This is a genomic window from Psychrobacillus sp. FSL H8-0483, from assembly GCF_038637725.1.
GTDB lineage: Bacteria > Bacillota > Bacilli > Bacillales_A > Planococcaceae > Psychrobacillus.
The window spans coordinates 1282573-1340243 of the sequence record NZ_CP152052.1 but is presented as its reverse complement, the minus strand read 5'-3'; the positions used below and the strand labels follow the sequence as shown (position 1 = coordinate 1340243).

The window sequence follows — 57671 nt, the reverse complement described above, 5'->3', positions numbered from 1 at the left end:
AAGCATTATCTAGTTTCATTAAATGCGTGTACTACTCAGATTTATCGCTCTGGCATTCGCTTTCCGCGGGGCGAGCGCCGAGCCTCCTGGGCCAACACGATGTTGGTCATGAAGGCGTTGCCTCAGGAGGAGGCGCCATTAGCCTTCCTTCCTATTTTTACGCTACGTGCGGGGTCTCGTCTTTCTCGCTGATGAGGGCACTGAAAAAATGGTATTCTAATAAAATTCCTAATAAACATCCGCTAATTGGATTTAGCACGGCTCTGTTCGCTTTCCGTGGGCGAGCGCCAAGCCTCCTCCTACGCTACGCTTCGTGCGGGGTCTCGGCTGTCTCGCTTTCCCACAGGAGTCTCACGCCGCCGTGCTAAATCCTATAGTACAGAGTATCGTCACATCGAATATTTATCATAAAAAATTCTGTAATAGAGTTTTTCAGTGCCCTATCGCTGATCCCGCAGGAGTCTCATGCCGCCGCGCTAAATCCTTTCATATGAAGATAAGATTAGGCGAATAGTTTCTAAAAAACCAATTTAGAGTTATTCAATGTACTGGCAAGGAGATGAGACTGGATAACTGATTAAAAAGTGTTTTAAAAAAGAGTACCTGGCATCTAGAACCAGATTAAAATAACGTTTTGAAAGAGGATAATATTATGGCTTTTGATGGTTTATTTACAATATCAATGAAAACTGAATTGCAACAATTAATAACAGGGCGTATTTCTAAAATACACCAACCAAATGCTCAAGAAATCTTAATGCAAATCCGGTCGCAAGGGAAGAACTATAAATTATTGTTTTCTGTACACCCTTCTTATTCGCGTGTACAAATTACGAACGAAACAATTGACAATCCTGCAACACCTCCATTATTTTGCATGGTTTTGCGTAAACATTTAGAAGGTGGAATCATTTCTTCCATTCGTCAACACGAAACAGATCGTATTATCATCTTCCAAATTCAAAGTAAAAACGAAATTGGAGATGACATTACTCGAGAAGTCCATATGGAAATTATGGGGCGTCATAGTAACTTGTTATTAGTGGACCCTAGTCGAAATCTTATTTTGGAATGTATCAAGCATTTATCCCCTTCCATGAATAGCTATCGAACGATTTTGCCGGGTCAACCTTATATTGCCCCACCGACTCAAAATAAACTCCATCCATTAGAGTATTCAGAGGAACTGTTGAATGTGATTCAATCAGCCCATGAATCCAAAGAAATTGTGGAGCAAATTTCGGGATTCTCTCCTTTACATGCAAAAGAACTACTTTATCGATTTAATGAAGCAACTGATAGAGTGGAAGTTTATAAAGCATATATGAAAGAATTTGAACAAGGCGGATCAACAAGACAAATAGTCGAATTAAATGGGAAGACTTTTTATTCGCCAAATGCTTTAAGCCATTTAGATGGAGACAAATATAAGGAAAAAAATCTAGGACATTTACTAGATCGAGTGTATTTTGCCAAAGCAGAACGCGACCGTGTAAAACAGCAAGCGGGAGATTTAGAAAGATGGCTTCAAAACGAATTAAATAAATTGAAGCTAAAAATGAAAAAACTCCAAAAAGACTTCGAACAAGCTGAAAAACTAGATACTTTCCAACTATACGGCGAGCTATTAATGGCAAATGCCTACGCAATGGAAAAAGGGGCAAAAGAAGTTGAGCTAGTGAACTACTACGACGAAAATGAAAAAACAGTCGTTATTCCATTAGACAACCGAAAAACACCAACTCAAAATGCACAAAGCTACTACAACCGATACACAAAAGCAAAAACAGCATTACTCAAAATTGAGCAGCAATTCGAAATCACAAAAGAAGATATTGCTTATTTCGAATTACTACTACAACAAGTGATGCAAGCATCGCCAACCGACATCGAAGAAATTCGAGAAGAACTAACCGAGCAAGGCTTATTGAAAGCAAGAGCGTCGAAAAAGAAGAAAAAACCAACAAAACCAACGCCTGAAAAATTCATTGCCTCAGACGGCACAGAAATTTCCGTCGGCAAAAACAACAAACAAAATGATTTCGTTACATTCAAACTAGCAAGAAAAACAGACACATGGCTCCATACCAAGGATATCCCAGGATCCCATGTTGTTATACATTCCGACAATCCATCTGATACAGCACTATTAGAGGCAGCCAATCTTGCAGCCTATTTTAGTAAAGCTCGCGAATCTGCTTCCGTGCCGGTTGACTATACAGTGATTAAGCAAGTGAAGAAACCGAGCGGGGCTAAACCAGGGTTTGTGATTTATTTTGAACAGACGACATTGTTTGTCACGCCGGATGAAGAGAAGATTAGACATATGAAGAAATAGAAATATCATGGTGCCAAGATGGGTTCCGGTTTGCTTTGGATTGCACATCTACTACACCTTCAACGAGAGAATGATAAAAAAGGCTGGAAGTTGACTTCTTCACTTCCAGCCGTTTTTTTCTTTTCGGTAATCCTGTGGCAAATGTGTATCCGTCGCACTCTAGCAACCACTGCGCACTTAGTTTTTTAGTTTTTTTGAAGTGTGTTACAGATGAAGAGGTGAATAAGGTATCCAGAGTCGTTTGAAGGAATGCTTTGTAACCTTTCTTATAAGAACTAATTTAGAAAACTAATTAATTATCTTGTAAGAACTTATTTCATTGTGAGTCAGTAAATCATTGTAACAGCAAAAAATTGTTATCTTGAAATATCAAAGTCAACAATGTTGCCAGGATTAAAAAGCATCCTATTCTTGGTATAAAAAAAATATTTTTCTAAATATTTGTCAGTCGCAAAATCCCATTCTATAAAATGTGCATTTTTGTCAAGTATAAATTTTATTATAAATTTATTTGCTAACAAAATAGCAGAATCATTGTCTTCGTATGAAATATCTTCATCACCTTCAATTCCTATAATGGATTTCAATTTAATATTAAGAATGTCTTTAGTGTCCTTCTTTAAATGAGGGAAAGAATAGAATATTAAAACCCACCAACTATTTGGGTCTTCAAAAAAGCATTGCCAGTTTATTAAACTTATCTTTTCTTTTATTATCTTATCTATTTTTTCCACTTCGTTTTTTGGAAGTTTACCTTTAGAACTAAGATTTATTAGCTTTACTGCTAAATTCACCGGGTTATCTCTAAAGTCTAAATTATTGAAAATATATTCATGCGTACTTGTATTCAACTGTATATTGTAAGTAGAAATAAATAACAAGATATCTATCCAATCATTCGTGAAATTGCCAAATATAGCCTCTCTATATCTTTCTATATTCCAACTAATATTCTCTTTCATATATTCAGGCTGTATATTTATAATTAAAGTGTACAATCTTATAATTTTTTGGGTAGAATCGTAACTTACGTTTTGTACATAAAGAAAGGTAGCTAAATTCAATATTGGTTCCAAGTACTTAGAATCAATTTTTATATTTTTGTTCATCTCAATAAATTTTAATAGCGTGGAGAAAATATATGAACTAACCAACACTTTTTCGTTTGTTTCTTGTATTATTAGTAGTATTTCTTGTTGAAGTTTATTTAGGTTTATTTGTTTTACTTTTAATTTATCATCTTCATCATTGTTTTCATCTTTACTTTTCTCTTGATAGAATTCAAACTGTTGCATTAATTTCTTAATTATTCCTTCTACCTTGAAAACCCATGAATTTATAGGTGTTTCACTATTTAATCTTTGAATCTTACCTTGATTTAAAAAAAGTTGAAACTTGTTTAAACGAGATGAAATTACTTCCAATATTATTTCTTCATCATCTTTTTTTTGAGTATATATGTAGAAATCGTCAACTAATCGATGTATTTTATAATCCTTATTTAACATTAGGCCTCTTAATTCTAATTCTTCATAAATTAACTGATCTAGGTGGATTATAGATAGTCAACTAATAATCTACTGATTTCAGGTCCTACAATCACACCATTAGTCTTTGAACCATTAATATTTTGTAAATATGTATCAATGTTTTTATGAATAGTATTGGTGACTTTTAAATTTTTTGAATCATATGTTTTATTTGTAATCATCCATTTATAAGAATGAGTGTATATGCTAGGAAAACAATTTTGTATATCCAGTTTCATTAAAAATCTATATCGTTCTTTTGTTTTAAAAAAGTGATTACTATTTAGATAGCTAGTTATTGTTTTGTAAGGTTTATGTTTAAAATAGCTACCACTGGATTCTAAAGAAATAAGTAATTGATTCTTCCCACTTCCTTGTGAGTTGTACGTTACTATTTGTTTGTTATTTTTTTTATAATATAATTCATTTGTATAAGTTGCTTTTCTAATAGAAAAACTTTTTTTATTACTTATTGCAGTTAAAATTTCGTCTTGAAATAATTCAATAAAAAAGAGAGATTGAATTAATCCAAGAGGGTTAACAAAAGAGATTTCTCTAAAACCCCCAACCCTTTTACTTACTTTAAAACTTAAAGGAGATGAGTGCCACTTTGGATCAAAATATGGAACTTGATATTTTAAGTTTTTTAGTATTTTATTAAAAGTCTTTTTATTTGAAATAATATATTCATAAAAATAACGGTGTGTATAATGATTTCCTTTTTCATAAGGTAGTAGATCTGTTAATAAATAATCTAAAGACTGCCTTTTTAGACGCAAGAATTTTTTATTCATACTTGACACCTCTTCCTATTTTTTGTTAATGTATTTATACACAATATCAAAAGATAATATTGATTGGGATGAACCTGTTTAGCTTTACAAGTTACATAAGTTCATCTTAAAATTTAGCTATCTTTTAAAGAAACCGTTGAATTTCTTCATATTCATCGGTTTTCTATTTTTAAGGAATTTTCTTAAGAAAAGATAAGGCCAATTCCTCATAACTAGTACCATTTTTTACTGATACCCCCAAAGTATCGAGCCTTTTGACTAAGTCTTTTTGACTTAATCCGATAGTTTTATTTAGCATTATAGCTCTATTATTAAAGAATGCAGCACTATAAGATTTATTTGCAATCTTACTTTCTATTTCAGGTGGAATATTAAGAGAGTTCTTTTTAAAAATAGTTTCTAAATCTTTAACAAAAAAATTTTCAGTCTCTTTAGTAATTTTAGAGAAATCTTCTAAGTTAGTCATAAACCTCCTTAATTCTTTGTACGAATCACTTAACCCCCTCACTTGCCATCTCTTGTATTTTATTTTTCTAGTATTTCCCCAATAAACTGTTCTTTTATAAAGAATTTCTAACTTTAAACACATTTTTTCAAGATTATTGTCACCTTTATATTCCAACACAATTTTTTCTAATTTTATTTTGTATTTTTTTAACTTTGAACTAGCAATACCTATGCAATATTTACCATTTTGTCGTTTCTCGAATAAATATCCTAAATATTCAAACTTTTCGATTCCATCTGTGGATTTTATTACTTTTGATTTATTTTGATTTATTTTTATATCTTTTCCCAAAACTTTTGAAGTTATTTGTTTTAATTTGTCCATAACATCTTGATCATCTAAATGTTGATCAAATATTAAAATGGAATCATCTACATATCTAGCGAAAAATATTAGCCCATCGTCCTTAAAAGTCTCTCTTACCTTTTTGTTAAACTTATCTCCAAGTATTTCTAATAAAGTATTGTGGATACCTACTCCGGGATAAAGAATTCTATTTTTATTTAAATACTTGACTAAAAAATTCAATTCTTTTTCATACAGTAAACCATCATTTATTAATATTTTTTTTATTTCTCCAACATTAACATTATAAAAAAACTTTTCAAAATCTATTTTAATTATTGTATATTGATGATATTTATTAAGATAAGGAATAATATTCATTAATTCTTTCATAATAAAAGATCTATTTGGAAATCTGATGTTATAAAGACGATTTAATAATTCTTTAAAGTAATCTAACGTAATGTTATTATTATTTGAAATTTCACCCTTCTCCACTACTAATCTGCTTTTAACATTTATTAATTTGTATTTTTCTGGTATTTTATATAATTTAATAACTTCACGTATATTTTTTTCTTCTTCATTATATAATTCCGACAAATTTTCCATTATAATTTTTCTCATAAAAGCACTCCTTCCCCATTAAAAATGAACCAAGTTAGAAATATCAATACAGGTATATAGTAACAAAATATAAAAGTTTTGTAATTAAAAACTTATTATTAACTTTTCTTTAGTACGGTTAGTTTTAATTACTCATAATAGAAAAGTTAATAAAGCATCCGCAATTACATGTTGGTTCACTTCCTCTCTTGTCTAAGCAGCGTCTAATAACCAATTAAAATCTCTACGAGATTTAAAGATATCTATCTTTACCCTACTCTAAACAAGAAGTCTCTTTCCTCAATAGAAAAAACACCTCCACGTTGTATTTACAGGTACAATACCCGGTTTCAACGAAAAGGTGTTTTTATTCGCATCAAATATCTAGTTCAGTTGAAATAATTAAGTTTACAGGCTTATTTCTTATTTGTTCCTCTTCCCATGCATGATGAATAGTAGTAGCACTAACTCAAATCACTACAATTCTTCCGCTATTTCTTTCACAATTTCATCAATCGCTGTGGATGCCCCCGATTTATTTTGAACCAACACACTAAAGATATATGATTGCCCGCTGCTTGCCTCTAAATAACCACTTAGTGTACTAACACCAGTTAATGAGCCTGTTTTTGCATAGACTTTTCCTGCCGTTAGCGGATCTTTTAATCGGTTTCTTAAAGTACCTCCTACCATTCGATCCGTATTTGCAGCTACTGGCAAGCTAGTAAAATAGGTAGTAAACCAATCTTCTCCTTGCACTTTATACAACAATTCACTCACTAATAAACTCGAAACCCTATTTTCATGAGACATTCCAGAGCCATCTTCAAATTGCCAATCTGCCATATTTAAGTTATTTGAGTTTCCATATTCTTTTATAACTTCTAAACCAGCCTTTGTGCTACCGTGATGATTTTTCACTTTACCCATTGTTTTTACTAAAATATCCGCAATACCATTATTACTTAGTTTCATATACGGGATTAACAGTTGCTCCAGTGTCATTGATTGCTTCATTGCAACGAGTTGAGCACTATGTGGTGTTGCAGCTTGAAATACTTTTTCTTTTGAATACTCGATTCCTGCTTCTGCTAAAACTGCTTGGAACATTGTCAATGTATGTGTCGTTGGATGCTGAACAGTCACCCATTCTTTTTTCGTTTTATCGACAGGAAGATTCCCACTAATGACAATCTGGTTTGTTTGATATAATCTTTCAATTGTTACTGTATTGCTTTTTCCAGATTCTACAGTTTGTGCTTCATTTACTATTTGTAAATCACCAATGTTCGGCGTTACTTTAATGGAAGGTAATTCTCCAACTACAGTCCCAATTGCTTCTACGATAATCGTTCCAGAATCGTAGTCTGTGTTTGGAGAAGTGGTTAAAGCTGAAATAGGTGCAGCGTAATAATAAGACTCGTCCTCAACCCAAATCCCAGGTGTTAATAAATCATCATCAAACCATTTGTCATCACCGACAATCCGGCCATCAATTTTATGAATACCCTGTGCTTTTAACTCTGCTGCGAACTGTTGTAGGTCTCCGATGGATAGGGTTGGATCACCTTCTCCTTTTAAATAGACGTCACCTTTTAAAACCCCATTGGACATCTTCCCAGTAGTATAAAGGCTTGTATTAAAACGGTAATCCTTTCCTAGTACATCTAAAGCCGCTGCAGTGGTTAACAGTTTCATATTGGATGCTGGTTTTATAGTTGTTTGAGCATTGTAGTCATATACCATTTCACCAGAGATTCGGTCTCTTACCGTAATACTCACATCTGCTCCGGCTAATTTTTCTTCTACAATTCTAGTAATAGAATCGCTTAACGTTTCCTCTACTGATTCTTCTGCTTGAGCAACATTGTGAAAACTGAACATGCCCATAACCAACATCCAAGCCATCACCATGGTCATCCATTTTTTCTTCATGATTTTCCCCCTTGTTTGAATTTTTTATTATTGCTTAGGGATATATTCATCATAAAGAAATTTTTTCCTTTACATCTATAAAAAACAGGCTTATCGATTGAGATTAAAAGAATTAACCTAAATCGATAAGCCTATATTTTTTTCTCAAATTATGTCAATTGTCCTGAAGGAAGCAACCAACATAATACCAAACTACTTTATCTAATCATTCCTATATAACCCCTAATTTTCTTGACAATACCACCTGGCATTTTAATCTTAAATACTTTCTTTACATCTATTAATTTTATTGCCTTTCGTACAGCCATATTGCTTCTCTTAAATAATTTTCTGTTTTCTACAATATCAATTATGACCGCTTCTAAAAAAGCAATACTACAAACAATAATAAGTATAATAATTGCGATCATATCATAAATGCCATCGAAGGAATTTGGTTTATAAGAAATAAAGTTAAGTTTGATATAAAAGAAGAGCACACCAATAGCAAAAGAAAAAACAGGAATATATTTCATTAGACTATTGGACACTTTTTTTCCTAGATAATAGGTAATACACGCCACTAACCCCATTAAAATTAAACAAACAAATACGGCAATCTTAAAGCTCATTTGTTCACCTCTTTCAGTTTAAATTGATACGTTTTTGTTCATCAGGTCACCTGTATGCATTACACTACTATATTCGTTAATTTATAGAATAAACACTATTTCACTAAGAGTTTACCCAATTTAAGAGAATTTAGTCTCTATTTGTATAGAAATCTTTGAATTCACAATCCCCTTCATTTTTTCATATACTTTTATAATGTACTCAATGAAGTGGAGGAACGACATGGACGTATATGTTAGACGTGGGGATTCCCTTTGGTATTACAGCCAATTATTTAAGATTCCTCAACAGCTTATTATCAATTCCAACCGAAACATTAACCCTCAAACGGTCTCGGTAGGGCAACTCATTAAAATCCCTGGATTTGTTACGGTTAGTTATCAAATACAACCGGGTGACACTTTTTGGTCAATTGCGGAAAGTCGAGACCTTCCTCTAGATGCAATTCTGCTTCTTAACCCTGGTGTGAACCCGAATAGCCTGCAAACAGGGCAGACAATTACTCTTCCTCTTAGAGTTACCTGGAGAATTGTGAATGGGAAACAAAATTATGATTACGATACCATGATGAAAGATATTAGACAGTTACAGACTGTTTATCCATTCTTGCAGGTTTCTTCTATTGGCGATTCCGTTTTAGGTCGTGACATACCTGAAATTTTAATTGGAAATGGTAATAAGAGAGTCCATTATAATGGTTCGTTTCATGCGAATGAATGGATTACTACTCCTATCCTTTTGACCTTCTTAAATGATTATGTACTGTCATTAACGAACCAGAATACGATCCGCGGTCTTGTAACATCCCCTTTATATGAGCACTCGACATTATCCATTGTTCCGATGGTTAATCCGGATGGAGTTGATCTAGTGATAAATGGTCCACCTTCTGAGGAACCTTATAGAAGCAACGTTATCAAATGGAATAATGGCAGCACGGACTTTTCAGGATGGAAAGCGAATATACATGGAGTGGATCTGAATGATCAATTTCCTGCACTCTGGGAATTGGAACGAGCACGCAATCCAAAAACTCCAGGACCAAGAGATTATGGAGGCGAAAGTCCATTGTCCGAGCCAGAAGCCATTGCGATGGCAGACCTAACTAGGAGACGGGATTTTGCTCAAGTACTAGCTTTTCATACGCAAGGAGAAGTTATTTATTGGGGGTTTCAAAACCTCGAACCACCTGAAACGGAAGCGATTGTCACCGTGTTTAGTAGAGTCAGCGGATACGAGCCCATTCAATCGATCGAAAGTTACGCAGGATATAAGGATTGGTTTATTCAAGACTGGCGGAGACCTGGCTTTACTGTTGAGGTTGGGAAAGGAATAAATCCGTTACCACTCACACAATTTGATGAAATCTATGAAAAGACATTGGGGATTTTTCTGTCAGCATTATATTTATAACTATTTAACAATATTTTATATTTCGCTAATGAAATGTTAGTTTTCACCACTCCCCCCTAGGTAAATACACTTTTTATTAATCCTTACATATGATGCATTAATGAAATCGCTTAGGGGGAGTCCTTATTATTATACATGTGGTAAGCTTTGGCGAAACGCTTTGGGATTGCAAGGAAAGAATAGACTCTTTCTATATATAAGTAAGGAGCCGAAGATATATTTTCGGCTCCTCTTTTGATTTTTACTGTCACCATTTCGGACGCTCTTTTGCTTCTTTTACGGATTAATAGAAAGATACTACTGGGGTTGATTCTCTAGTAATTCAGTTTCAAAAGTGCTGAATCGCTCACTAGAGTGGATGTGTTAAATAAAAACAAAACGTCATTAATTTCATTTTTGGTCAAATACTCAGTAATGCTCCCGTTATAATACCGAATGTCTATCACATGGATTTCTGGTACATGTCTTGTGAGAAAAGGGATCATGCTATGCGCATACGAATCTTTAAGGATTAGCAACTTATCTTGTTCAATCTGACGTGAGTCAAGCTCCGTAGTAAGCTTCATTAAAGCGTGTACGCCACCTAAAAAATAGGAATATTGATCTTTTTTAGCAAGAAAGCTCGCATCGTACATACCCGTCATCGTTTCATTTGTATCCGCAATATACATCTCCGTATGAGTAGGTTCACGAGGAATATAAGCTTCAATAGTATCCGGCAATATTCCATTAAACTGACTCCTTGTATGATAGCTCCCTAGAAACGAATTGCTCACTGTTTGTATTTGGAAATCCTTCTTAGAAAGGGGATCCCACCCCTTCTGCTCGGCATACGCAACATAAGCCAAATAAGCCCCGTATGTCGTCCAATGATGGTCAGTCCGATAATATATTGGATCAGTTGCATGTGGTTCCAGGAATTGAAATCCATTCATAAAGGTTATCTCGTTAAGCAGTTGATCTTCGATAAATTGGTTTACTTTCTTTTGAGGATACGATGGCGCTAACCATGGTAAACGTTCAGGATAAAGTCCAATCGATGTGGGAACTAGCATGAAAGTCATGTCCACTTGCGGTTGGTTGCTAGCAAATAGGTTTACCGCCTCTGTATATTGCTGAATCTTCGTATAGTCAGGCTCTAAGAACTTTTCCAATAAATATTCATCTTTTCCTTTATAAATACCGTTATTCTCTTGTTGTAGCCGAAATTGTTCCACAGTTGATTTTATCCACAACCACTCATCCCGAAAAGGAAAGTGGTCCGTGACAAAGCTCTCAGCCTCTTCTGCATATTTCTTGGACATTAAGTTATCCCATGTTAGATGAGGCGAAGCCTGTAAATACCTGTTTTCTAGCTCCGAGAAACGTTCCCGGGGCAATATAAAAAAGAAGAGAGCGAATAGAAATAGCGTTCCGACAAACCCAAAGACCAATAACCGCTCCGCTTTCTGCTTCATCATTTTTTACCTCCCTAGAAACGAAAATATAAGAACGGGTTAAAAGTCGCGTCTACCAAGTAAGCTACGGAAAGCAAGAAAAGAAACCCATACCAAACAAGGTGAATAAGAGACAATTCATTATTCTTTGACGCTTCTTTCTTAGGTAAAGAGGCAATAACCAATACTATTAGCAAAACCGCATTCGTATAAAGAAAGTACACTGTGTCGTTATTCCAAAGTAATTGGCCATTAAATCCTACCATAGCACTCAAATAACGAACAATCACGGAAGGCTGTTCAAAGGCGAATAGCACCCATCCGATGAGGATGAGCATAAGTGTATACATGTGTCTAACCCAACGTGGTAAGCGAAGCAGTAGATTTAATCCCCACCATTTTTCAATAAGTAAAATTACGCCGAAATACAATCCCCACAGTATGAAATTCCAACTAGCTCCATGCCAAAATCCCGTTAGGATCCAAACGATGAGAATATTACGCATTTGAATGATTAAACCGCGGCGATTGCCTCCAAGTGGAATGTAGACGTACTCGCGAAACCAACTGCCCAGAGATATATGCCATCTCCTCCAGAAGTCCGTAATGCTCTGAGCAATATACGGTTTGTTGAAATTCTCATTAAAACGAAAACCGAACATGAGACCAAGTCCAATGGCCATATCGGAATAACCGCTAAAATCAAAATAGATTTGGAAGGCAAATGCGATTATGCCAAGCCAAGCCGTTAATACAGGCATAGAATCTGGATTTGAGTTCGAGATGGTGTCCCAAAGCAAGCCAATATTATTGGCTAGTAGCACCTTCTTTGCCAGTCCGATAGTGAATCGTTGAACACCCTCTGCGAACATCTTGATACTTTCTGACCGCTTGTGGAGCTGTTCTGCAATCGTGTTATATTGCACGATTGGCCCTGCAACCAATTGAGGGAACAAGGCGACGTATGTTCCAAAATCAATCCAATTCCGCTGTGCTTTAGCAGTTCCTCTATATACGTCTATGATGTATGACATCGATTGAAACGTGTAAAAGGATATTCCAATTGGCAGTGCAAGTTCGATTAAAGGGATATTCGTACCTAACATCGCATTTACATTTTGAATAAGAAAATCTGCATATTTAAAATAAGATAATAGTGCAAGGTTAACGATAATGGAAAATACAACAATGCCTTTTCGTTTTACCTTAGTCAAATTGGGTCTATCAAGTAGTAACCCAAAGCTATAATCTGTAAGAGTTGATACTAACATAATTACAATGTAAACTGGCTCCCCCCAGGCATAGAAGATAAGACTCACTATAAATAATAGGAGATTTCTAATCCTCCTTGAGGAACAATAGTAAAGAGCTAGAACAATGGGTAAGAATAAGAATAAGAAAAGCAGGCTGCTAAATACCATGGTTGTTTATTTTTGATCAAAGAAGCCGTCGTAAACTTTTACAAGCTCGTCTGCTTTGTCAGAGATAACCAATAATACATAGTTTCCTTTTGTCACTAGTTTATAGTTTTTGGCGTTCTCATACTGGTCCGGAAGGTAATGTTCGAATTGCTTTTTCACACTTTCTGCTCTTTCTTTTACTCCTAACTCCACATCTGGTACATCTTTAGCGTCTTTCACTTTCAAAATTGCGATTTCATTTGTCTTTACATTCATCATTGGTATTCTAATCGAATAATCCTCAAGCTTCTCAGGATCAATATTGTATAAACCCTTCACTTCTTCTGGTGCCAATTCAATTTGAGAAGGTTGCTCGACTTCCTTTACCATTTGGTCAGTCATCTCTTTCGCAGACAACTTCGCCTCTACTGCAGCTGACTCATCATTAGAACAAGCTGTCACGACCACGCATAATACTAGCATTAACATAAGAACCATTATTTTTTTCATTGTTATGTACTCCTCTTTTTCTATATGTTGGATTTCAAAGTATTTAGACGTAAGTATTCAAATAACGTTACACACGAAATACCTTTCGTTCACAAAAATAAACAACTGTTTGCTTATATTGAGCAAACAGTTGTTTATTTTTCGCTGATGATCATGGCGAGCTTTTCGAGGTTTTCAAGCCCCAATAAATAACTTCTCCTTGCGTATGAAAAGCTAGCACTCGAGTAAAATCCCGTCTAATTGTTAGGTCTGCCATCGCAATTGCTCCTGGCTCGGACAATGGACTTTCGCCTCTAGATGGATACTCCGAATCAACTTGTTAGGAAAAATCAATTTCCCAATAAAGAAAGAATCCCTTCTAATGCAGTTTGATTTGCTGTTGCATTAATAATACTAGTGGCATTCAACGCATGATGTTCATCCAAATTTAGGGTACTTTCATCTGTTTTCAGAATGAAACCTGTCATTTCTTGCATGTCAAATACTTCATTTAATTTAATAACGTGATCCTTGGATAACGCTGCATTTTCCCCTAAAATTACACCATCTAACCCACCGTAATGTAAGATTGCTTTTTGAATTGCTTGTTCCACATGATTACCATCCATTAACTTGATTTGATTTTTATAAGTATCTAACATAACGCTAAGGTTTTCCGTGTAATCGGCTACCGCTACAATATGTGCGCCTTTTTTTAGTAGTTTTTTCAACATTAGTTCTTCATGATGATTATTTATGCCAATGACGATAAAAATGTATCCTGCCAAATTTGGAACTGCTGGTGAAAGCGTTAGCTTATATAATTCAAGCGGCCAATAATCAATGTCGAAAGCTTCTTCTTCTGTCAGGTTTTTTGACGAGTGAAATATGTCGAGAACATTCGCAGTCGCTTCATGCGAATGCCTTGCGATTTCTATATTTCTTTTTGCATTATCTAGAGAGATTCCTGCACCGAAACAGCCTACAGCAGGTATTAGACCTACTTTAGGATCAATATTATCATGCATATCATAACCTTTTGGTAGTCTGCTTTTAAACTTAATGAAAAAATTTGTATACCTTTCTCGGTAGGATTGAATGGCATGTTTACAATCATCATTTTCCGAAATCACCAGTGAGTCTTTTCCTATTCTTAAAATATGCTCAAGTGTGGATCTTCCACCAGTTGCGATTTGTTCCACATCTTTTCGATTTGCGATATTCAGCTGATTCTCATCAATCGTAATAATTTGTTTCTGCTTTTGAGAGAGTTGTCCACGTAAACGCAGAAGGAGTTTCGTGATCTTATCAGTCGTTAATTTCTCTTGACTTTCTGTTTCTTTTTTGGATTTATGGCTGTTAATATATGCTTTTGCTTTCTCTTCTAATTCAATTGTTTTTAAATAGGATTCTTCATGTGTATTTCCCCAAGTAACAAGCCCATGATGCTCCAATACAACCGCATAACTAGTTGAAAATTGTTGTACTACTTTAGAAAGCTTAAATCCAGGTCGATAGTAAGGAACAAAAGCAACGTCTTTACCTAATATTTCATGTATGATTTCTTCCGCATTTTCATGATTGGTTAATGTGCAGATTGCATCAGAGTGTACATGGTCGACATGTAATGCGTCGATAAATGCGTGAAGTAATGTTTCAATGGAAGGTCTTCGTTCTGCAGCACTTACCATACAATTAGCGAGATAATCCACCATATCTTCATCTGACATGTTTTCTAACTCTAATAAAGGAAGTAATTCTTCCAAATAAAGTCCAGAAAAATCTTGTTCTGTAATTGTCTTTAAATCACAACCGCTTCCTTTAATACGAAGAATCGTGCGTCTTCTCCCTAAGTGGTCTATTTCCTCCATCTTACTGGAGGTATTTCCTCCTCCATATAAAACAAGGTTAGGATCTATCCCCAATAGTTTAGATCGATTAACTAACTTACTAATATTACTTTCCCCTGGAATTGTAAAAGGTTGATTGACCATGAAACCCCCTCCTTCTCCTTCTTAATTAACAAAACAGCTTTAACCCAAAGAAAATGAATCATAATCATAGGGTAGAAATGAGTACAGGACTATTTCTACCCTATGATGGAAATTCAATTAGAAATCGTAGTTATCAATATTCTCTTTCGTAAATGTAACTCGTTCTGGTAGTAAAATAATTCCGCTATCATCCGCAGTATATTCATAACCTTGAATGGTGTTTGGTTCAATCGTAACTTCACCAATTCCAGGTACATCAAATGAATCTCCTACTTTTAATTCTTTTCCTTCTACTGTCATCAAGTAAGCTACATAAGTAGCAATAGCCCCTTGTTGTTTGACATCCCATAAGCCAAATTGTTTAACTGTATCCCGTTTTACATAGTCTCTCATAACATTAGGAGTGGAAAATCCTGTAATAATTACTTCTCCCGCTTTATCTAGATTTTCAGCAGCCTGCGCCATCGCCGGTAAAGCAGTTGCGTCTGGAGCTAAGATTGCATCAATATCAGGATATGTTGTTAAAATACTTTCTCCAATTGTTAATGATTTTTGTGCATCATTTTCACCATATTGTGTGGTGACAATTTCCCAGCCCGGATGTTTTTCAGCAATATATTCCTTTGCTTTTTCAACCCACTGGTTTTGGTCTGTAACCGTCGGACTTGAATAGAAAAAGGCTACTTTTGCATTTTCCTTGTCTAATTGATCAGCAGCCATATTGACCAATAGTTCTCCCAATTGAGTAGGAGTTCCTTGGTTGATATAAAAAGATCTATGTTCTGGACTCACGTCGGAATCCCATGTAAGAATTTTGACGCCACGTTCTTTTGCACGATCTAAAGCCTGATTCAACCCATCCACCGATGTAGAAGAAACCATTAATGCATCGTATCCTTGATTAACAAAATTATTAATATACTTTACTTGCTCAGCAACCGACGCTTCACTAGGGCCATCGTATTTGAATTCAACACCCAATGAATCTGCCATTTCTTCTGCTCCTAATCCTCCAGAAGTAAAAAATCCTACACCTGTCAATTTCGGAATGAAGGCTAATTTTACATCTTCTTTATTAACAGCTTCTTTTTCCTTATTACTACAAGCAGACACAATTACAAGAATTAGAGCGAAGATGAATACCAAAAACAGTTTATTGTTCTTCATAACATAAACTCCTCCTCTAGTATAATCTTCAATCAAGTAGCCTTTGTAGTAGAGCTTTGGTTCTTTGGAAACCACTTTTTCACATGATTTATATTAAAACGTCTCATTACAACAGCTACAATTAGCATAACTCCAACAATAATCGTTGTTTGTTCACTGGACATACCAGAAAGTTGGAGGCCGTAGTTCATCATACCAACCACTATGCTCGCAATTACAGTTCCTAAAACTGTACCCCTTCCCCCCAATATACTTGTTCCACCAAGCACGACTGCCGTTATGACTGGCAAAATTGCTTGTGCCCCTAAATCAGATCTTGCAGAACTGAAATAGGAAGTTAATATTATGCCGCTTATACCACCCCCTAAACCGGCTAGCATATAGGTGCTCATGACAATCCATCTCGTCGCTATGCCGCTATATTTAGCAGCTTTACTATTGATGCCGACTAAATATACATTACGGCCATATTTGGTGAAGTGAAGTAAAGCGCCAAAAACGATTAATATAAATAGAATTAGCCATATTGAATTGGGAAGTCCTAATGTAATTCCATTTGCAATTTGAACAAAGGAATTCGGAAATCCACTAATCCCTTCAAATCCAGTAGCACTGGAACCACCCGAAATCACCAAAGCTATTCCTGCGAACAAAAACATAGTACCCAAAGTCACAACGAGCGGTTGCACATCGGTAAATGCTACAATTAAGCCATTGAGTAAGCCAGCTAAAGTACAGACAATTAAAGCTACAAGAAGCGCAAGCCAAATATTGAGGCCACCCATCCATAGAACTCCAACAGTAATGGAAGAAAGCCCCATAGTAGAACCCACAGAAACATCAATCCCGCCAGTAATGATAACAAAGGTCATCGGAATTGCAGCGAGTCCAATATAAGCGAAGTCATTCATACTAAATAGTAGATTTTGTACATTTAAGAAACCAGGCGTCAGCAGACCGAAAAAGATTAATTCCCCTACTAAAAACATAAACAGGAAAAGCTCCCATTTAAGTAATAGCCTTAGTTTGCTTTTCACGTTCAGTTTCCTCCAAACTATTTTTTGGATTTTTACTGGATCGTTCATTTAAATATTTTTGAAACCTTGAATCCCCAACAACGATAACAATAAGTAATAAACCTGAAATGGCACTATTCCAATAAGCTGGAATTTTCATGAATACTAGTGAACTATTAATGACTGTGAAGAAAATAGCTCCTAATCCAGCTCCTGCGACGCTACCCACTCCGCCAGTAAGAGCAACTCCCCCTAACACTGCGGCTGCAATTACTTGAAGTTCAATTCCGCTGCCGGTTTGATTTGAAACGAATCCAATATTCATAACAAAGATAAGAGCGGCGATCGATGCAGATATACCCGACAACATAAACGCAAGAACTTTTACGAAGTTCACTGGCAAACCTACTAATTGTGCACCGTCTGTATTATCACCAACCGCATAAAAGTATCGACCAAATTTTGTTTTTGATAAGAAAAGGTACGAGATGAATACTAAAAAGGCACCTATCCACACAGGATAAGGGACACCTAGCATTTCCATTCTCGCAATTTTTTTGTAGTAATTCGGTATATTTTCAATCCACATTCCTTTTGTATAGAGGAGCATGAGACCTCGAACTACTCCTAACATTCCCAATGTCATGATAATGGCAGGAATTTTTAAATAAGATACACCGATTCCATTTACGAACCCGATGACGGCGCCGATACATATGACTGAAAAAACCACTACGCCTAAATTCGCACCACTTGCGAGTAGTGTTCCACAGACTGCCGCTGACAAACCCAATATAGAACCAACCGAAACATCAATATTGGAAGTAAGAAGAACAAACGACTGACCAATAGCCATTACCAATAATATAACGCTTCCATTTACGATCAATATAATCGAATCTATATCCGTGAACTGACTATTTATAGATCCAACGAAAACGAAGTAAACTATCATTAAAAGGATGATGGATAATTCTCTTACTTTCATTATTTGATACAGGAGTGATTTCACGCAATCACATCCTTTTTTACGCCAAAGGCTGCCGAAGTGATGCTATCGACCGTAAGTTTTTCTTTCTCTATTTCCATCTCGATTTTTCCCTCATGCATGACAAGTACTCGGTCACTTAGTTCTACAATTTCTTCTGTGTTCGATGAAATCAGTAAAACGGCTAATCCTCTTTCTTTCAACTGATTGATAATATGGTAGATATCCGCTCTAGCACTTGCATCTATTCCCCGAGTAGGTTCATCGAGCATAATTACTTTTGGATTAGTAGCTAAATATTTTGCGAGTACAACTTTTTGCTGATTGCCACCTGATAAATCGCTTAATTCTTGATTTGTACCTTCTGTTTTAATTTTTAAGTCTTCCACATATTTACTCGTGATTGCATTTTCTTTCTTAATCGGAATAAATAATCCATGTAACCGATTTAATAAGGTCGAGGTGATATTTTTTCGAACAGATGTAATTTTAAAAATTCCATGCGCGTGACGATCTTCCGGAACATAAGCCAACCCAAGATCCATTACTTTTCGAATGGAAACATTTTTAATTTTTTTACCGTTCAATATAATTGTGCCAGAATCGAATTTTTCCATACCAAAAATCGCTTCAGCTATCTCTGTTCTACCAGCTCCAACAACACCCGCAATCCCCAGTATTTCTCCCTCTCGTACCGAAAATGATATATTCCTAAATTTTTTTCCGTAGAGAGAATCTATTTGTAAAACGGTTTCTCCCATTTTTTCTATAGAAGGCTGGATCGCCTTTATATTGTTAGTGAGGCTGTCTCGTTCACTTTTTTTCAGTAAACTTTTTTTCATATTTGCAGGCACTAGACCATCTAACAAGCGTTCGTAGGAAAATTCAGATATAGGTCCTTGGGCAGAAATCCTTCCATCTCTTAGGACTGCAACTGAGTGGGATAACTCAAAAATTTCAGAGAATCGATGCGTAATATAAATAATTCCAATCCCGTTATCGGAAAGCTGCTTAATCGTATCGAAAAGCGAGTTAATCTCATTGTGCGTCAAGGTTGAAGTCGGTTCATCTAGGATTAATATCTGAGCCTCCCGAACAAGTCCTCGTAAAATTTCAACAAGCTGCTGTTCAGCAATTGATAGTGTTAACCCTAATCGGTTAATATCTAGATTCCATCCCACTCGGTCGATTACTTGTAGGATTTTCTTTCTCAGGTCTTTTTGTTTACCATTTCCTTTGAGCCCCATCGTAATATTTTCTTCAATCGTCATATTCGGGAAAATTAAAGGCTCCTGTGGTACTAAATAGATCCCATGTTTATGGGCATCACTAGGATTTGCAAAACGTACTATTTTTCCATTAATTTTCAGTTCCCCACTATCGGCTTTATAAAGGCCTGTAATGATTTTCATTAATGTCGATTTACCAGCACCATTTCCACCAACAACTGCATATATTTCGCCTTTTTTCAGCGTAAAGTTAATCCCCAATAAGACATGATTCCCATTAAATTGTTTATGCAAATCTTCTATTTCTAATAAATACACTTCCGACAAGGTAGGTCCCCTCCTTCGAATTCAAAAAATCGAACAAAATCAAATACATCATTACAATTTGACCAATTTCTGAATCGCGAAAATGTGAATTATATATTTGGATTATATTTTATATAAAGCGCTTACATTCATTAGAATCCAAACAATTTTTTGGGGGAATTCTTCATTTAGAAAATATTTATAGGAATAGTTGAATATGTTGAATAACGAGAGTGGTCAGGACTTTTGCTGCTCTAATTTATGCGATTTCCTCCCCCTTTATCACTTCTACTGAAAAATTGAAGAGCAATTTCTATCCAAATCTTCCGCTACAAAAACCCGTGGACTTGCATTCCTTTCAAAATAGGTATTTGGGTTTCATCCAAAAATGAACCACTAAATAAACTAACACTTAATAATATGACATACATAACCAATGGTACTGGAGGAAAGAAAAAGTTCGACCAACCTGAAAGGGGGATATAGATCAAATTTAATTACTCATGCAGAAACAGCTTCACATATACTGACTTTTTAGGAGGAATGAACGAAATGAATTTTCTTCTAGCATTTGACGCAGGGACCGGTAGTATTAGAGCTGTTTTATTTAATGAAAATGGCGAGCAAGTTTGTGTCTCGCAACAAGAATGGACACATCTTCCCGACTCGAATTATCCAGGTTCCATGAATTTTGACTACATTAATAACTGGAATTTAATCATTCTGTGTATAAAAGAAGTATTAACAAAAGCAGAGATCAATCCAAAATCGATAAAAGCAGTTAGTGCAACAAGTATGCGAGAAGGATTTGTACTTTATGATGAAAAGGGTTGCGAAATATGGGCGTGTGCGAATGTAGATGCGCGTGCGGGTGGAGAAGTCGAAGCACTTAAACGTCAAAATAGCGATCTGGAGACTATTAATTACAAATTATCCGGCCAGACTTTTGCTTTAGGCGCGGTTCCAAGATTAATGTGGTTGAAAAATCATCAGCCAGAAATATACGAGAAAGTCTCTGCGATTACGATGCTTAATGATTGGATTTTGTATAAATTGTCCGGAGTACTGCAGGCTGATCCTTCCAATGGTTGTACAACTGGATTGTTCGATTTAACACGAAGAAATTGGTCTGAGGAAATAACGGAATTATACGACATAGATAAAGAGATTTTCACTAGTGTGAATGAAGCAGGAACAGTTATCGGTCACATTAATCTGGAGGTAGCAGAGTTAACAGGATTGAGCGAAGAAACGCTCGTTGTAGCTGGGGGCGGAGACGCTCAATTAGCATCAGTTGGCGTAGGAGCAATTGAAAAAGGGCAAGCTATTGTTTCTGGAGGATCCTTTTGGCAACAAGAATTAAATATCGATAAGCCGATTGTGGATCCAAACTGTCGAATCCGAATTAATTGTCATGCGATTCAAGACTTGTGGCAAATAGAAACAATTGCTTTTTTTCCTGGCATTGTTATCAAATGGTTTAGGGATAGTTTCTGTGACAAAGAAGTAGAGGAAGCAACAAAAATAGGGAAAAATTTTTATGAAGTAATGGACGAAAAAACGAAGAATGTACCTGTTGGATCATATGGAGTTATTCCAATTTTTTCGGATATAATGAATTTTATTTCATGGAGACACGCAGCTCCTTCGTTTATCAATTTAAGTTTGGATCCTGAAAAGTCTGGTAAACATGTGCTATTTAGATCACTGCAGGAAAATGCAGCGATGGTGACTTTAGGGAATTTGAAAATTATTGAAGAAGTGACCGGGCATTATCCAAAAGAAATCATTTTTGCAGGTGGAGCATCTAATAGCAAGTTATGGTCTCAAATTCTCGCAGATATGTTAGGCGTGCCCGTGAAAGTTCCAGAAATCAAGGAAGCAGCTGCTCTTGGAACAGCATTATATGCCGGTGTGGGCGCATGTATATTTGATAACATTTCTGATGTAGTTCGAAAGGTTGTCAAATTTGAAAAGAAATATGAACCAAATATGGAACACCACCAAATATATCAGGAACTTTACAAAACTTGGCGTAGCGTGTATATCGAGCAGTTAAAATTGGCAGATAGAAAAATAACCGAGCATATGTGGAAAGCTCCAGGTATAACTATTTGAGAGGAAGTGTTTTCAATGAAAAAAGTGCATGAAAACGATTTTGAATATCGTTTTAAAGACCATGGTCCGAAATATCTAACTAGAGGCCCTAACGTAGATATTGGAATCGTCGTTTTAAAGCCTGGGCAAGACTTCCAAAATCACTACCATACTACCTGTGAAGAAATCTTTTATATTCTGGAAGGCGAAATTGACTTCTATATTAATAATGAAAGAGTAAAAGTAAAACCTGGAGATATGATACAGTGCGCGCCAAAAGATACACACTATTTGATAAACACATCAGATAGTAATTTTAAGGCCCTTTTTGTTAAATCACCCTATATTTCTGAAAGAGATGTTGTAACTGTGGAGAATCCTATTATTTAAAATGTGAGAGATTCATCTCATAAAGTAAGCAGCTGGAGATACAATTTCGGCTGCTATTTTGCATTTATATAAACTGTAAATTTGGGTACAAAGCATTTCAAAACTCAAGGTTTTTAATGAATGAAGCGTTGCTTTTTTGGATAGTGTCTCACCATTAATTACAACTAATACATATAGAATAGGTTGTGAGTAGGAATTACTAAACAAGGAGTGACATTATCCGATACAATTAACTTTTTAATATATGGGTAACTTTATCAATAGCATTTTGTAGTTTTTCACTATTTTTTGCATATAGTTGCTTAGCATCTTTATTTTCAGTTGCAAGAGCAAATAATTCTAAGTCCGCTTGGCATTTTTTCATCGTCGAAAGCATTAATGGCCTTTCCTGCGGAGATGGAACTTGAAGCTTATCATCAAAAACATCAACCGTTAATTCCCCATAAGAGTTTACTTGTCCAATAAATACGTTTTCAATTGTAACCCCTAGTTTTTCTATTTCTGTCTTTAACCATCCTCGACTATACCCTATGGTTGAAAGAGGCTCATCTAAAATCTTGCCATCCATAATGACAGTCTGAGGCTCCTTTATTGAAGCTACTTTCATGTTTAAATCCTTTGGTGTTAAAGGTTGATTTTCTTTTTTCAGCATGACAGATAAATTACCTGTTGCTTCTAAAACCGCATATTCCACATCAGACACCTGAAAGACATCCTTATCTCGAAGTAATGCTAACATTTCGTCCACTGTATATCTTTCCTTCTTCAAATTATCTTCCATAACTTTTCCGTCTTTGATGAATATAGTCCCCTTGCCTTCTGTAAAATCGCGAAAATTTTTACTTTTCAAAGAAATGAGACCACCTAAAAATGGGATAAATGCAACTATTCCAATCCCTAACAACCCTAAATATATGTCTCCATCTAATCCCATAATACTTTCTCCTGCTATGCTTCCAATGGTTATTCCGGTTATATATTCAAAGAGAGAAAGTTGAGCTATTTGTTTTTTACCTAGTGCCTTGGTAACGAAAAAAAGAAAAGTGACAAACAATACTGATCGAACCACGACATCTAGCCATTCAGGCATGATTAAAAGACCTCCTTTTTACTTAATATCCTTTATATTGATATTCTTCATTTTCCAATTCTCCAACCCTTTTTTTCAAATCTGCTACTATTTCGCTCACTACCATCATTGTTTCATGTAGGATTTGTTTAGATTCATTATCTTGTGTCCGTTCTGCTAAATTGGATAGGCTACCTTCTACTCCTTTGAGACTAGCTAGACATTGTTTGACATCCGAAACTACCGTCATCTTCCATCCTCCTCATCCCTTAGGTTTGAATATCAAAGCACCTATCATGCCAAAAACAATGGCAGATGAAATACCCGAACTTGTTACTTCGAACATCCCTGTAAGGATACCAACTAAGCCGTGTTTATCAGCTTCTGCCATCGCCCCATGTACCAGTGAATTACCAAAGCTTGTAATAGGCACTGTAGCTCCTGCACCAGCAAAATCAATCAATGGTTCATATAAACCTACCCCATCTAAAATGGCACCAACTACTACAAGGGTACTTAACGTATGTGCTGGTGTAAGTTTAAACACATCAAACATAATTTGACCAATTACACAAATCAAGCCACCAACAACAAAAGCCCAAAAAAAGATCATATCTATTCTTCACCCCCGTATTCAATCGATACCGCATGTGCAATACAAGGAATTGTTTCTTGTTGCTGGAAAGTTAGGGGTGATAATAAAGCTCCCGTAGCTACTACTAACATTCTCTTAAATTCACCTTTTTTCATACGATTTAATAAATGACCATATACTACCGTTGCTGAGCACCCCGCACCGCTAGCTCCTGCTAATACCGGTTGTCCTTCCCGATAAATCATGAGTCCACAATCTTGGTATTGTTCTTCCGTGATAGGGATTCCATGCTTTTTGAATATATCCAATGAAGCTTCATGTCCTATTTTGCCGAGGTCACCTGTTACAATTAAATCGTAATAAGAGGGATCAACGTTTCGTTCCTTTAAATGCGCCTCGATGGTATCAACCGCAGCTGGTGCCATAGCCCCTCCCATATTAAAAGGATCAGTTAACCCCATATCAATGACGCGACCTATCGTGGCAGAAGTTACACGTGGTCCTTCTCCGGTTTTACTTAACAAAGCCGCACCAGCACCTGTCACTGTCCATTGTGCAGTCGGTGGTTTTTGTCCACCATATTCAGTTGGATAGCGAAACTGTTTTTCAACGGCAGTGTTATGGCTTGAAGCTCCTGTTAATAAATATTTGGCCCCATTTGTGTTAATAATATAGGCCCCTAGAGCCAATCCTTCCATAGATGTTGAACAGGCACCAAACAAACCGAAATAGGGAGCTCCAATGGTTCGACTTGCGAAACTTGTAGGGGTAATCTGGTTAATCAGGTCACCTGCTAGAAGAAATTGAACTTGTTCCTTTTGGATTTCTCCTTTTTCGAGTGCTTTTTGACAAGCTTCCTCAAAAAGAATTTTATGTGCTTTTTCATAGGAATCTTGCGCGAGCCATAAATCGGAATGCAGGAGATCAAAATCATCTGCTATAGCTCCATCTGCTTCAAATGGCCCTCCAACTGTTCCAGTGGATATAATCACAGGTTTTTGATCAAAAATCCAAGTACGATGACCTGCTAACATTACAAACCACCCCACTGTATAAAAATTGTTTTGATCAAAGATATGATAAATGCGGAAAATACGCCAAATAAAATCACGGAACCGGCAAGTTTAAACATGTTACCACCTACCCCTAACACAAATCCTTCTGTTCTGTGTTCAATTGCGGCAGATATAATAGCATTTCCAAATCCAGTAACTGGAACAGCAGTCCCCGCCCCTCCAAATTGGGCGATTCTATCATAAACACCAAATCCCGTAAGAAGCATTGCAATAAAAACTAAAGTTCCCACCGTTGGATTACCTACCGTTTGATCTGTAAAATCAAAATAATAAATATAAAATGTTGAAATTAGCTGACCGATTAGACAGATAAGACCACCGACTAAAAAAGCTTTTATGCAATTTTTAACTACTGGTCTTTTTGTTTCGTGTTTTTTTTGAAGTTCTTGGTATTCCTGTTGCACTGGTGTTAATTGTTTCTTTTTATTATTCGACATTTAGCAAGCCTCTCTTTCTCTATGATTGTTCTTTCATGAGACTTTTGATTTTTTTAATATCTTTTTCTAAATCTTTCATACTCAAGGTATTCTTTTGGAGTTTTCCTTGCAGCTTGACAAGTTCAACATACATTTTTTGATCTGCCGAAACTAAAATTTTATAATTAGGATACAGTTTTTCCAGATTTGATTTTATGTTCTTCTCAACTTTTTTTAATTGAAAACGATCAAATTGTTTTACTTTTATGGCTACTAATAGCTCTTTATCTGTATTCACAGCCATTACATCCGAAATTTCATCTTCCATGCTGACATTTTCAGTTGCTTGATTGGCAACGGATTGACTGATTGGCTTACTTATTTTCACCTGCGAAACATTCAAATCCTCATTGGAATCAGTATTCTGATCCTGATTTCCATTACAACCTGTGCATAATCCGATAACCATTAATATTAAAAGACCAACTTTCAAATTTTTTATTTTGGATATCATGATTTCACCCCTGTGTTTTATCATTATTGTTAGAAATAAAGGTTGGTTAATTCAACCAACCTTTGTCTCCTTTTTAATTATTCCTGTCTGTACTGAGGTTCTTCTTGTTGAATTTCTTGAAGACGTGGTTCAACACTGTCTACAATAGCTTGGGTTTTGATAGCAGCATCTTGATAAAGCGCCTTCGCTTGTTGATTATCTGTACTTAAAGCAAATGTTTCAAAGCTAGCTTGAGCAGTCTTCAATCCTGCTAGAACAGTCTTAATATCGTTAACTACTGTCATGAATAACACCTCCTTATATCTTTTGAGTTCTAAACTCTAAAGAATGTACTCATTTCCAATTTTTATTTATCAATTGGCCCAAATGAATCCTTGGATATTTTGCCCATTTCTTTACCAGTTTATACTGCTGATAATAACTGTTCTAAAACTTACTTATGCAACCATTACAAGTGTTTGGAATATTCTTGGAGGGTATGGCGGTCAGTTATCTTTATCATTTTTATCTTAGTACTACTGATTAAAGCAACGGGTATTTTCACTAGTGGTAAAGGTTCAGAGGAAAGCTTGTCCATCTGTCGGATCAATATTTTTTGCCTACTTAAATAAAACCGCCTGTCTTTAATCATATATTTTGATTAAGTCAGGCGGTTTATATTTTATAATTTAAACTTACTTACAAGTTTTTGTAGATCGATTGTTTGATGCCCTTAATTAAGTCATCCAAGCAAATCTAGTAATAAAAACTAAACAATGAATTTAGAGTACTTAGCTTAATGGAGGATTTCCAGTCCGTTTAGTAGAGATTTTAACTTTGAGGTATATTACAAAGAAAATGAGCTCTCCTTTTTATTCTGGAGAACTCACTGTTTCTTTATAGTTTCTTTATTTATTCGAGATATTCGAAACCTTCATCAGCAGTGTCTTTCCTGTTAGAACCGCTAGCACTTTCCTTACTTTGATGGGGTTCTGCTGGATCAAAATTTTGTCCTTTTAATTTCGCTTCTGTCGCTGTTGGATTTCCGCTTTTTTCAGTAACGTACCCGTATGGATCCATAAATTTCTTTTCTTTGTCTTCAGAATTAGCCAACTGAATCTCCTCCTATTCATCAATAGGATGCCATAAAATTTCTGTGTTATACCAATATTCTTTTACCTTACGACAATATCCACTAACGTTGTATGGAAGTAAAATATCTAGAGAAATACAACTCAGTTCGATCTGAAAAAGGAAACCTCTTCCCTATTTTAACAACTGATCAATCCACTCTTGCACCTTCATGCCTTCTTCAAACGATACAATCAATGACTCCTTACCCGTTACCGCTCCATGACAAGCATCCATAAGACTCATTGGCTTATTGTCCGGAATTACATGAACAGCCACCTGATCCACTTCGCTTATCCAAAGCTCTGACCAATTTCGAATCGTCATCACTTTATCTGTTCCAAACACTTTAAATTCTAGACACTCTTCCTGCCCAATTCCTGACAAACCATTTAGAACAATTGGTATCCCACTTTCTGTTTTAGCCAAAGCTGACACACCTGTTTCGCATAGATTTTCATTTACTGGATAAGTTGTCTCGTGTGAAGAAATCGTAAAATGACCGAATAGATGATAGATAAGTTGCAGATAATGTGGAAATACCTCTCTTATAAATCCACCTTGCTCTCTTGTACCAATCCATGGATTTTGCTGCCATTTTCTTGGCCAATGTGGGAAATAGGTATGTAATTCAATGCGAACAACGTCTCCGAGTGAAGCTGTTTGTATTGCATGTTGAAGTCTATGTACAACTGGACTATACATTAACGGAAAATGCATTGCTGTTTGAACATTTGCTTCAGTTGCTGCTCTTACCATTATCATGCCATCTTGCGTATCATGTGCTAGTGGCTTTTCTGAAAGTATATTTAAGCCATGTGCAGCTATTTGTTCTGCCAGAGGAGCATGACTTACAGGAGGAGTTCCGATATACACCCAATTTGGTTTTGATTCCAAGAGCTCTTCTAACGTCCCAGCAACCGGAAGTTAATATTTTGTCGAAATTTCCATAAGCCTTGTTTTATTTTCATCGAAAACAGACACAATTTCGCAGTTAGGATGAGCCAAAATTTGATTAATGATACGCTCCCCAACAATCCCTGTTCCAATTAATGCAAAAGTAGTTTTTGTCATAATTCGATCTCCTTCATAGGTATTTGAATATATTTTGCTACTCCATAAAGACTATGAACCTTGTACATTTCGCTATTCTTTATGCTTTATCCATTTCTTCATTTCATAAGCTGTTCGACCCGTTTCATCCCACTGTAGCATGTGCGTAACACCTTCCATTGCTATTATAGTAACATCATCTATTCTATTTTTTAGCTCTGAGATACCGATCGTTCTCATCAAATTACCAAAACTTCTTAGCTTCTATTAATTCTATATTACTCCTGTTTATCCCTTCAAAAATAAGATCCATTCAATTACTTTATTTCTAGTGGTAAACCTTTAAAATAATATAAATCTCAACATCTTCCGCTCTTCGTATGGTAATCTTGAAATATCAGAATTTACTATTAAATACAAAAAAGTAAATTGGGAGGTTTAAAATGCAGAACGTAATTGAAAAATTAAAGGAAATAGAGTCTGGAACCATTGGGATCATAATTTATTCCAGTGAAAAGCAAAAAATAGTTTCTGAGTATAATTGTGAAATGTCATTCCCACTTGCTTCAGCAGCAAAAGTAGCGGTTGGGTTTAGCATTGCTAAATGTGTAGAAGATAAATTATATACATGGAATGACATTGTAGAAGATGTTAACTTTAATCCAAATGAAGATAGCAAAGAATTATATCCTCACTTTCAACAAAGGAGTACGCTATCACTACGAGAGGCTGTAGAAGTTATGATTGCCTGTCATGATAGTTTAGTGGCAAATAGTATAGTGCAAAAGTGTGGAGGATGGGAAAAAGTAAATAATAAAATTAAGGCTTACTTTCAAAATATAAATATTACTCAAAATCCACGTAATTTAGAAAACAGTGGTAACTTAAGTCAAGTGTTCGAATTACTGCTATTGATCTTTGAAGGATATCGATTAAGTCCTGATTTATGGGCTCCAATAATAAATGGATTGGTTAGACAAAGAGGCGATATAGATGGAATACCTACTCATTTTTTAAATCATATGTCTGGTGGCTTAGATAATGTTGTAATTGATATTGGTATATTAGGAGATTTAAATCATAACCCATTATTATACGTTTTGGGTGCGAAAAATTTACCTAATCGATCTAATTATCAATCCTCCGATGAGAAGATTATAGATGCTATGAAATTACTCTACGAAGAATACTTGAACCAATCAGCACCTAATTTAGAATGCAATAACTGAAATCTCCCTTCCTTCTTTTCTAGTTCTCGCCTAATTAGACACGAACGAAAATAAATTCCGTTACATTTTCTCATTAAGAGGAGTGAAGTTTCATTTTTGGGAAACACTAATGGATGAAGGAGTGAAGAAAAATGGCTAATAGAAATAAAATATTAGTACCCTCTGCTCGGGATGAATTAGACAAACTCAAGGCTCGAGTTATGAAAGAACAAGGTTATAACGTAGATATCAACAATCCAAATGATGTAAAATACGAAATTGCCGATGAACTAAATATTCCATTGAATAAAGGTTATAATGGTAAGCTTACATCTGAACAGGCCGGGAAAATAGGCGGACCTATTGGCGGTAATATGGTTAAAGAAATGATAAAAATGGCTCAAGAGCAAATGATGAGGAAATGAAATAGCCGCTGATCCCAATATTCGGATGGATCAGTGGCTACTATTGTACATTCAAAAAGAAATAATCTCTCCGCCTTTTCCAGCAAACGTTACCATTTTGGAATCTGATAGGATAGTAGTCGTCTCAATTTAGTTCGCATAATTAACGAATATTTGGGGATTATAAAGTTGAAATGGATGACCATGTGGTTAGAAAATAATAGCCTGGAGTAATTACCTGTAAGCTTTCATTTACTGTTTCTGCGCCTTCCATTCTTTAGGAATTTCCATTCTTGCCTAAACTATACGATCACCAGAAATCCAAATGTTACCTTGCAACTTCCGTGCTTATTCGTGGTGTTTGTAAAAATAGTCCGATGCGATGCCCCCTTTCCATCCTTGACTTTTTTCGAGCCTCGATTCCCCCTATTTTCCAAACCAGCAATTCCACGTCATCCATTTTCCTTTCGTTGTATTTGTAACTCCTAGTAGCAAAGCCCCGGTAAGATAGAAATAATAGAGGATTTCGGCTCTTTTTCCAAATTCAGATAGGAGGTTCCACACAGATGACAAATAATCAACAAAATATCAGTACGAGTGATGCATACTCTCGTTTCGTGTTGGGCTCAGTGATGACTGCATATGGTACGACACGACTTATGCGTGATCCTAAAAGCAGAAGCGGTCGAATGCTTGTCTTGTTTGGTTCAATGAAAGCAGCGGAAGGCGCAACAAGGTTTTGTCCAAGAAAAGCGATGAATTCACTGTTGGAGCAAAAATTGATGAGTGCAAACGCTTCACAAGGTTCATTAGCTAGTGCTGGAGCAGCGATGAATAGCGCAACTCAGTCCGGTCAAAGTGCTTCTAGTAGCAACGCTGGTCAAATGGGTGGAAGTATTATGCAGATGGTAGGGAATATTGCACAAAAATTAGCTGGAGGAAATCCATCTCAAAGTACGGCTAGTTCTCAAAGTGCGAGTGGTACACAAAACAAGAGTGGCGGAGCTGGACAAAATGCTGCAGGTAGCAACCTTGCTCAGACGATTGGGAATGTAGCCCAACAATTGACGAGTGGTACTGCTGCTCAATCAATTGGTAACATTGCTCAAACAGTAGCCCCACAAGTTGGGCAAATGATGAATGACGTGGCGAGCATGACCGGATCACAAAATGCTGCTGGAACGAATAATGGTGGGAAGCAAGCGTCTGCAACGAGTGGAGCAACAAACACGAATGCAACGGCGAACGGAAACGCTAACACGAAGAATGCCGCAAACGGAACCTCAAATGGTAAGCAAGCTGCTTCCACAAATGGTAACAACATGCCAAAAGCAGGTGCAACAAAAACAAAAATGGACGGTGCCGCTAATAATGCTAATTTATCAAATGTAGCTGCAATAAATGCATCAACCTCAAACAAAAATGCATCAACACCAAATATTCTGCAATAATCATCTAACATGTCACTGCAAATTGCGGTGACATGTTTTTAATTCTTGGCTCTGTTTGTTTAGGGGATAGTAGAAAATTTGACAGGAAAACAGTATGAAATGTTAATGGCGCAGCATTCTTAACTTGCTCATTTGTAATGCAGGTTAAGTGCACAATGTCTTCTGCTAAGGGTATTCCTATACTAAAAAAAACAGTCTGATATTTGTACATCAAACGATCAATGTTAATATCGTTGACTGATATTTTATTTTATTTATATACAATATTGTTATAATAATGTACATACTCCTCGACACTTTTTACTACGATAGCCGTCGTTGTATTTTTTAAATCGTCGAAATAGATCACTTCAAACTATATGGAAGAATAAAAGATTAAATAAGTATAACCATTTCCCCTTGTCACAAACAATTCTGATACAATTCCGAATTGCTTCGAACAAAGCATCACAACACTAAGGAGGCTTCATAATGGAAAAATTACAGTTTTTATATCAACTCCAACTCATTCCATCTCTATTAGATGAAGATAACTGGACTAGTAAAGAAAATGCAATCGTCCAACATCATTTCGAGGTGTTACAAAAACTGCAGGAAGAAGGAAAGCTCATCTTAGCGGGTAGAACTTTGAATACAGACCCAATGGGAATTGTCATTTTAGAAGTTAATACCGAGGAAGAAGCAATGGAACTGATGAACAATGATCCTGCTGTAAAAGAAGGAATTATGGAAGCTCAACTCTTTCCATATCGTGTTGCTTTATATAAAAAATAAAATAATACCGAAAAAAATCAAAAGGATGGGGCTGTCTCTAAAGCATATAGTGACTGGGAGCTTCGCTTTCGGTGCAGAAAACATCTGCTATTCCCGCTGGAGTCGCCGTCTTCCACTACAATCAATTGCCTACAAAAAATAGTAGATTAATAAAAATATAAAAAAAACAGGTGTAGAAAAAGTGAACTGCCCCGTAAAAGTTAGACACCAATCTAACTTTTACGGGGGTTTTTTATGGCAAAAGTAAGGGCTGAACAACGTATTCAAGCAGTTCAACGATACTTATATGGAAATGAATCTATGATTGAAATCGCAAAAGATATCGGAGTGACAGATCGGGTTGTAAATGAATGGGTTCGCCGTTATCAAAAAAATGGTGTAGAGACTTTCTTAAAGTCCTATACAAAATATTCAGCTGACTATAAAATGAATGTACTTAATTATATGAACGAGACAGGTACATCTTCGATTAATACAGCTGCATTATTTAATATTTCATCTCCTGGCATGATTCGGAATTGGAAAATGAAGTTTGAGGTTGGTGGTTATGATGCCCTTGTTTCTAAGAAAAAGGGGCGTCCATCCATGAAAAAAGAAACAAAAAGAACAACGAAACCAACACCAATTGAAGGATCTGTTGAGGCATTAGAGGTACGTATTAAACAATTAGAAATGGAGAATGCGTACTTAAAAAAGTTGAATACTTTAGTTCAAATGCAAGAAAAATTACCAATCAAATCAAAGCGCAAGTAATTTATGAACTAAAGGAAATCTATGAAGTAGTGGAATTAATCAAAGTCGCTGATATTCCACGTAGTACGTATTATTACTGGGAAAAGCGTTTGAATCGTACTGATAAATACGCTGAAGTGAAAGTCGCAATTCAGTCCATTTATCTTGAACATAAGGGACGTTATGGTTATCGTAGGATTGCCAAAGAACTGAAAAAATACGGCTTTCATTATGATCCTAAAACGATTAATTATTTGATGAATGCCATTGGCATAAAATGTGAAGTCCGCATGAAGAAATACCGTTCGTATAAAGGAAACGTCGGAAAAATTGCCCCAAACATGTTGCAACGCGATTTTACAGCGAAAAAAATGAACGAGAAATGGGTAACAGACGTGACAGAGTTCCATCTATTTGGTGAGAAACGCTATTTATCACCCGTCCTTGATTTATGCAATGGCGAAATCATTGCATACACAGTAATGAGTCGTCCAGTGTACAAACTAGTCCATGATATGCTAGAACAAGCATTGGAGCGCCTTCAATCAAGTGATCAAGTCATTCTTCATTCGGATCAAGGTTGGCACTATCAAATGAAAAAGTATCGACAAACATTAAAACAACATGGGATAATGCAGAGTATGTCCCGTAAGGGCAATTGTTTGGACAACGCAGTCATTGAAAATTTCTTTGGCTTATTAAAATCTGAACTCCTGTATCTACAAGAGTTTGAATCCATGGCACATTTTGAACAGGAACTCAAAGACTATATTCACTATTACAATCACAAACGAATGAAGGAAAAATTAAAAGACCTAAGCCCGGTGGAGTACCGAACTAAGGTCTTAGAAGTTGCTTAACTATATATGTCTAACTTTTTTGGGTCAGATCAAAGACTCGTTTTTCTACACCGCTTCAATTTATGGGCTTATTGGACAGCCCCTTTTTTATATCTATATACTCTTTTATTATAAAGAAAACGGAACTCTTCCATTTTGACCAACGGATGATCTTTTCATTAGCATCAGTACCTTTACCATCCATGCCTCTCTATGTATTACTAGCTGTATATTAGAAATCCTCTCTAATAATTTTCATCATTTATGTTATTATGGTTAAATCACACCATTTGTAGTTTCAAGCATACATTGAAAAATTATTGACTCAAAACTTAAAACAACGAAAGGAGTACATATGAAGGAATTTTATACGCATATCAATAACAAAGTATATTATACGTTAGTGATCATCATGACGACACTAATGATGATGGGTTTGTTATTAGATAATCCACGTTTTGGTGAACTTAAGATAGGTTACATTTTACATAGTGTTCTTATATTAGCTCTCGTTGCATGTTTATTGCTTTATCCTAGGTATCGGAATTATCAATCCAGAATTATCATTATTATCGTTGGATCCGCTTATCTCTATACTATTTTCTTTTTATATCCAGACACTTGGTCTACCTTTATACTTCTCTGCTTTATTCCTGCAATTTCTATTTTATTTTTTGATTCAAAGCTGTTTTATTTTTCTTTAATTTTAAACGGACTATTAATAACAGTTACATATAGCTATATCATGCTAATGGATCAAGAAAATAGATACGCTCATATGAAATCAGATTTAATAGGAAATGTTAGTAACTTTATAGGAAGTCAAGTGATAATATATTGTATTTATCATTTATACCAGTTACGTATAAAGAAACAGCAATTATATTATGAACAATTACAACACTCCGAACGATTAAAGACTACTGGACAACTAGCAGCTGCAGTTGCACATGAAATTAGAAATCCTTTGACAGCTGTTAAAGGTTTTTTGCAGTTTTACAGCGAAAAGGACACTCTATCTAGTAAGGATGTAAAAGATCATTTTACTTTGATGATTGATGAATTAAATACGGCAGAACAAGTAATTTCTCAATTTTTATGCATAGCAAAGCCAGATAAAGAGAAAAAAATGGAAATAGTAAACGTTCAGGCTGTTCTTCAAAGTGTAACTGATTTACTTAAATCATATGGGCTTGTACGTGATAATACGATTGAATTAAATGTGGATGAAGATTGCTATATCTACGCTAACGCGATAGAGTATAAACAATTAATGATCAATATTATCAAAAATGCAATTGAGGCCTCCAAAAGTGGTGACTCCGTTATTGTTCAGGTGAATAGAAAGAATCATTTCGTTGAAATGAAAGTCATCGATACTGGTTGTGGAATGTCAAAAGCGGAAGTTGAGTCTCTCGGTACTCCTTTCTACTCTTTAAAAAGTAACGGGACAGGTTTAGGTTTAATGATTTGCTATCATATCGTTGAAAAATTTAATGGTAGAATTGATTTCCAAAGTACAATTGATGAAGGGACAACAGTTACAATCCGCTTTCCATCAAATAAATGAGGAGTCTGTACGACTGAACTTCTTTACTAATGAAGTGTCATGTTGATACAAAAACCTCAATTAATTATGGTATCGTTGACAGTTCCTCACCATGTTTTTTTGCTTATGAATCCTTACAAAATTTTTGATTAATGTGCGCTATTAAAATATCAAAGACTGCAGACTAAATGACCTAGAATCTAACAATTCCAGGTCATTTTTCACGTCTGAAGGAAATCCGAAAAGGAGGCCCCCTTACTATAACGGATGTATTTAGAATATTACAGTTGTGCCTAGTACCTATTTAATGCATTGTCTTTATGAGCTCAAATAGCTCTAATATACTCTTTGGGAATGTACGGTCCTTCATGGTGCTTAAGTATACATTGCGATTTAGAAACTCACTGTGCACTGGGCTTGTTAGTAAGCATTCTGATAAATGATGTTTGACATAGTGTTGAGGTAAGATGGCAATTCCTAACCCTTCTTCTACCAATACTTTTATCATTTCAAATCGTTCTATTTTATATTGAATATTCGGTGTGACATCTTCCTGTTCAAACGCTTTTAATATTTGTGCACTCGTTTGAAATGCTGGCATACCTATTATCAAGGCTTCTTTGGTAAAGTCTACTAGCGTTATTTTCTCTTTCGCAGCAAATGGATGATCTTTTTTTGTTACCACGACATACGGTTCGGTATACAATAATTCACTTTTTATTTCATGATCAACAATATGTTGGTTCGTAATTACTCCATGCACATTTAAATCTAATAAAGCTTGGCGCACAGTTTGATTATACAATGTATCAATTAGAGTAATTTGATTTTGTGGGTATCGTTTTTGATATGCAATAATTACTTGTGAAAACCAGTAATTTGCTGATTCAATCATGCCTAATCGAATTTCTAACTGCTCCCCTTTTGCTAACTCTTTTAACTCGGTATCCATTACTTCAAATTGAGCAATTAAACTTTTCGAACGTTCATAAAATTGCTGTCCTAATTCCGTTAATTGAAATTGTTTGGTTGTACGTTCTATTAGCGATGCATTGATTTCTAGTTCCAGAGTTTTTATCGCATTGCTTAATGAAGGCTGTGAAATATGTAAGGCTTTTGCGGCCCTTGAAAAACTTTGATATTTTACGGTTGCATTGAAATAATACATCTTCCGTAAATCCATTTCGCACCTCATTTATAGTTTTAAACTATTATAATATAAAAAAATGATATTTGTTATTATAAATATTTATAAATATAATAAAAATATGTTTTTTCAGTCTTTAAGGAGGTGAACGTATTGTATAAAAAAACAGATTCAAAAGTTTGGCAAGGTCGCATCGATCATGATACGGATCACTCTTACTTCCGTTATCATCAAACTGTTCAATTGGCAACTAAAACAATGCCAGGAATGGTTGGATTAATAGGCTTTGTTTGCGATGAAGGCGTCCGCCGTAACAATGGTCGTGTTGGTGCAAAAGATGCTCCACTTGCGTTACGTAAGCAGTTATCAACGTTGCCATGGCGTAATGATGTTCATGTAAATTCTCTAATTGATTTGGGGGATATCATTTGTGAAGGTCATGAATTAGAGCAGGCACAACGAGAACTAGGGGATAAAGTTTCTGACATTTTAACAAACGGAAAGGCTATTGTACTTGGTGGCGGTCATGAAACATTATACGGACAATATTTAGGGGTTCGTAAAGCAGTGGGTCCGGACTCTTCCATTGGTTTGCTTAATATTGATGCACACTTTGATATGCGTTCGTATGATAAACAAACCTCGTCAGGTACAATGTTTAAACAAATTTTAGACGAGGATCCAAATGCACATTATTTCGTATGTGGCATCCAACAATATGGGAACACGACTGCATTATTCGATACAGCCGCTCAATATGATGTGCAATACTTTTTAGATGAACAATTGGATTCATCTCAGTTCACTAAAGATTTACATGACTTCATGAATGCACATGATGTTTTACTTGTTACTCTTTGTATGGATGTTATAAATGCTGCTGAAGCTCCGGGTGTCAGTGCACCATCACCATTCGGTTTATCCGCTTTAAAGGTACGGGACATTTTGCGCCAAATGGTTTCGCACAAAAACACTGTAAGTTTCAGCATTTGTGAAGTAAACCCTTCACTTGATGTAAATAATCAAACCGCAAAATTGGGGGCTTACTTTATCAACGAAGTAATTATGAACAGTTTCGAATAAACAAAGGGGGATGTATATGGCTTTAAATCAAATTACAACACTATGCCTAGCAGTAACATTATTTTTAATCGGATCATTTTTAGTTAAAAGGGTTGGTTTTTTAAATCGATTTTGTATTCCGGCACCTGTTGTGGGGGGCTTGCTGTTCGCTATTTTAGCAACGATTTTAAAAGGGTTCGACATTCTCGAAATTACTTTAGACACCTCACTACAATCCATCTTCATGATCACATTTTTTACAACGATTGGACTCGGTGCAAGTTTCAAACTTGTTAAATTAGGCGGCAAACTGCTAGTAATCTATTGGTTAGCTTGTGGTTTCTTAGCCTTAATGCAAAATGTGATTGGCGTTTCTTTAGCAAAAGTAATGGGTATTCATCCATTAATCGGCGTAATGGCTGGAGCCGTATCGATGGAAGGAGGACATGGTGCTGCTGCCGCTTTTGGGGAAACAATTGAAGGCTTAGGTGTACCTTCTGCCCTAACAATTGGGATGGCTGCAGCTACATGTGGATTAGTAGCTGGTGGACTTGTTGGTGGTCCTGTGATTCAATACTTAATTCGCAAATTTAACTTAAAGCCATCTTCTGAAGAAACAGAAGCATACGTTGAAAAATCACAACATCCGATTACAGAAAAATCATTCATGCTGCAAGTTTTCTTAATCACATTCTGTATGGCTGCTGGTACATATGCTGGAGAATGGTTCTCTACACTGACAGGATTTGTATTACCGGGTTATGTAGGTGCCATGTTCATAGCAGTAATCGTTCGTAATATCGTTGATCGCTTCAAACCTGAATTAATCAACATGAAAGAAATCAACTTAATCGGTGATATTTCCCTTGGTATTTTCTTATCAATGGCATTGATGAGCATTAAACTATGGGAAGTCGCAGACTTAGCCTTACCATTATTCATCATCATCTTAGCTCAAGTACTCTTCATCGTATTATTCGCAGTGTTCGTTCTTTTCCGCTTACTCGGTAAAAACTACGATGCAGCGATTATGGTATCGGGTTTCCTTGGTCATGGTCTTGGTGCAACGCCCAACGCAATGGCAAATATGTCTGCAGTTGTTTCAAAATTTGGCCCATCACGTAAAGCATTCCTAATCGTACCGATCGTAGGAGCCTTCTTAATTGACGTTTTCGGTATGCCAATTATTATTACAACAATTAATCTCTTTAAATAGAAGTGCTAGGCACTAACACAAGTCAAAAAGCGCAAACCATTGAACTACACGGGTTTGCGCTTTTTATTTAGTAGTGCATGCATAGTATTGCTAATTAGCAATTGGTAATAACATAAGTGATATTTGTGAAAGGGTTCTATATGGTAGTTGGATTATACCGGTGGCTTCTACTACCTGGAAATATCGTTCAAAATGTTGTGGGGATCATTTCGATGTTACTTAGTTTTAAATAAAAAAGGGCCATTCTCTGTTGTAAAAACAACTAGAATAGTCCTTTTTTTATATCTGTATTAGAATGCCGGAATAGCAGTTTCATCATAATTTTCTTCTAAAAACTTGCGTACTTCTGGACTCGTCATAGCTTCAGCTAGCTTTTGAATCGACTCTGATTCAGCATTATCTTTGCGCGCTACTAGAGTAATCGCAAAGTCATTTTCAATTCCTTCAGTAAGGATAGCATCACTTTTTGGTGTCAATCCAAGAGGTGCAGCGTATGCAGGGTACAAGAATACTGCATCTGCATCATCATACATTCTCGCTAACATTAACAAATCTACTTCTTCAAACTTATAGTTTTTTGGGTTGTCAACAATATCAGCTTTCGTATAATATGGTCCCGTTTTTTCTTGTAAAGTAATGACATCGTGTTGAGCTAACAATGCCAATGAACGATCTATATTGGAAACGTCATTCGCAATAGCGATTACTGCACCCTCCGGTAATTCGTCCATCGAATTGTATTGTTTAGAATATACGCCATAATTCGCAAAATAGATCGGTACAATTGGAACTAGTTCTGCATCATTGTTTCTATTGAATTCCTCCATATAAGGTACATGTTGGAAGAAGTTTGCATCTACTTCTCCTGTGCAAGCGCGCTGTTAGGCTGAACATTATCACTTAATACAACAATTTCGAGATTAATCCCTTCCTCTGCTAGTTTTGGTTTAACAAGCTCCAGCATTTCCGTCATTGGAGGAATTAAAGAAGCTACTTTCAATGTCACTTCTTCCTGCTCATTACTTTGCACATTCCCCTTATCATTTGCCTCATTTTTCTGGCTACAACCAGCTAAAATCAATAGTGACATCGTAATAAAAATAAGTATTTTTTTCATTTTTTTCTCCTATCTTTTATCAATCATTCTTGATACAGTTGTTCCAGTAAATTGGATGATCTGTACCAGTATGATCATAATAATAATCATGTACATCATTAATTCTGTTTTAAATTGTTGATATCCGTACCGAATGGCAAAGTCTCCTATACCACCGCCTCCGACTACTCCCATAATTGTCGAATAGGAAATAAAACTAATAATCGATGTTGTTAATCCGAGAACAAGTCCAGAACGGGCCTCAACATAAAGAAATTTAAAAATAACTTCCTTAACAGAAGCACCCATTGAAATGGCTGCTTCCATTACACCTCTTGGTACGTCTAATAAAGACTGCTCGACTAATCGCGAATAATGAGCAATAGCGATTATTGATAATGGAACAGTTGCGGCCGCTGTACCAATGGCTGTCCCAATGATTAATCGTGTAAATGGAATTAGAAAAACTACTAATAATAAAAAAGGAAAAGAACGAGTAATATTTACCAATAAATTTAAAGTAAAAAAAACAAAACGGTTCTCAAGTACTTGTCCCTTCTTGCAAAGGTAAAGTAACGTCCCAACTGGGAGGCCTAGAAGGATTGCAGCTAAAATAGAAACACCCACCATTACAAAGGTCTCTCCAATAGACGCCCAAATTTCAGCTTCATATTGAACTAATATATCAGGCATGGTCCATCTCACCATCCTTTGTTAATTGTTCTACAAAGTATCTTGGGCTACCGTCTATATGTTGAATCTTTTTTGGTTCAATTAATACGGTGTCATAGATTTCTCCAGCTTCCATTACAGTTACTCGATTACAGATACTTTTAATTACTTCCATCTCATGACTTACAATGACAATAGTAACACCGAGTCTTTTATTTATATTTTCTAATACCTCTAATATTTCAGCAGTTGTATTAGGATCAAGGGAAGAGGTCGGTTCATCACATAACAAAACTTGCGGATTATTCGCTAATGCTCTTGCAATTGCAACGCGCTGCTTTTGTCCGCCACTTAATTGTGCAGGATATTTTTTCATGAAACTCTCCAACCCAACAAATTGAAGACACTCCACCACGCGGCTCCGTCGTTCTTTCCTTGGAAAGTTTGCCAACTCTAACGATACGGCTACATTATCGTAAACCGTTTTATTCGCCACAAGATTAAAATGTTGAAAAATCATCCCTATTGATTTCCGTGCTTGTCGAAGTTCTTTGCTGCTCAAATCGGTTAACTTTTGACCATTCACTTCCACTTCACCTTCGTCAGGGATCTCCAACAAATTCATTAGCCGCAGCAAGGTTGATTTACCTGCTCCACTAGCTCCTATAATTCCGTGAATTTCTCCTTTATTGATCGTTAAAGACAAGGATTTAATGGCCTGAAACTGTGAAAAACTTTTACCGACATTATGTAATTTAATCATAAAAAAACCCCTTTCTAGTAGTTGAAGGGTGATTACAATAGCTCTAATTATAGCCTAATATACTTTGGGTGTCATTTTAGCAGATAATTTCGATAACAAAGGTAAAAGCCAAGATGACCCCCAGTAAGTTAAAACTTTAGCACACGGTGGGATAGACCTTTTTTCTCACAAAAAACTTATTTACTTATGATACGGTTCACCATATTGTAACTAAATGAGTCACCAATAGCATTATCAACAGAAATGTGTTTTCTTAAATAGTTTTCTGCTAACTCCCGTTGCATTGTCGATCCTGGTAATCTCTTGACCTCTATTTGATAAGAAAGGGTTTTTCTTGCAAAAATATTTTATGGTATGATGTTTAGGTCGTTTTTCTACTATGTGACACATTTACATTCATCTAAGAAAAGAGGTATTTATGCACTCCACAAAATTATCCAAGCGACATTGGTTGCTCATCTCAACACTTACATTATTAACATTTGTTCTCGGGACAAGCGAATTTGTTATTGTCGGAATCTTAACCGATATTTCCTCAAGCCTTCATATAACAAATGCAAAAGCAGGCACACTCGTTTCTGCGTTTGCAATTACGTTTGCCATCGCCACACCACTAGTGATGTCATCAACAAGTCATTTTCCAAAGCGAAAATGGATGTTGTTTTTGATAGGAACTTTCATCGTCCTGAATGCTTTGTGTGTAATCTCGACGAGCTACATCATGCTCCTTGCACTTCGGATTATGACAGCGATTGTAACAGGAGTATTAATCTCTCTAGCCATGATAGTTGCAAGTGAAACCATGCCGATTAATAAACGCGGAATTGCTATATCATTCGTTTTCGGTGGTTTCACACTTGCAAATGTCGTTGGAGTGCCAATTGGTGTTGTCATTGCCGATTCGTACGGCTGGAATGCCACTTTCATGTTAACTACTTTCCTAGGAGGATTGGCGTTTTTGGCATCCTTTTTCGTCTTGCCTACTAGACTCAGCCAAATACGCAGTTCGATACGGGATCAGTTTTCTTTAATGACCAATCCAAGAATTTTGATGGCTTTTTTCATTCCTGCTCTCGGATTTGGCGCAACTTATACTGTCTTTACGTACCTTGTTCCTATCTTGAAGGGAATGGAAGTACCAAATCATTCAATTAGTTTAATCTTATTTGGTTACGGATTTATCTCGATTTTCAGTAACATCCTCGCCGGAAAAATTGCGAGCCACAATGCAATCGGGCGACTTCGGTTTGTTTTTCTCGTGCAGGCTGTTGTTCTGACAAGTTTATTTTGGACGACAAATCATTTTATTTTAGGACTTGCTAACCTTGGCTTGATGTCGTTAATGGGCATCCTCTTAACAACATCTACTCAGCTTTATTTAATAGACCTTGCCGGAATTTATCAGCCAAAAGCAACAGGTCTTGCTGCTTCACTTATGCCAGTGGCAAGCAACGTAGGTATCGCTTTCGGTTCTGCATTAGGCGGAATTGTATACCATCAAGGGAATTTAATGAATGTAACATGGGTCGGTGGGATAGTTACAGTCTGCGCAAGTCTGCTAACTTTCTTTAGCCATCGTTTAGATCAAAAACAAAAGAAATCAGCATAAAAGGGAAGCAACAATCGCTCGGCATGCTTCCTATGGTATCTCCAGAAGAACCAAAATCTTTCCATGCCATCATTAATGATATAACAGTAATCCCTTTATATAAAATTGAAAAAAAGAAGTATCAAGGACGTTTAGTTGTTCTTTGATACTTCTTTTTATATTCGAAATTTCAAAAGGAATTAAATTATTCGATTCGTCTCCATGTACGGCAGACACTCTTTTCCTTGCCTAATGGTTGCTGTACCCTTCGTTGTTGTATAAGGCGGTGTTTCCGGCAAAACGTTCATAACCAAGAGCCGGATTGAATGATCTTTATAAAATATTTCATCAAATGAAGGGGTTATGTGTGGATCCGTATTTTCAAATATCCTTTTTTGTAATTCTTCTATGTCTACATCAAATGGAATCCCTATTAAAACATTGTCTATTCCCTGCATTTTGTCGGCCACGCCGAAAACAACGCTGCCCCCGCCGCCATTTGCCATACAAACAGCGTATTTAATCATTTTATTGACGTTTTCCTCCACAGCACTAAAATTCCATTGTTTAAAGTCTAGGTCCTGTGCCTCAAAATCATCTGCAATATGATGATCCAATTGCTGAATGATCTCCATGATTTCGCTTTTATTCTTCATAAGAATATCCTCCTTTCCAGCAAAATCGATCTATATACCTTGCAAATACGTTAACTAATGCTGATACAAAAAAGGCAGTCCCTTATTACAAATACACTTGTAGGAACTACCTCTTATTATATATATATGTTTGTTTCGTCATGGCTGTTTATATAGATTTTGAAATTGCACGCTGGCTCCATACTTGCATAAATCCCCCGTGTTAGAACCTCATTTTCTTACGATACGGTTCACCGTGACACATCTAAATGAGGTGCTTCCATTTATATTTGGCTCATTTGCGCCTCATTTTTTTATACATAAAGTTTTTTTTATTAGTGGACTAACAGTAATTCAATTGAGGCTCATGAGATACACCATTTAGAACATTTCTTTTTAAAGAGGAATGCTTTATATTTTTGTTCAAATTAACTTTTTAACAACAAAAATATTATAATAATCAATAAAAACTAATTGTTTATCGATAAATAACATGTTAATATCTAATAAACAATACTTAAGAGAGGTGCTTTTCATGAAACCAGAAACACTATTTTTAAAGATAGCTGTTGTTCTTATGGGCTTTCCAGTTCTTGCTTTATGTATCTTTTTGGTACCTGAGTTAGGTAATATTGCAGCAAAATTGCTTCCAGAGTTTGATTTGATTAAATACCTCGTTTCTATTGTCTTTGATGCATCGGCGATTCCTTTTTACTTTGCTTTGTATCAGGCGTTTAAACTTTTACGCTATATTGACAAAAATAAAGCTTTCTCACAATTATCTGTAAATGCTTTGAGAAATATCAAATTCTGTGCCATCACAATCAGTAGTTTGCATGTGCTACTCTTGCCGCTCTTTTATCTCTTTGCGGAGAAAGACGATGCCCCAGGTGTCATCTTTGTTGGATTGATTGTTCCTTTTGCTTCAATAGTGATTGCAGTCTTTGCTGCTGTTCTTCAAATGCTATTAAAAAATGCCATCGATATAAAATCCGAAAATGATTTAACGATATGAGGTGAAACCAATGGCAATTATTATCAATATTGATGTGATGTTGGCGAAAAGGAAAATGAGCGTAACAGAACTTTCTGAAAAGGTTGGAATCACGATGGCGAATCTTTCTATATTGAAAAATGGAAAGGCAAAAGCGATTCGATTATCAACTCTAGATGCGATTTGTAAGGCATTAGAATGTCAGCCTGGGGATGTTTTAGAATACAAAAGTGATGAAGACATTTAAAGATAATTTGACAATTATTAGGGAGGTATAATCATGGACAGCAAAAATTTAATTATTGAAAATATTTCTAATCCCCATGAGCTAGAAAGAATGTTTAGAAATGACCCCCATGCCTTTAAAAAGTCATTCTCAGACGCATGGGAACAAAATCCTGATTCTCAGGTTCTTGGCATTTGGTATGAAAGATTGCATTTCAAGGAAACTTCACATTCAGAAAAAGCTTCCTTTCTTCAAAAAGGTTTCTTATTCATGGGCATTTTAGCCATTCTGGCCGGGATAAGTACCAGAATCATTTTTCATTTTGTCGAACAGGAAGCAATTGCTCCAATTAACCTGGCTTTTGGTATTATTCCCTTTATTGCTGCCTATTTTGTTTACAATAATACTCCGAAAAAAAGTGTTATTTATTCCCTTGCAGCGTTGTTTCTAATTTCCGGGTTTTATCTTAATACGCTACCATTAAATTATAAAGACAGTATTATCCTTGCTTATTTACACCTTCCCATATTCTTATGGGTATTGGTAGGGCTTGCATTTACAGGAAATGAATATTCAAAAGGCAGTACAAGATTAGCCTATATTAAATTTAATTTGGAATTTTGTATTCTCTACGCCAGCATGGCAGTTAGCGGAATGGTGCTAGCGGCATTAACCATGCAGTTATTTAGCTTTGTTGGCTTGGATATAGAAGAATTCTATTTTAGTAATATCGTTTTATTTGGTGCTGCCGCTCTCGCTATTGTGGCTGCATACCTGGTATCAATGAATCTTAAACTTGCTAAGAATATTACACCATATATAGCTAAAATTTTTAGTCCTCTTGTCCTGGTCACATTGTTGGTCTATCTTATAACAGTTATATGGGTAGGAAAAAATCCATTCTTGGACCGCAATTTCCTGATAGCCTTCAACGGAATACTCCTTGGTGTATTGGCCGTTACCATATTTTCAATTACCGAAAGCGACTCAGACGAGAAAAAGAACATTTCTGATTATATAAATTTTGCCCTAATTGTTCTTGCTCTTATCATTGACAGTGTGGCTTTGTCAGCCATAGTGTTCAGACTTTCTTCTTATGGGATTACACCAAACAGACTTGCTGTTTTAGGTGTAAACATACTTATCTGGGGAAATCTTATTTGGATTATGGTCTCTTATATGCGTTTTCTACAAAACAAGACCGGACCTTCACCAATCCAAGATGCGGTTACTAAGTATTTACCAGTCTACGGACTTTGGGCGGCTTTCGTTATATTTACTTTTCCTTTCATTTTTAATTAGAAAGGCTTTATTAATGTAACGGATGCTGATTTTCCTTATAAACGCCAAAAATAATCAAGGTTCTATTTATACCTTGTTCATTTTTGGCTTTTTATTTTTCTAAAAAAACCTCATTTACTTCTGATACGGTTCTCCGTATTACAGGTTGCCCCCCATTTCCTTATTTCATTTTTCATCACACTTTTCCTTTGGTGATAATCCCCTCTTGTCAATAGGGACAATTAACGGATAAAAAAAAACCCATTTTTATTAAAAATGGATTTTCTCTTTCAACTTAACGCAGCCTTCCATGTGATAGCAAATGCATTCATCGCAGTGGCTGACTATTGATATGGCTAATCCCATAATGGTGTACTTACCCTAACTGGCGTTTAAATACTTTAATGGCGAAGAAGTAAGCGATGACCATGATGCCGACGCACCAGGCAAGCGCGATCCAGATATCGTTGCCTACAGACCCTTCATACAAGAGGGCACGAATCGCATTCACGATTGAAGTCACGGGCTGGTTCTCAGCGAACGCACGGACAATTTTAGGCATGGTTTCGGTGGGGACAAAGGCCGAACTGATAAACGGCAGGAAAATCAGCGGGTACGAGTAGGCTGTCGCCCCTTCCATAGACCCCGCTGTCAATCCGGGAATGACCGCCAGCCATGTCAGCGCCAGCGTAAACAGCCCGAGTATCCCAGCAACCGCGAGCCAATCCAGGATATCAGCGCTGGAACGGAAGCCCATCAAGAGCGCGACGAGGATAACCACCACGATCGTAAGCGCATTGGAAACAAGCGAGGTCAACACGTGAGCCCACAATACCGATGAGCGCTTGATGGGCATGGTAATGAAACGCGCCATCAGCCCGCTCTTTACATCCGTAAACAGCCGCACGGAAGTGTAAGCGACGCCGGATGCGATAGCCATCAGCAAGATTCCCGGCAATAAATAATTGACGTAGTTGTCCGTGCCTGTCTCTATGGCGCCGCCAAATACGTAGACAAACAGTAGCAGCATCATAATCGGCGTAATCGCCACCGTGATAATCGTATCCGGGCTGCGTATGATGTTCCGCATTAAACGCCCTAGTAATACCCCTGTTTTGCTTTTCATTTACATCTCCTCCTTTTTGCCGATGATCGCGAGGAAAATTTCCTCCAATGTCGGCTGCTTCTCGATGTACTCCACTTTCGCTGGCGGGAACATCTCCTTGAGTTCGGTAAGAGTACCAGTCGTGATGATTTTTCCGCCATGCAGGATGGCGATACGGTCCGCCAGTTGTTCGGCTTCCTCCAAGTACTGGGTCGTCAGCAAGATGGTCGTGCCGCCGCCGGCAAGCTCCTTGACGGTATCCCAGACTTCAATCCGCGCTTCGGGGTCAAGCCCTGTCGTCGGTTCGTCGAGAAAAATAACTGCTGGCGTCCCGATCAGGCTCATGGCGATGTCAAGCCGGCGCTTCATCCCGCCGGAATATTTGTCTGCCCGGCGTTTGGCCGCATCGGTCAGGCTGAATCTTGCAAGCAGATTGTCGGCGACTTGAGCGGGATTGGAAACTCCCCACAACTTGGCGATCATCATCAGGTTTTCCCGCCCGGTGAGCATGCCGTCTAAAGCTGCGAACTGCCCTGTCAGGCTGATGCTCTGGCGAACACGATCCGGTTGACGCTGGACGTCAAAGCCGCAAATACCTACTTCGCCGCCATCAGCCTTCATCAGTGTCGAGAGGATGTTGACTATCGTCGTCTTGCCTGCTCCATTTGAGCCCAGCAGTGCGAAAATTTCGCCACGCCGCACCTCAAAATCCACCCCCTTTAAAACTTCCTTGTCTTTAAAGGATTTTTTTAACCCTTTTACAGAAATCGCTGCATTGCTCATACTTTTTTCCTCCTTATAATAAGCGCCTTGCGGAGCTAGATTGCCTATACTCTTCTATTTAGTCTGACTGATAATCTGTATGACTTATTACTGGGTGAAAATATAACTGAATAGCGAAGTTGGTAATTCATGTTTGTTACCAGCTATTCAGTCGGTATTATCTATTGAATTTATTTTTTCCCAATCGCTTCATGATACTCTGATTCAAATCTTCACGATACTTGGCGACATAGGTTTTAGCGTGTGCCACTAGTTCGTCGGCAAAGGACGCCACGTCGTCCCCAGTGATTTCCAGCACTTGTCGGCCTTCAGCCGCACCGACTTCGAACAACTCGATTAATTCATACTGCATGTGCAGCATATCCATCCCGCTGCCCGCTGAGAAATTCCACATGTAGTTTTGAATTTTCTTAAATACAAACCGGTAGTCCTCTGGTAGGGCTTCAACCCGTGCCATCATCATCTTGTATTCTTTTTTATCACCAATCATTTTTTTGAACATTTCCATCATGTTATTTTTCCTCCTTTTTTATTAAGCTGAACAAGATACTCCAAAAATATCGTACGGAGTTTCTTATGAAGCTAGATTGACTTTAAGACGTTGATTTTTGATGATACAAAATCCCATTTTTTCCAAAACAATTCAAGTTCCTGGCGGCCATCCTTATTAAGTGAGTAAAACTTGCGGGGCGGCCCCATATCTGACGGCTAGATTGCCTATACTCTTCTATTTAGTCTGACTGATAATCTGTACAACTTACTACCGGGTGAAAATATAACTGAATAGCGAAGGTGATAATTCATACTTGTAACCAGCTATTCAGTCGGTATTATCTATTGAATTTATTTTTTTCCAATCGCGTCATGATACTCTGATTCAAATCTTCACGATACTTGGCAATATAGGTTTTAGCGTTTGCCACTAGTTCGTCGGCAAAGGACGCCACGTCGTCCCCAGTGATTTCCAGCACTTGTCTGCCTTCCGCCGCACCGACTTCGAACAACTCGATTAATTCATACTGCATGTGCAGCATATCCATCCCGCTGCCCGCTGAGAAATTCCACATGTAGTTTTGAATTTTCTTAAATACAAACTGATAGTCCTCTGGCAGGGCTTCAACTCGTGCCATCATCATCTTGTATTCTTTTTTATCACCAATTATTTTTTTGAACATTTCCATCATGTTATTTTTCCTCCTTTTTTAATAGGCTAAACAAGACACTCCAAAAATATCGTACGGAATATCTTATGAAGCTAGATTGACTTTAAGACGTTGATTTTTGATGATACAAAATCCCATTTTTTCCAAAACAATTCAAGTTCCTGGCGGCCAGCCTCATTAAGTGAGTAAAACTTGCGGGGCGGCCCCATATCTGACGGTTTCTTTTCTATGTTCACCAGTTTTTTCTTTTCTAATCGCACGAGGATGGTGTAGACCGTCCCATCCACGACTTCAGTAAACCCAAGCTCGTTCAGGCGGCGGGTAATCTCGTAGCCATAGGTTTCATGGCGGCTGATGATTTCCAGCACGCAACCTTCCAGCGAACCCTTCAGCATTTCAGTTAAATTTTCCATGTTCAGAGCCTCCTCTATTTTGTCTGACTTGTATTCAGTATAACTTAGTACTGACGGAAATTTTTACTGAATAGCTTTTGGGAAACAGCTATTCAGTATTACTTATTACAAGTATATCGTAACACCGAGTAGCAGAGATGTCAACTATTTTCCTTGAAAATACTTTTGCAACTCCACTATTAAGTGGTGTCGATATCCAGTGTGACTTACTACAGGTAGACCGTAACACGTAGTAGATGGAATGTCAACTGGATTTTCTAAATATTTTTAAAACCAGCAACCCCCATTGGATACAGCTGATTTCAATTAAAATTCAAGATCAATCTTGAATGGCAGCATTCTTATCGCAACCGTCCTCGAATTGTTTTATTAAAATAGTCGGAAGTCATTCAGTGTGTTGGCCTCTTCTTCGTCAGTGATACCGATATACCGTTTTGTTGTCGATTGATCTGCATGGTTAAAGTCGTTAAAAAACGCTCTTTACTTTCGCATAATCTGCATGATTAGAAACGGATAATCGGATTGGTGCACGTTTAGCCTAATTTACCCGTGAGCAAATCTCAACTTAAATTGATTATAGATGTTAAAGCTTAAAAAGTACTAGTTTCTAATACAGTTTAAGAGGCTTAAGAATGAATAGATAATATGAAGTTGTGAAGGAAAAAGGTGCTGTGTTGTTGAATGAATAAAGTATTCGAAAAGGAGCTGAAATCATATGTCAACTTCCCATTTATTATCTCAAATTGAAGTGCTTCAAAATGAAATTCTTGAAAAGAAAAGACAACTAACTGAGCTAAAAATGTCAGTGCCTGAAATCCTTGTTCAAAACTACGAATTTACAACATCCTTTCATCAACAAACTACCTTAGGTGAGTTGTTTGGTAACAAGAATGAATTAATTGTTATTCATAATATGGGTAAAGGTTGTTCGTATTGCACGATGTGGGCGGATGGTTTTAATGGTGTGTTTCATCATTTAAACGCCAAAGCAGGTTTTGTTATTGCTTCACCAGACACACCAGAAGTGCAAGAGGACTTTGCTGCAAGTCGTAAATGGCAATTTCCTATGGTTTCCACTCAAGGTAGTACTTTTACGAAGGATATGGGCTTCCAAAATGGGAAGCATCACCTTCCTGGCGTGTCCACATTCCGTAAGGATAACGAGGGAAATATTTATCAAATTGCACAGTCACCTCTTGGGCCAGGCGATGATTTTTGTGTGACTTGGCCATTGTTCGATTTACTTCCATCCGGTTCAAATGATGTCGTTGCCAAACAGAAATTAAACAATCGCTCTCCCTTCCAATTAACAAATAATATTGCAGTAGGTGTTACGGATTATCCTAATGCGCTTGAATTTTATGAGCATGTTTTAGGAATGAAAAAAGTACAGATCTCGGAAAAGGGAACAAAGTTTTCCATGAGTGGCACCAACTTCTTCCTTGAAGAAAGCTCGGAAAACAATACATTCTTTGAATTTGCAGTAGAGGATTTTGAAACTGCTTTGGATGTCTTATTAAAACATGGGTGCGTCATTACAAAGGAATACGCAAAAAAGAGCGTGATGTTTGATGATCCATATGGATTGAAGTTTCATATGTTTGAAATAGAAAAATGAGCAATGACTCCCCCTTCGTCACTGGAGAGGGAGTCATTTTTTTATTTCACAATATGTTTCGGAGAATTTGCAGCGGAATCATGTGAAAAAATGATTAATGCGAAACTTTAAATAAACCAATTTGACAGCCTTTATAAAACCTTATCCTATGTAAACGAATTTAACTAATAACATCAAATGAATTTTCTGTCTTTCGTAAACATTTTCAGAAACTTTCTCAACGCAAAAGATTGATATGCGTCTTTTTTCGTAACAATGGCTAGTTGCCAAAGAAGAGATGGTTTTTGCAATGAAATGGTTTTGATTATTGGATTGTTTTGTTTTTCAAAAATTGATTTTGGTAATAAAGTAATCCCCAGATTGGAAGCAACCAATTCCAAAATCAAATCCCATTGTGAGCTCTTATATGAAATAGTAGGGGTAAATCCTGCTTCTTTACATGTATTTATAATAAAATCATGCAAAGCAAAGTCTTTCGTAAAAATAATAAATTGCTCGTCTTTTAGTTCCGATAGAGCTATAGATGTATGTTTAGCAAGCGGGTGATCTTGATTAATATACAGAACAAATTCGTCATTAATAAAAGGATAAACATTGAATACCAATTCATCAATTGGCAGAACAATTAATCCCAGGTCGATCTTACCCTCCTCCACAAGCTGTTCAATTAACTTTGCCCCAAGTTCCACGAGTTCTAGCTTCACATTAGGGTATTGGTCGTGGAAAGTACGAGCAATGTATGGAAAGAATAGGGTGCCGATAAGTGGTGGGATTCCTATTTTAATCTCGCCGGTATCGATTTCGATTAACTCATTTAGTAAATTCGGTAACTCATTTAGCAAATTAAGTGCCTGTTGCCCTTGTCTATATACAATTTTTCCAGCATCAGTCAATTCAAGATGGCGTGTTGAACGATCGAAAAGTTTCACATGTAATTCTTCTTCCAACTTTTTGACCGCCTTGCTCAATGAAGGTTGAGAGAGATACGAGTATTCTGTGGCCTTCGTAAAGCTACGGTGATTAGCTACTTCTATAAAAGACTTGATGTCACGCAGCTCCATTCCTATACCCCCCTCTTTTATTCTCTTTTGGAATAAATTCTATTCTATTTATGAATTTTACTTATATTCCGACTAGTTGTAAACTTTCTCTTATGAGGAAGAATTAGGAGGTAGTTATATGAGTAAGGTAATGAATTCAATTTTGGAAGCGGTTTCAGATATTCAAGACGGCTCATCACTTATTGTTGGTGGTTTTGGGCTTTGTGGTATACCAGAGATAACAATTCAAGCACTTCGCGAACAAGGTACGAAGAATCTTACTATCTATAGTAACAACTGCGGTGTCGATGATTGGGGTCTAGGGCTATTGTTAGCGAATAAACAAATTAAGAAGATGATCTCCTCTTATGTCGGTGAAAATAAAATTTTCGAACAGCAATATTTAAGTGGGGAACTAGAAGTAGAACTGACACCACAAGGCACGCTTGCCGAACGAATGAGAGCTGGTGGAGCTGGTATTCCAGGTTTTTATACCGCGACGGGTGTAGGTACATTAATTGCAGAAGGCAAAGAAACGAAAGAATTTAATGGAAAAACATATTTACTTGAAGAAGGTATTGTGGCCGATTTTGCATTAGTAAAAGCGTGGAAAGCAGATACACTAGGCAACCTCATATACCGGAAAACGTCTCGCAACTTTAATCCCCTTGCGGCAATGGCTGGGAAAATAACTATTGCAGAGGTAGAAGAAATTGTCGAACCAGGTGAACTGAATCCCGATGAAATACACACACCAGGTATTTATGTGCAGCGACTTTTAGTTGGAAAAGATTATCAAAAACGAATTGAACGCAGAACAGTTGTCAAGGCGTAAAAAGGAGCGAATTATGATGAGGAATACACGTTTATCAATAGTGAAACGAGCTGTACACGAAATAAAAGACGGTATGAATGTAAATTTAGGAATTGGGATTCCAACGCTTGTCGCCAATGAGATTCCGACTGATTTTAACGTTTTATTACAATCAGAAAACGGGTTACTTGGCATTGGTCCTTACCCATTAGAAGGTGAAGAGGATCCAGATTTAATTAATGCAGGTAAAGAAACAATTACAACAGTTCCTGGGTCTTCATTTTTTGACAGCGCCGAGTCATTTGCAATGATCCGTGGTGGACATATCGACCTTGCGATTCTTGGTGGTATGGAAGTATCTGAATATGGCGATCTAGCCAATTGGATGATTCCAGGGAAAATGGTCAAAGGAATGGGTGGAGCAATGGATCTCGTCAATGGCGCAAAACGGGTTGTTGTCGTGATGGAACATGTAAATAAAAACGGTGAATCAAAAATTAAAAAAGAATGTACGTTACCTCTTACAGGTAAAGGAGTTGTTCATCGACTAATTACAGATTTAGCAGTGTTTGACTTCACAGAAAACGGAATGGTACTTATTGAAACAACAGAAGGCGTGACAATAGATGAAGTGAAAGAGAAAACAGAAGCAAGTTTTACAGTTTTACCCGAACTTGTGGAAGTGAAATAACGCTTTTTCCCTAAAGTATAGTTGATTTCCGCTATAGGCGGACGCTTTCCGGGGGTTTGCTTGGGGAGATGCATGGACGAATATGATTCAACCGTTTTATGCACTGCCAGCTTTGGCAATTGCAGGGTTAAAAGCAAAAGATATTATGGGGTATGGATTGATCATAATGCTAATAACAGGGATATTTATTTCCGCAGTGTTTTATTTTATATAAGAAAGACTAAATTATTGAAGACCTCAACAATTATGTTGAGGTCTTTTTTCTTTAACTTTTGATTGCATACTAGAGCGAAATAATCTTAATAACTTGTTTAATTGGAAACTAAGAAAAAAGTAATAATTTAAAACTTAACTCTTTTCTCTTTAAGAAAAATATTCCAGTTTAACATAGCTATGCATGTTATCACCTTTCCTCGAGTCTTTGATACCCGTTTGCCTAAAGAAGAGAATATTATGAGATGATAATTTAATTTACTAATGACACTTAATAATTATAGTTTCGATAGACTATTGGTATACTGACCTATACATCAACAATAGATTCGTATATATTAAAGCAAGGTGATGATATGAAAACAACTATTTACTTAAATAATGAGAATTTTATAGCAGGGATGACCGTAAAAGATGAAGCCGAACTTGAAATCAACAATATGGCTCTCCACATCTGTGAAAACCCTGACAATGTAAGGAAAAATCGCAAAAAATTAGCTGCTACCTTGCATTGTGAGCTGGATAATTTCGTTTGTGCCAATCAAACACATAGCTCGAATTTCCAACGCGTAACGCTTGCTGACAAAGGGCGTGGCGCTGATCGTTTGGATACCGCAATTGCGGATACAGACGCCCTATATACGTATGAGCCAAATCTTTTATTATGTAGCTTTACCGCCGATTGTGTCCCGGTGATTTTTTACAATGAAGTGAATGGCCTCATTGGCGTTATACATTCCGGATGGCAAGGTACAGTCAAAGAAATTACCTTGAAACTTTTTGAACATCTAAAACAAGTGGAAAATTGTAACCCGAGTGATTTACGTGTCCAAATTGGTGCTGCGCTAAGTCAGGAAAAGTTTGAAGTAGATGAAGATGTGTATGTAAAATTTAAAAACCTTGGCTATGCGGATGATTTTATGTATTACAATAACCAAACCAACAAGTATCACATCGACAACCAGCAAACCGTGAAAAAGCAATGTGAGTTGGCAGGCATCTCGACTGAGCAAATTACCATTGATCCAACCTGTACGTATTTAAGCCCAGATGGGTTCTCCTATCGTCAAGACAAACAAAGCGGAAGACATCTTAGTTTTATTATGAAAAAAGGCGATTGATCGAAATAAATAAGTAACAATCGATTGGAATCATAGAGCCATAGCCTTATCACGAGAGTGATTTGATAGGTAAAGAACAACTTTGATGCGATATCGAATAAATGGATAAAAGAGCATCGTTCCATTAGAACGATGCCCTTTTATTATTTTTGCAAAACTGACATAACAACCACCGACAACTAGGTATCATATTTTGTAACAAGCTCTAAAACTATTCAGTAGATTGTATGAACATGATACCTTTCACTAATACCTCACGTCCGTAAAGGATGGATCCAATTCACCCCAATAGTCAGGACCTGTATATCCTTCGTATGACCATTGAATATGGTGACTCTCCGCTTATTAATAAGCAAATTACTGGGTAATTTTTGGTTAATCACGTGTGATTCCTGCAGGATTCCCACTATTGGGTTCTTTACTAAATGCACCATAATGATAAACCTTTACTAGCTTCATCGCTTTTTCCCCACGGTTTCTTACTTCTTTATAGGCATCGTAACTTTTTGTACTACCTTAAAAATTAACCAGAAAAAGAACGTATATAAGGCACTCTGAAGTATGCTAATAATTAGAGCAAACAAAAGTGACCCAAAATCTTCTAATTCATTAAAGTAATACAAATGAAATTTCCAATCATAAAAAAAATAATATATGGCAACCAGTGGTAGAACGAATGGGAATACAGCCCAGAAAAATTTAGTATATTCTTTTGGTAATATTAATCTCAATTCTTCACCTTCTTTTCGATAATTGGAGTTAGACGTAACCTCTCCCCTGCCATAACACTAGGCTCTGTTAATTAGTCTATTGTTTTTTAGAAGCATATATATTGTTTCGAAAATCCACGAGGCTCCTACGGAAAAACGGATTCCCAAGACCCAGACGAGCTTATAGAACAAATCCTAAATTCATTTATCCCTTCAAGCTCAATTAAGTTAATATTTTCCTATTTGAGTTAATTTTATAAATAGTACTTTGTCATTAAAATACAAACATTTATCACTTTGTTGATTGAAGCGGCAGGCGGCGACTCCAGCGGGATGAGTGAGACAGATAAGACATCACTAACGACGCGTGAGCTGTGGTGATGGCTTATCGCTCACCCCGCTGAAAGCGTCCGCCTATAGCGGAAATCAACTATACTTTATTACATGTAAAATATATATTCCTTTAGTTTCCTTTAGTATTGTTCGTGTTTTTTTTATGTAAATTAGGATTATGAAATTGATTCATTTATAATTATTCTCCACTTTTCATTTAAATCCTTTAAATAAAGAAAGATGTAAATTAAAAATACTAAAAATACTAAATTATCAATATAATAAGTGTGTTCTAACAATAAGTTGAGATATAATCCAAAGTAAGGGGGAAGAGAAAATGATCAAACAATCAATAATTGAAAACGTACTAGAAGCCGCTCTCTCAACAGGCGGCGATTTCTCAGAAGTGTTCATTGAAGATAAATATGTGAACACAATAGAATTGCAAAGTGGAAAAATAGAGAAAAGTATATCTGGTCGTGATTTTGGCATTGGTATTCGTATTTTTTCGGGTCTCCAAAGCATCTATACCTATACGACTGATTTTTCCGAAGAAGGTTTGCTAGTAGCAGCAAAACGCGCAGCACTTGCAATTAATAGTGGAGCACAAGGAATCATTCATCCACTTCAAAAAGAAACATTAAATCCTATACACCAAATTGTTCAAATGCCACAAAATGTCGAAAATGCTAGAAAAGTTGCCATCATGAGAAAGGCAAATGAGATTGCGAGAAATTATGATGAGCGTATACGGCAGGTCGCTCTCCGCTATTTTGACGAAGAACAAAATGTACTGATTGCAAATTCCGAAGGTAAATTCATCACAGACACACGTGTCCATAGTAGACTTTCCATTCAAGCGACCGCTTCCGATGGCGTCGAAATGCAAACAGGTTTCTACGGGCCAGGTGCACATGCAGGGTTTGAATTTATCGAAAAACTAGATCTCGAACATTATGCAGGTGAAGCGGCGCGTATTGCTGTAACAATGCTTGGTGCGGATGAATGTCCTAGTGGGAAGTTTCCAGTCATTATCGATAATGAATTCGGTGGTGTTATTTTCCATGAAGCATGTGGACACGGGTTGGAAGCGACTTCTATTGCTAAAAATAATTCTGTTTTCGCGAATCGGATTGGTGAAAAGGTCGCACCTGATATCGTGACCTATATCGATGATGGTACACTCCCGAACGAATGGGGCTCCCTTTCTATTGATGATGAAGGAGAGAAAACTCGTAAAAATATCTTGATTGAAAATGGAATTCTAAAAGGTTATCTCATTGATAAATTTAATGCTCGTCGCATGAATGCAGAAGCGACTGGATCTTCGCGTCGCCAGTCGTATCGTTTCAACCCTACCTCTCGTATGACCAATACGTATATCGCACCTGGCACTTCTACACCGGAAGAAATTATCGCTTCTACGGAAAACGGCATTTATGCAAAATACATGGGGGGAGGCTCCGTAAATCCAGCAACAGGCGATTACAACTTCGCAGTTATGGAGGCCTATCTCGTGAAAGATGGCAAGATTAAACGTCCGGTTCGAGGTGCAACACTTATCGGAAATGGCGCGAAAACATTGCAACTTGTAGACCGTGTCGGCAATAATCTCGCACACGGTGCTGGAATGTGCGGTTCGTTAAGTGGAAGCCTCCCAGTAAA

The 57671-nt window shown here is 36.7% G+C and carries 55 protein-coding genes and 5 pseudogenes (1 of these 60 running past the window's edge); 22 read left to right on the top strand and 38 right to left on the bottom strand.

The window, feature by feature from the left end; translation table 11 throughout:
• Positions 1-652: 652 nt before the first annotated feature.
• Positions 653-2338 carry an NFACT RNA binding domain-containing protein gene (locus MHB48_RS06155; RefSeq protein WP_342600642.1) on the top strand — a complete coding sequence of 562 codons (1686 nt, stop codon included), beginning with the start codon at positions 653-655 and terminating at the stop codon, positions 2336-2338.
• A 356-nt stretch (positions 2339-2694) separates the two neighbouring features.
• Here the strand turns inward: MHB48_RS06155 and MHB48_RS06150 are convergent, their stop codons facing one another.
• The 5 genes from MHB48_RS06150 to MHB48_RS06130 form a co-directional block, all read right to left on the bottom strand.
• On the bottom strand, positions 2695-3846 hold the full coding sequence (locus MHB48_RS06150) for a hypothetical protein (protein WP_342600641.1): 1152 nt from the start codon (positions 3844-3846) through the stop codon (positions 2695-2697).
• Positions 3847-3893: 47 nt separating this feature from the next.
• Positions 3894-4661 carry a hypothetical protein gene (locus tag MHB48_RS06145; protein WP_342600640.1) on the bottom strand — a complete coding sequence of 256 codons (768 nt, stop codon included), beginning with the start codon at positions 4659-4661 and terminating at the stop codon, positions 3894-3896.
• Positions 4662-4830: 169 nt separating this feature from the next.
• The gene (locus MHB48_RS06140) at positions 4831-6081 is read right to left on the bottom strand and encodes a reverse transcriptase domain-containing protein (RefSeq protein ID WP_342600639.1); all 1251 of its coding nucleotides are present in this window, start codon (positions 6079-6081) and stop codon (positions 4831-4833) included.
• Between the two features lie 456 nt (positions 6082-6537).
• The gene (gene dacB / locus MHB48_RS06135; protein ID WP_342600638.1) at positions 6538-7995 is read right to left on the bottom strand and encodes a D-alanyl-D-alanine carboxypeptidase/D-alanyl-D-alanine-endopeptidase; all 1458 of its coding nucleotides are present in this window, start codon (positions 7993-7995) and stop codon (positions 6538-6540) included.
• A 197-nt stretch (positions 7996-8192) separates the two neighbouring features.
• Positions 8193-8606, bottom strand: a complete 414-nt coding sequence (locus tag MHB48_RS06130) for a hypothetical protein (protein ID WP_342600637.1) — start codon at positions 8604-8606, stop codon at positions 8193-8195.
• 223 nt (positions 8607-8829) lie between these two features.
• Between MHB48_RS06130 and MHB48_RS06125 the strand changes: the two genes are divergently transcribed.
• Positions 8830-10020 carry a M14 family metallopeptidase gene (locus MHB48_RS06125; protein WP_342600636.1) on the top strand — a complete coding sequence of 397 codons (1191 nt, stop codon included), beginning with the start codon at positions 8830-8832 and terminating at the stop codon, positions 10018-10020.
• A 314-nt stretch (positions 10021-10334) separates the two neighbouring features.
• On the opposite strand, the gene MHB48_RS06120 is transcribed toward MHB48_RS06125, so the two are convergent.
• From MHB48_RS06120 to MHB48_RS06080, 9 genes and pseudogenes are all read right to left on the bottom strand, one after another.
• Entirely contained in the window at positions 10335-11480 is a 1146-nt protein-coding gene (locus tag MHB48_RS06120; RefSeq protein ID WP_342600635.1) for a DHHW family protein, read from the bottom strand.
• An 11-nt stretch (positions 11481-11491) separates the two neighbouring features.
• A complete protein-coding gene (locus MHB48_RS06115) occupies positions 11492-12877 on the bottom strand; it encodes an MBOAT family O-acyltransferase (protein ID WP_342600634.1) in 1386 nt (461 codons plus the stop codon).
• A gap of 6 nt (positions 12878-12883) precedes the next feature.
• The gene (locus MHB48_RS06110; RefSeq protein WP_342600633.1) at positions 12884-13366 is read right to left on the bottom strand and encodes a DUF4358 domain-containing protein; all 483 of its coding nucleotides are present in this window, start codon (positions 13364-13366) and stop codon (positions 12884-12886) included.
• Positions 13367-13538: 172 nt separating this feature from the next.
• Positions 13539-13658 (bottom strand): annotated as a pseudogene (locus MHB48_RS06105) (peptidase M14); the annotation flags it as partial.
• Between the two features lie 37 nt (positions 13659-13695).
• Complete coding sequence (locus MHB48_RS06100) at positions 13696-15339, bottom strand: class II aldolase/adducin family protein (protein WP_342600632.1); 1644 nt, start codon at positions 15337-15339, stop codon at positions 13696-13698.
• Between the two features lie 117 nt (positions 15340-15456).
• Entirely contained in the window at positions 15457-16506 is a 1050-nt protein-coding gene (gene lsrB / locus MHB48_RS06095) for an autoinducer 2 ABC transporter substrate-binding protein LsrB (protein WP_340918991.1), read from the bottom strand.
• 32 nt (positions 16507-16538) lie between these two features.
• Complete coding sequence (locus MHB48_RS06090; RefSeq protein ID WP_342601308.1) at positions 16539-17495, bottom strand: autoinducer 2 import system permease LsrD; 957 nt, start codon at positions 17493-17495, stop codon at positions 16539-16541.
• A 19-nt stretch (positions 17496-17514) separates the two neighbouring features.
• On the bottom strand, positions 17515-18522 hold the full coding sequence (locus MHB48_RS06085; RefSeq protein WP_342601307.1) for a sugar ABC transporter permease: 1008 nt from the start codon (positions 18520-18522) through the stop codon (positions 17515-17517).
• An 8-nt stretch (positions 18523-18530) separates the two neighbouring features.
• A complete protein-coding gene (locus tag MHB48_RS06080) occupies positions 18531-20066 on the bottom strand; it encodes a sugar ABC transporter ATP-binding protein (RefSeq protein WP_342600631.1) in 1536 nt (511 codons plus the stop codon).
• 531 nt (positions 20067-20597) lie between these two features.
• Between MHB48_RS06080 and lsrK the strand changes: the two genes are divergently transcribed.
• Positions 20598-22163 carry an autoinducer-2 kinase gene (gene lsrK, locus MHB48_RS06075; protein WP_342600630.1) on the top strand — a complete coding sequence of 522 codons (1566 nt, stop codon included), beginning with the start codon at positions 20598-20600 and terminating at the stop codon, positions 22161-22163.
• A gap of 15 nt (positions 22164-22178) precedes the next feature.
• Positions 22179-22532 carry a cupin domain-containing protein gene (locus tag MHB48_RS06070; protein ID WP_342600629.1) on the top strand — a complete coding sequence of 118 codons (354 nt, stop codon included), beginning with the start codon at positions 22179-22181 and terminating at the stop codon, positions 22530-22532.
• Positions 22533-22761: 229 nt separating this feature from the next.
• Here MHB48_RS06070 and MHB48_RS06065 read toward each other — a convergent pair whose 3' ends face one another.
• The 12 genes and pseudogenes from MHB48_RS06065 to MHB48_RS06010 all read right to left on the bottom strand — a co-directional run bounded on the left by MHB48_RS06065 (position 22762) and on the right by MHB48_RS06010 (position 28608).
• A complete protein-coding gene (locus MHB48_RS06065; protein WP_342600628.1) occupies positions 22762-23622 on the bottom strand; it encodes a DUF421 domain-containing protein in 861 nt (286 codons plus the stop codon).
• A 22-nt stretch (positions 23623-23644) separates the two neighbouring features.
• Complete coding sequence (locus tag MHB48_RS06060; RefSeq protein ID WP_342600627.1) at positions 23645-23851, bottom strand: DUF1657 domain-containing protein; 207 nt, start codon at positions 23849-23851, stop codon at positions 23645-23647.
• A 12-nt stretch (positions 23852-23863) separates the two neighbouring features.
• Entirely contained in the window at positions 23864-24214 is a 351-nt protein-coding gene (gene spoVAE / locus MHB48_RS06055) for a stage V sporulation protein AE (RefSeq protein ID WP_340918976.1), read from the bottom strand.
• A 2-nt stretch (positions 24215-24216) separates the two neighbouring features.
• Positions 24217-25230 carry a stage V sporulation protein AD gene (gene spoVAD, locus MHB48_RS06050; RefSeq protein WP_342600626.1) on the bottom strand — a complete coding sequence of 338 codons (1014 nt, stop codon included), beginning with the start codon at positions 25228-25230 and terminating at the stop codon, positions 24217-24219.
• Complete coding sequence (gene spoVAC, locus MHB48_RS06045; protein WP_342600625.1) at positions 25230-25709, bottom strand: stage V sporulation protein AC; 480 nt, start codon at positions 25707-25709, stop codon at positions 25230-25232. The genes spoVAD and spoVAC overlap by 1 nt, the downstream gene beginning before the upstream one ends.
• Before the next feature lie 19 nt (positions 25710-25728).
• Entirely contained in the window at positions 25729-26202 is a 474-nt protein-coding gene (locus MHB48_RS06040; RefSeq protein WP_342600624.1) for a YhcN/YlaJ family sporulation lipoprotein, read from the bottom strand.
• A gap of 77 nt (positions 26203-26279) precedes the next feature.
• Positions 26280-26486 carry a DUF1657 domain-containing protein gene (locus MHB48_RS06035; RefSeq protein WP_342600623.1) on the bottom strand — a complete coding sequence of 69 codons (207 nt, stop codon included), beginning with the start codon at positions 26484-26486 and terminating at the stop codon, positions 26280-26282.
• Between the two features lie 607 nt (positions 26487-27093).
• Positions 27094-27294 carry a hypothetical protein gene (locus tag MHB48_RS06030; RefSeq protein WP_342600622.1) on the bottom strand — a complete coding sequence of 67 codons (201 nt, stop codon included), beginning with the start codon at positions 27292-27294 and terminating at the stop codon, positions 27094-27096.
• Positions 27295-27447: 153 nt separating this feature from the next.
• A complete protein-coding gene (locus tag MHB48_RS06025; protein WP_342601306.1) occupies positions 27448-28017 on the bottom strand; it encodes a Gfo/Idh/MocA family oxidoreductase in 570 nt (189 codons plus the stop codon).
• Positions 28018-28041: 24 nt separating this feature from the next.
• A pseudogene (locus tag MHB48_RS06020) lies at positions 28042-28212 on the bottom strand (Gfo/Idh/MocA family oxidoreductase); the annotation flags it as partial.
• Between the two features lie 27 nt (positions 28213-28239).
• The gene (locus tag MHB48_RS06015; protein WP_342600621.1) at positions 28240-28386 is read right to left on the bottom strand and encodes a hypothetical protein; all 147 of its coding nucleotides are present in this window, start codon (positions 28384-28386) and stop codon (positions 28240-28242) included.
• Between the two features lie 72 nt (positions 28387-28458).
• Complete coding sequence (locus tag MHB48_RS06010; RefSeq protein ID WP_342600620.1) at positions 28459-28608, bottom strand: hypothetical protein; 150 nt, start codon at positions 28606-28608, stop codon at positions 28459-28461.
• A gap of 200 nt (positions 28609-28808) precedes the next feature.
• Between MHB48_RS06010 and MHB48_RS06005 the strand changes: the two genes are divergently transcribed.
• The 6 genes from MHB48_RS06005 (at position 28809) to MHB48_RS05980 (ending at position 35343) form a co-directional block, all read left to right on the top strand.
• Positions 28809-29594, top strand: coding sequence for a serine hydrolase (locus MHB48_RS06005; RefSeq protein WP_342600619.1), 786 nt, complete (start codon positions 28809-28811; stop codon positions 29592-29594).
• Positions 29595-29725: 131 nt separating this feature from the next.
• Positions 29726-29998 carry an alpha/beta-type small acid-soluble spore protein gene (locus tag MHB48_RS06000; RefSeq protein ID WP_342600618.1) on the top strand — a complete coding sequence of 91 codons (273 nt, stop codon included), beginning with the start codon at positions 29726-29728 and terminating at the stop codon, positions 29996-29998.
• 545 nt (positions 29999-30543) lie between these two features.
• Positions 30544-31428 carry a DUF2892 domain-containing protein gene (locus tag MHB48_RS05995; protein ID WP_342600617.1) on the top strand — a complete coding sequence of 295 codons (885 nt, stop codon included), beginning with the start codon at positions 30544-30546 and terminating at the stop codon, positions 31426-31428.
• Positions 31429-31899: 471 nt separating this feature from the next.
• Entirely contained in the window at positions 31900-32202 is a 303-nt protein-coding gene (locus MHB48_RS05990) for a YciI family protein (protein WP_342600616.1), read from the top strand.
• 234 nt (positions 32203-32436) lie between these two features.
• Positions 32437-33794 (top strand): IS3 family transposase gene (locus MHB48_RS05985; protein WP_342598154.1). Its coding sequence is split into 2 segments (ribosomal slippage): positions 32437-32890 and positions 32890-33794, totalling 1359 coding nucleotides; the frame shifts between segments, so codons are not numbered across the junction.
• A gap of 334 nt (positions 33795-34128) precedes the next feature.
• The gene (locus MHB48_RS05980; protein ID WP_342600615.1) at positions 34129-35343 is read left to right on the top strand and encodes a HAMP domain-containing sensor histidine kinase; all 1215 of its coding nucleotides are present in this window, start codon (positions 34129-34131) and stop codon (positions 35341-35343) included.
• 283 nt (positions 35344-35626) lie between these two features.
• Here MHB48_RS05980 and MHB48_RS05975 read toward each other — a convergent pair whose 3' ends face one another.
• The gene (locus tag MHB48_RS05975; protein WP_342600614.1) at positions 35627-36505 is read right to left on the bottom strand and encodes a LysR family transcriptional regulator; all 879 of its coding nucleotides are present in this window, start codon (positions 36503-36505) and stop codon (positions 35627-35629) included.
• Positions 36506-36622: 117 nt separating this feature from the next.
• Here MHB48_RS05975 and hutG point away from each other — a divergent pair, with 117 nt between their 5' ends.
• Complete coding sequence (gene hutG / locus MHB48_RS05970; protein WP_342600613.1) at positions 36623-37552, top strand: formimidoylglutamase; 930 nt, start codon at positions 36623-36625, stop codon at positions 37550-37552.
• Between the two features lie 10 nt (positions 37553-37562).
• Entirely contained in the window at positions 37563-38747 is a 1185-nt protein-coding gene (gene gltS / locus MHB48_RS05965) for a sodium/glutamate symporter (RefSeq protein WP_342600612.1), read from the top strand.
• Between the two features lie 290 nt (positions 38748-39037).
• On the opposite strand, the pseudogene MHB48_RS05960 reads toward gltS, so the two are convergent.
• The 3 genes and pseudogenes from MHB48_RS05960 to MHB48_RS05950 form a co-directional block, all read right to left on the bottom strand.
• Positions 39038-39864, bottom strand: a pseudogene (locus MHB48_RS05960) (MetQ/NlpA family ABC transporter substrate-binding protein).
• Positions 39865-39873: 9 nt separating this feature from the next.
• Positions 39874-40536: a methionine ABC transporter permease gene (locus tag MHB48_RS05955; RefSeq protein ID WP_340918934.1), complete on the bottom strand. Its 663-nt coding sequence runs from the start codon at positions 40534-40536 to the stop codon at positions 39874-39876.
• On the bottom strand, positions 40529-41278 hold the full coding sequence (locus MHB48_RS05950) for a methionine ABC transporter ATP-binding protein (protein WP_342600611.1): 750 nt from the start codon (positions 41276-41278) through the stop codon (positions 40529-40531). The genes MHB48_RS05955 and MHB48_RS05950 overlap by 8 nt, the downstream gene beginning before the upstream one ends.
• A 418-nt stretch (positions 41279-41696) precedes the next feature.
• Here MHB48_RS05950 and MHB48_RS05945 point away from each other — a divergent pair, with 418 nt between their 5' ends.
• A complete protein-coding gene (locus MHB48_RS05945) occupies positions 41697-42887 on the top strand; it encodes an MFS transporter (protein WP_342600610.1) in 1191 nt (396 codons plus the stop codon).
• Positions 42888-43066: 179 nt separating this feature from the next.
• Here the strand turns inward: MHB48_RS05945 and MHB48_RS05940 are convergent, their stop codons facing one another.
• On the bottom strand, positions 43067-43522 hold the full coding sequence (locus tag MHB48_RS05940; protein WP_342600609.1) for an ATP-binding protein: 456 nt from the start codon (positions 43520-43522) through the stop codon (positions 43067-43069).
• 514 nt (positions 43523-44036) lie between these two features.
• Between MHB48_RS05940 and MHB48_RS05935 the strand changes: the two genes are divergently transcribed.
• From MHB48_RS05935 to MHB48_RS05925, 3 genes are read left to right on the top strand one after another with little or no spacing between them, the layout of a single operon-like run.
• Positions 44037-44516 (top strand): DUF2975 domain-containing protein, encoded by a 480-nt coding sequence (locus MHB48_RS05935; RefSeq protein WP_342600608.1) that lies wholly within the window; start codon positions 44037-44039, stop codon positions 44514-44516.
• Positions 44517-44526: 10 nt separating this feature from the next.
• Positions 44527-44742, top strand: coding sequence for a helix-turn-helix transcriptional regulator (locus tag MHB48_RS05930; protein WP_342600607.1), 216 nt, complete (start codon positions 44527-44529; stop codon positions 44740-44742).
• Between the two features lie 33 nt (positions 44743-44775).
• Positions 44776-46023, top strand: coding sequence for a DUF4153 domain-containing protein (locus MHB48_RS05925; protein WP_342600606.1), 1248 nt, complete (start codon positions 44776-44778; stop codon positions 46021-46023).
• Between the two features lie 355 nt (positions 46024-46378).
• Here MHB48_RS05925 and MHB48_RS05920 read toward each other — a convergent pair whose 3' ends face one another.
• The 6 genes and pseudogenes from MHB48_RS05920 to MHB48_RS05895 all read right to left on the bottom strand — a co-directional run bounded on the left by MHB48_RS05920 (position 46379) and on the right by MHB48_RS05895 (position 49466).
• A complete protein-coding gene (locus MHB48_RS05920; RefSeq protein WP_342600605.1) occupies positions 46379-47128 on the bottom strand; it encodes an ABC transporter permease in 750 nt (249 codons plus the stop codon).
• Positions 47129-47890, bottom strand: a complete 762-nt coding sequence (locus tag MHB48_RS05915; protein ID WP_342600604.1) for an ATP-binding cassette domain-containing protein — start codon at positions 47888-47890, stop codon at positions 47129-47131. It abuts the gene before it with no gap.
• A 157-nt stretch (positions 47891-48047) separates the two neighbouring features.
• Positions 48048-48401 carry a DUF1048 domain-containing protein gene (locus MHB48_RS05910; RefSeq protein ID WP_342600603.1) on the bottom strand — a complete coding sequence of 118 codons (354 nt, stop codon included), beginning with the start codon at positions 48399-48401 and terminating at the stop codon, positions 48048-48050.
• A gap of 71 nt (positions 48402-48472) precedes the next feature.
• Positions 48473-48598: pseudogene (locus tag MHB48_RS05905) on the bottom strand (PadR family transcriptional regulator); the annotation flags it as partial.
• A gap of 122 nt (positions 48599-48720) precedes the next feature.
• Positions 48721-49074 carry a DUF1048 domain-containing protein gene (locus MHB48_RS05900; RefSeq protein WP_342600602.1) on the bottom strand — a complete coding sequence of 118 codons (354 nt, stop codon included), beginning with the start codon at positions 49072-49074 and terminating at the stop codon, positions 48721-48723.
• Positions 49075-49145: 71 nt separating this feature from the next.
• Positions 49146-49466 (bottom strand): PadR family transcriptional regulator, encoded by a 321-nt coding sequence (locus tag MHB48_RS05895; RefSeq protein WP_342600601.1) that lies wholly within the window; start codon positions 49464-49466, stop codon positions 49146-49148.
• Between the two features lie 715 nt (positions 49467-50181).
• Between MHB48_RS05895 and MHB48_RS05890 the strand changes: the two genes are divergently transcribed.
• Positions 50182-51084, top strand: coding sequence for a DUF899 family protein (locus tag MHB48_RS05890; RefSeq protein WP_342600600.1), 903 nt, complete (start codon positions 50182-50184; stop codon positions 51082-51084).
• Between the two features lie 173 nt (positions 51085-51257).
• Here the strand turns inward: MHB48_RS05890 and MHB48_RS05885 are convergent, their stop codons facing one another.
• Positions 51258-52145 (bottom strand): LysR family transcriptional regulator, encoded by an 888-nt coding sequence (locus MHB48_RS05885; RefSeq protein ID WP_342600599.1) that lies wholly within the window; start codon positions 52143-52145, stop codon positions 51258-51260.
• Between the two features lie 118 nt (positions 52146-52263).
• On the opposite strand from MHB48_RS05885, the gene MHB48_RS05880 reads away from it, so the two are divergent.
• The 5 genes and pseudogenes from MHB48_RS05880 to MHB48_RS05860 form a co-directional block, all read left to right on the top strand.
• The gene (locus MHB48_RS05880) at positions 52264-52959 is read left to right on the top strand and encodes a CoA transferase subunit A (protein ID WP_340918892.1); all 696 of its coding nucleotides are present in this window, start codon (positions 52264-52266) and stop codon (positions 52957-52959) included.
• A 16-nt stretch (positions 52960-52975) separates the two neighbouring features.
• Positions 52976-53629 (top strand): CoA transferase subunit B, encoded by a 654-nt coding sequence (locus tag MHB48_RS05875; protein ID WP_342601305.1) that lies wholly within the window; start codon positions 52976-52978, stop codon positions 53627-53629.
• A 58-nt stretch (positions 53630-53687) separates the two neighbouring features.
• Positions 53688-53843 (top strand): annotated as a pseudogene (locus MHB48_RS05870) (TIGR00366 family protein); the annotation flags it as partial.
• A 355-nt stretch (positions 53844-54198) separates the two neighbouring features.
• The gene (gene pgeF / locus MHB48_RS05865; RefSeq protein WP_342600598.1) at positions 54199-54963 is read left to right on the top strand and encodes a peptidoglycan editing factor PgeF; all 765 of its coding nucleotides are present in this window, start codon (positions 54199-54201) and stop codon (positions 54961-54963) included.
• Positions 54964-56343: 1380 nt separating this feature from the next.
• Positions 56344-57671: the 5' portion of a TldD/PmbA family protein gene (locus MHB48_RS05860; RefSeq protein WP_342600597.1), read on the top strand. 61 nt of this gene lie beyond the right edge of the window; 1328 of the gene's 1389 nt are visible here — the first part of the coding sequence; it begins with the start codon at positions 56344-56346; its stop codon lies beyond the right edge, outside the window.

Excerpts from the sequence above, each read along its gene's own strand:
- lsrB (WP_340918991.1), bottom strand. The coding sequence starts at position 16,506 with ATGAAGAACAATAAACTGTTTTTGGTATTCATCTTCGCTCTAATTCTT.
- MHB48_RS06070 (WP_342600629.1), top strand. The coding sequence starts at position 22,179 with ATGAAAAAAGTGCATGAAAACGATTTTGAATATCGTTTTAAAGACCAT.
- MHB48_RS05980 (WP_342600615.1), top strand. The coding sequence starts at position 34,129 with ATGAAGGAATTTTATACGCATATCAATAACAAAGTATATTATACGTTA.
- MHB48_RS05915 (WP_342600604.1), bottom strand. The coding sequence starts at position 47,890 with ATGAGCAATGCAGCGATTTCTGTAAAAGGGTTAAAAAAATCCTTTAAA.
- MHB48_RS06015 (WP_342600621.1), bottom strand. The coding sequence starts at position 28,386 with ATGACAAAAACTACTTTTGCATTAATTGGAACAGGGATTGTTGGGGAG.
- MHB48_RS05875 (WP_342601305.1), top strand. The coding sequence starts at position 52,976 with ATGAGGAATACACGTTTATCAATAGTGAAACGAGCTGTACACGAAATA.
- lsrK (WP_342600630.1), top strand. The coding sequence starts at position 20,598 with ATGAATTTTCTTCTAGCATTTGACGCAGGGACCGGTAGTATTAGAGCT.
- MHB48_RS05900 (WP_342600602.1), bottom strand. The coding sequence starts at position 49,074 with ATGATGGAAATGTTCAAAAAAATAATTGGTGATAAAAAAGAATACAAG.
- MHB48_RS06005 (WP_342600619.1), top strand. The coding sequence starts at position 28,809 with ATGCAGAACGTAATTGAAAAATTAAAGGAAATAGAGTCTGGAACCATT.
- MHB48_RS06025 (WP_342601306.1), bottom strand. The coding sequence starts at position 28,017 with ATGTATAGTCCAGTTGTACATAGACTTCAACATGCAATACAAACAGCT.
- MHB48_RS06065 (WP_342600628.1), bottom strand. The coding sequence starts at position 23,622 with ATGCCTGAATGGCTAGATGTCGTGGTTCGATCAGTATTGTTTGTCACT.
- MHB48_RS06000 (WP_342600618.1), top strand. The coding sequence starts at position 29,726 with ATGGCTAATAGAAATAAAATATTAGTACCCTCTGCTCGGGATGAATTA.
- MHB48_RS06130 (WP_342600637.1), bottom strand. The coding sequence starts at position 8,606 with ATGAGCTTTAAGATTGCCGTATTTGTTTGTTTAATTTTAATGGGGTTA.
- dacB (WP_342600638.1), bottom strand. The coding sequence starts at position 7,995 with ATGAAGAAAAAATGGATGACCATGGTGATGGCTTGGATGTTGGTTATG.
- spoVAD (WP_342600626.1), bottom strand. The coding sequence starts at position 25,230 with ATGTTAGCAGGTCATCGTACTTGGATTTTTGATCAAAAACCTGTGATT.
- MHB48_RS05995 (WP_342600617.1), top strand. The coding sequence starts at position 30,544 with ATGACAAATAATCAACAAAATATCAGTACGAGTGATGCATACTCTCGT.
- MHB48_RS06100 (WP_342600632.1), bottom strand. The coding sequence starts at position 15,339 with ATGGTCAATCAACCTTTTACAATTCCAGGGGAAAGTAATATTAGTAAG.
- MHB48_RS05895 (WP_342600601.1), bottom strand. The coding sequence starts at position 49,466 with ATGGAAAATTTAACTGAAATGCTGAAGGGTTCGCTGGAAGGTTGCGTG.
- MHB48_RS06090 (WP_342601308.1), bottom strand. The coding sequence starts at position 17,495 with ATGTTTTTAGTAGGGGAATTAATCTTTTTCGGTCTGCTGACGCCTGGT.
- MHB48_RS06110 (WP_342600633.1), bottom strand. The coding sequence starts at position 13,366 with ATGAAAAAAATAATGGTTCTTATGTTAATGCTAGTATTATGCGTGGTC.
- MHB48_RS06140 (WP_342600639.1), bottom strand. The coding sequence starts at position 6,081 with ATGAGAAAAATTATAATGGAAAATTTGTCGGAATTATATAATGAAGAA.
- MHB48_RS05940 (WP_342600609.1), bottom strand. The coding sequence starts at position 43,522 with ATGAAGAATAAAAGCGAAATCATGGAGATCATTCAGCAATTGGATCAT.
- MHB48_RS05930 (WP_342600607.1), top strand. The coding sequence starts at position 44,527 with ATGGCAATTATTATCAATATTGATGTGATGTTGGCGAAAAGGAAAATG.
- MHB48_RS06060 (WP_342600627.1), bottom strand. The coding sequence starts at position 23,851 with ATGACGGTAGTTTCGGATGTCAAACAATGTCTAGCTAGTCTCAAAGGA.
- MHB48_RS05925 (WP_342600606.1), top strand. The coding sequence starts at position 44,776 with ATGGACAGCAAAAATTTAATTATTGAAAATATTTCTAATCCCCATGAG.
- MHB48_RS05920 (WP_342600605.1), bottom strand. The coding sequence starts at position 47,128 with ATGAAAAGCAAAACAGGGGTATTACTAGGGCGTTTAATGCGGAACATC.
- MHB48_RS05880 (WP_340918892.1), top strand. The coding sequence starts at position 52,264 with ATGAGTAAGGTAATGAATTCAATTTTGGAAGCGGTTTCAGATATTCAA.
- MHB48_RS06145 (WP_342600640.1), bottom strand. The coding sequence starts at position 4,661 with ATGAATAAAAAATTCTTGCGTCTAAAAAGGCAGTCTTTAGATTATTTA.
- MHB48_RS05890 (WP_342600600.1), top strand. The coding sequence starts at position 50,182 with ATGTCAACTTCCCATTTATTATCTCAAATTGAAGTGCTTCAAAATGAA.
- MHB48_RS05955 (WP_340918934.1), bottom strand. The coding sequence starts at position 40,536 with ATGCCTGATATATTAGTTCAATATGAAGCTGAAATTTGGGCGTCTATT.
- MHB48_RS05945 (WP_342600610.1), top strand. The coding sequence starts at position 41,697 with ATGCACTCCACAAAATTATCCAAGCGACATTGGTTGCTCATCTCAACA.
- MHB48_RS06040 (WP_342600624.1), bottom strand. The coding sequence starts at position 26,202 with ATGATATCCAAAATAAAAAATTTGAAAGTTGGTCTTTTAATATTAATG.
- MHB48_RS05885 (WP_342600599.1), bottom strand. The coding sequence starts at position 52,145 with ATGGAGCTGCGTGACATCAAGTCTTTTATAGAAGTAGCTAATCACCGT.
- MHB48_RS06115 (WP_342600634.1), bottom strand. The coding sequence starts at position 12,877 with ATGGTATTTAGCAGCCTGCTTTTCTTATTCTTATTCTTACCCATTGTT.
- MHB48_RS06120 (WP_342600635.1), bottom strand. The coding sequence starts at position 11,480 with ATGATGAAGCAGAAAGCGGAGCGGTTATTGGTCTTTGGGTTTGTCGGA.
- MHB48_RS05975 (WP_342600614.1), bottom strand. The coding sequence starts at position 36,505 with ATGGATTTACGGAAGATGTATTATTTCAATGCAACCGTAAAATATCAA.
- MHB48_RS05990 (WP_342600616.1), top strand. The coding sequence starts at position 31,900 with ATGGAAAAATTACAGTTTTTATATCAACTCCAACTCATTCCATCTCTA.
- MHB48_RS06150 (WP_342600641.1), bottom strand. The coding sequence starts at position 3,846 with ATGTTAAATAAGGATTATAAAATACATCGATTAGTTGACGATTTCTAC.
- spoVAC (WP_342600625.1), bottom strand. The coding sequence starts at position 25,709 with ATGTCGAATAATAAAAAGAAACAATTAACACCAGTGCAACAGGAATAC.
- MHB48_RS06125 (WP_342600636.1), top strand. The coding sequence starts at position 8,830 with ATGGACGTATATGTTAGACGTGGGGATTCCCTTTGGTATTACAGCCAA.
- MHB48_RS05935 (WP_342600608.1), top strand. The coding sequence starts at position 44,037 with ATGAAACCAGAAACACTATTTTTAAAGATAGCTGTTGTTCTTATGGGC.
- MHB48_RS05910 (WP_342600603.1), bottom strand. The coding sequence starts at position 48,401 with ATGATGGAAATGTTCAAAAAAATGATTGGTGATAAAAAAGAATACAAG.
- gltS (WP_342600612.1), top strand. The coding sequence starts at position 37,563 with ATGTATATGGCTTTAAATCAAATTACAACACTATGCCTAGCAGTAACA.
- spoVAE (WP_340918976.1), bottom strand. The coding sequence starts at position 24,214 with ATGATCTTTTTTTGGGCTTTTGTTGTTGGTGGCTTGATTTGTGTAATT.
- pgeF (WP_342600598.1), top strand. The coding sequence starts at position 54,199 with ATGAAAACAACTATTTACTTAAATAATGAGAATTTTATAGCAGGGATG.
- MHB48_RS05950 (WP_342600611.1), bottom strand. The coding sequence starts at position 41,278 with ATGATTAAATTACATAATGTCGGTAAAAGTTTTTCACAGTTTCAGGCC.
- MHB48_RS06035 (WP_342600623.1), bottom strand. The coding sequence starts at position 26,486 with ATGACAGTAGTTAACGATATTAAGACTGTTCTAGCAGGATTGAAGACT.
- MHB48_RS06155 (WP_342600642.1), top strand. The coding sequence starts at position 653 with ATGGCTTTTGATGGTTTATTTACAATATCAATGAAAACTGAATTGCAA.